Origin of the sequence: Arthrobacter sp. HMSC06H05 (genome assembly GCF_001807395.1) — a bacterium.
In the GTDB taxonomy this organism is placed as follows: domain Bacteria; phylum Actinomycetota; class Actinomycetes; order Actinomycetales; family Micrococcaceae; genus Pseudoglutamicibacter; species Pseudoglutamicibacter albus.
Genome location: NZ_KV788998.1, coordinates 1 through 57671 on the forward strand (window position 1 = coordinate 1; position 57671 = coordinate 57671).

Below are 57671 nucleotides of genomic sequence, written 5' to 3' on the forward strand. Positions count from 1 at the left end.
TGGCTCCCGCGTTATATAACGCGGGAGCCACCAGCATTTAAGTGCCGCCCAGCAGTGAACATGCAAGCGGTCCAGGGGAAGCTAGGAGAGCGGATACTCGTGGTCTTCAGACAGGCGGATCATCGCTTCCTGAACGACCGAAGCGACCAGCTCGCCCTCTCGGGTGAACACTGAGGAGCGGATCAAGCTGCGGCCATCCTGAGCCGTGCTGGCGTGGTGGTCGAACAGTAGCCACTCATCCACGCGAGCTTCGCGGTGCCACCACATCGAATGATCCAAGCTCGCATAAGAGGCCTCCAGCTGTTGTATCCCAATCCAGGATGTACCCATACGGCGCAACGCAGTCTCCACCTGGGTGAAGTCAGAGCCGAAAGCTAACGCGGCACGGTGCAGAAGCGGATCATCAGGAAGCTGAGCACGCGTCTTCATCCACACGAGATGACGTTGCGGGGTGCCTGCTGGGTGGGCATAGAGGGAACCTTCCGGATAACGCAGGTCGAAAGGACGATACTTGGTGACCATGTCCTTCAACGGGTGATCGATATCCGCTAGCTCTTCATCCAGGGTCGGCACATCCTCAGGGGCCGGGACGCCTTCAGGCATCGCATCCTGGAAGATCGGGCCGGCACCTGGTACCTGGAAGGATGCGGACATTGAGAGGATCGGTGTCCCATCTTGGTAAGCGTTGACGCGGCGCGCACTAAAGGAGCGGCCGTCGCGTAGCTTCGCGACACCGTACGTAATGGGCTTCTCAGGATCGCCGGGGCGTAGGAAGTAGCCGTGGAGGGAGTGGATCGGACGGTCATCACCGACCGTGCGTTGCGCCGCAACAACCGACTGCCCCAACACCTGACCCCCGTAGATACGTGGCGGCCCGATTTTAGGGGTGTGCCCAACCGAGATGATTTCGTGGGTTTGAGCGCCTGGTTCTGTGAGGTCCAGTAGGTTCTTGAGAACATCGGTTGGCGATGCCATGAAAAATGACCCTCCGCTTGCGTGGTCTTGATGAAAGATGTTGTTCAGATCATAGCCGCAACCTCAACGGTGGAGGTGCCTGGCACACTAAGAGGGTGGCCACTAGTTTGATCTTGTCTGAAGCGACAGACCTCGAGGATGTGGGGACTTTCCTACAGAGGTCTGCCAGTATTCGTGATGGAGTGTGTCGGATTGTTGCGCGCGGCCGGGTCGCGGCATTACACACCGCGTTTTCTTTCCCGATGATGTTGACGGACCCCGCGCCCGTGATTATCGCTCAGCGCGGGGTGCGTCTCACTCAGCAAACAGAACTCGTGGACGTTGTGGTCCCGATGGCTGAACTGCGTGATCGTCTGCCGCGGGCAACGAGCGCGGGCCACGGGCAGTTACGCATCCCGCCGCAGCGTGTGAACGCACCATGGACGTCGCTGGTGCCGCTGCAATCGCAATGGGAGCAAGCGGGGACGGTGGTTGATGATGCAGTGCACGATGCGGGTGCTGAAGTCGCGCGAATCGTCAGCGAGTCCTTGCCGGATCAGCCGGGGCAACCGGTGCTCGTGCAGGCACGCAATGCGGTGTGGGGGAAATCTCTAAGCGAATTGGGCGTGGTTGAGCTGAGCGATCGTTTGGCACCCATGCTGGCGGGGGCCGCGTTCACGGCCTACGCCCTCGGATTTGTGCTCAAAGGTGGGCGTTCCCGCCTTTTCACGGCAGGCATGTGGCGGCGGCTATCCTGCCATGGCGGAACCTTGTTATACCGGGCGGGGTTGAGCTAGTCGGCTGTGTTCAACATCGCGGTCGCGGCACGCTCAAAGTAATCCCACATCAACGCGTCGATTGCTGGGGGCAATGAGACTTCGTCCATCGCAGCGCGCATGTGTTTGAGCCAGCGTTCGCGAGTGTCTCGGTTGACGGTGAAAGCGAAGTGGCGGGCCCGCAAGCGTGGATGACCACGGTGTTCGGAATAGGTGCTGGGACCGCCGAAGTACTGGATGAGGAACAGGCGCAAGCGAATTTCTGCCGGGCCTAGGTCTTCTTCGGGATATTCGGCCCGCAAGATCTCATCTTTTGCAACGCCGCGATAGAACGCGGCAACCAGATCCACGAACTTCTTTTCACCTAGCTGGTGATACACGCTACCCACCATCGCCTCGGTGCTGTTGAGACCAGCTGGACGCACATTGCCTAGAGGGATTGCGCCCTTGAACTCACGCTTTTCAACACCTGGGGTGGGTTTCTCGTTCATCTCCATACCAGCATTGTCTCAAGCCCTAGCGTCCGCCGCTCACGTAACGCCACCGCTCAACTATTCGCTACTGACTGCTGCGCCGATGTTGTCTGCGCCGCTGTCCGGGTGGACGAGGATCTTGCATGCGGTGCTGTTAGCGATAAAACACCATTTGTGAGCCTGGCTGTGTAGTTGCCTGTATTCTTCCGCGTGGGCCCGTGCATCGAGCCTTGGAATGAGGGTAGCAGGCTGAATCTCTATGAGTGTGAATCGGCCTGAACCATCAGGGGAGAGGGTTAGCTCCCCGCTGACGTCCACGCTCGTCCGGGCAACATCGAACCCTCGCATTCCGGCTGCGCGCAGAAACGAAAGCACATGGCATTGCCCCAAAGCCGCCAGCATGAGCGTTTCCGGATTCCACTGAGCGGGGTCACCGAAGAACGCTTTTGCTGCCGAGAGCGCAAGCCCTGTTGTATGCGAGGACGAATCCGAAACCGGCGGACGCCCGAGCCCCGGTGTGGTTGCTACGGATTCACGTGAGAACGCACGTAGCGAGCTCGTTGGCGGGCCGTCACCGGCCCGCCAAGCCACACTCACCTGAAATCGGTGGGGTTTCAGTGCGTGGCCTTAGTCCGGTGTGCGGCTTCGTCTGCCTTGCGGGCGGCGATGATGCGTTCAAGCCCGTCGCGGGCCTCAAGCAGGGGACGCTTGAGCCCTGGCTTGTCAGCGGCGAGGGTCTCGATTGCCTGAGTTGTCGCCTGCAATGTGGCCGGTGTGGCCGCGAAGTACGGGTAGAGCCCCGTCACTAGTCGTTGTGACATCTCATAGCTTGCGTCATCCCACATCGCGGCGAGGTTCTCGAAGTAGAGCTCAGCGTATGGCGCCAAGAGGTGATCGTCGTGGCAACGGTTGAAGCCCAAGAGCGTGGCTCGCTGCATAGTGTTCGTCAGGTTTTGCTCCTTGACCATCGCTTCCCACGCCTTCTGCTTAGCCTCAGGATTTGGCAGTGCAGCTTTAGCGGTTTGCGCGCTCGTCGCGCCTGTTGCCGAGGAATCCTTCGCGTACTCAGCATCGATCTCGGCTTCGCCGATGCGGCCACCGGTCGCGAGGGAAATCAGGAGGGTCCAGGAGAGGTCCTGATCGATCTCAAGACCGGACAGCGAAGTCTCCCCGCTACGGAGATCTTCAATAATGCCCAACTGAACATCGCTATTGGCGAGGCGAGCGAAAGCGTTGACGAGCTGGAACTGCATGTCGCTACCACGGGCAGCCTCTTGAGCTGCACCCCACAAAACATTGCCGGCCCGCTGCCGCAGCGTCTCGGCCTTAGAAGGGCGCACATAGTGCTTGAGTGCGTACTCAAGCTGACGCACCAGAAGGTTGGCAAGGGTCGCGTCAGTCTCGGCAGGAAGGTGGGTCAGGACGGTATCGACGAAGGTTGTTGCCGCGAGCTCCCCATCACGGGTAGCGTCCCACAGCGAGGACCACACAACCGCTCGATCCAGCGGTTCCTGCAGCCCGGACACGTGCCGGATAGCGGTATCTAGAGAGGCTGAATCCAAGCGGATTTTCGCGAATCCCAGATCAGCGTGATTAGGCAGAACAAGGTCAGGGGTAGGTACCCGCCCAGCCTGCTCTATGACGGTCTTCTCACCCTCGATATCCACATCAAGGCTCACATCACGTGTGAGGTTATGTGCAGCATCAAGCGTGTAGAAAGCGAGCTTGATGTGCTGTTTACGCAGATGCGGGTGCGCCTCGGGCGCACTCTGGGTCACGGTGAGATCGGCAAGGTATCCGTCTTCGTCGATGTCATAGTCGATCTTAAGAGTGTTGACACCGCAGGTTTCCAGCCACTGCTGAGACCACTCGCTCAAGTCTCGCCCGGAAGCCTTTTCAAGGTGGCGCAGCAGATCTTTAAGCTCGGCGTTGCCCCACGCGTTCTCCGCGAGATACGCCCGGACGCCCTCCATGAACGCTTCCTGGCCAACCCAAGCAACCAGCTGACGCAGCACAGCGGCGCCCTTAGCGTAGGTGATGCCATCGAAGTTCGCGTTGACCGCGTCGAGATCCACCATGTCGGCAGTAATCGGGTGTGTGGTCGGCAACTGATCCTGAGCGTAGGCCCAGGTCTTCTCGGAAGCCGCGAACGTCGTCCATGCGTGAGGGGACACGCCAGATTCAACCGCGCAGAGGTGAGACATGAACTCGGCGAAGGACTCGTTAAGCCACAAGTCATCCCACCAACGCATCGTGACGAGGTCGCCAAACCACATGTGAGCGAGCTCGTGCAAAACGGTGATGTCGCGGCGTTCACGTAACGCGCCGGAAACCTTGGAACGGAACACGTAGTCTTCCAGGATCGTCACACAACCGGCGTTCTCCATCGCGCCGGCGTTGAAGTCTGGAACAAAGATCTGGTCGTATTTAGTGAACGGGTACGGGGTCCCGAACTGCTCTTCAAAGAACCTGAACCCGGCCTTAGTGGTTTCGAACAGGTTCTGGGCGTCTACGTATTGTGCAAGTGAAGCGCGAGAATAGACGCCGAGCGGCACGCTACGGCCATCTTCTGCCTTGTAGACGTCCGTGGTTCCCTTGTACGGGCCTGCCACGAGCGCTGTGATGTAGGAGGAAATGCGTGGCGTGGCTGGGAAGACCCAACGCGCGATGTCGGTTTGGGGTTGCGTGCCCTGTTCCGTTGGGGTCGCCTCAGCAGGTAGAGGTTGCGGCTGTGGGGTCGGCTGATTGGAGATCACTGTCCAGTGAGCCGGGGCATCGACCGTGAAGCTGAAGGCCTGCTTGAGGTCCGGCTGTTCAAAAGTAGGGAAAACACGGCGTGCATCCGGAACCTCGAACTGGGTGTATAGGTAGACCTCGTTATCGACTGGGTCTACAAAGCGGTGCAGACCTTCACCGGTGGAGGAGTAGTGGAAATCCGCGTCGATCTCCAAGAGGTTCTCCGATTTCAGATCCGGCAGCTGGATCCGGTATTCATCCGCGTGGGTCGCGGGATCGAGGTCTTTGCCGTTGAGGGTAATCGAATGGATGCGCGCTGTGATTGCGTCGATGAACGAGGACGCGCCTGGAACGGAACGAAACGCGATGGTTGCTTTAGTCCGGAACGTTTCGCTACCTGTGGTGAGATCCAGGTGGATGTGGGAGGACTGAGCCACTAACTGACGGGAGCGTTGCATCGCTTCGTCGCGGGTCAGGTTAAGTCCAGGCACAGGTAGTCTCCTCTAATTTTGGTGCTCTCAGGGGCGCAGGTGAGTGATGTCAAGGCTTTCTTGAATAGTTTCCCACTTGGGATGCAATCTAACCAGACGTGCGCGCTTGCTTCTTGCCTAGAATACTCTTTGAGAGTTTCGATTACGTCGCCTTGGAGGGAATGTGCGTATCCACATCGCTACAGATCACGCGGGTCTCGAACTGAGCCACCATCTGATCAAAGTCCTGGGGGAGGACGGTCACGAAGTTATTGACCACGGCCCGCAAGAATACGATCCACTCGATGACTACCCAGGGTTCTGCATCAATGCCGCGGTAGCCGTCGCTCAAGACTGGGATAACGGTGTCGAAGCACTCGGAATCGTTTTGGGTGGCTCAGGTAACGGTGAACAGATCGCCGCGAACAAGGTCAAAGGAATCCGCGCAGCACTCGTCTGGAACGAAGAGACCGCAAAGCTCGCCCGCGAACACAACAACGCCAACGTCGTAGCCATAGGCGGCCGCCAGCACACGATAGATGAAGCAACCGAACTCATCCGCACATTCATTGCCGAGCCGTTCCCAGGAGACGAACGTCACCTACGTCGCATCGGGAAGATCGGGGTTTACGAGACCACCGGCGACATCCAGATGTAGCGGAGCATGATGCGGGACTAGACCGGTAGCGAAGTTAGTTCTGTACTGAAAACGGTTCTGTACTGAAAAAGGTTCTCCCGAAACACTTCCACGTGTTTCGGGAGAACCTTTTTGCCCTAGGAACCTTACCTGTGCCGGGAACCTTAGATGTCCATTCCAGAGCGGGTGACGAGAATCGAACTCGCGTAACTTGCTTGGAAGGCAAGGGCTTTACCATTAAGCTACACCCGCATGGCACGCTCACTGGAGCGACCGGAACCACTCTAACAGTGCGAACGAGTTCACCAAAATTTCGCCTCGCGAGGCAAACAGTGGATTTCGTAAAAATAAAAACCTCGTATACAGTGATCACTGGTCCTGAACCGGCCACGGTCAGTAGCGCATTGCTGAATCTACTAGCCATGTGAATGCGTCACGACATTGAAGTCTAGGCTTTATAGCCTAGAGCCAATAGTTTCAGGAACTTTCGGAAATAGGGTACGATTTCAGTTTGGCGCACAGATGTGCTTAGATGGATCGGTGCCTATCCCGGGATGTAGCTCAGCTTGGTAGAGCGCGCGCTTTGGGAGCGTGAAGTCGCAGGTTCAAATCCTGTCATCCCGACTCTTTCAATATCTTGCGAGGCCCGCCAGCCGAATCTTCGGACGGCGGGCCTTACTTGAATCACTTTCATAATTGACTAGACGTCAGGAGCATCAGCACAGTGAAAACCTCGCTCGAGCGTGTGACGCCCACCCGGGTCAAGCTGAACATCGAGGTCCCGTTTGCCGACTTCAAGCCGGCTCTGGATGCCTCGTATAAGGAAGTAGCCCAGCAGATCCAGGTCCCTGGCTTCCGCCGCGGCAAGGTTCCTGCAGTGATGATCGATCAGCGCGTAGGCCGCGAATACGTCGTCGAGAACGCACTGAACAGCCAGCTGGACTCCTACTACCAGCAGGCGCTGGCTGAAACCGGCGTTGTCCCACTGGCTCGCCCGGAGGTTGAGGTCGAGCAGGCTCCTTCGCTCAACGAAGCTGATAACGAAGCCGACGTTTCGCTCACCATCACCGTCGATGCTCGCCCTGAAATCGAGGTGCCAAACTACGAGGGCATCGAGCTCACCGTTGAGCCACGCGAAGCTAAAGACGAGGACGTGCAGAAAGCCCTCGATGAGTTGCGCGGCCGCTTCGGCACACTCAAGACCGTGGACCGCCCTGCTCAGGATGGCGACTTCACCACGATCGATATCGCAGCCTCCATCGACGGTGAGACCGTTGATGAGGCAACCGGCCTCTCGTACGAGATCGGCTCGGGTACCATGCTCGAAGGCATCGACGAGGCGTTGATTGGCTTGTCCGCTGACGAGGACGCCGCATTCGAAACCAAACTGGCGGGCGGTGAGCACTCCGGTAAGGACGCTACCGTGAAGGTCACCCTGACCGCTGTCAAGGAGCGCGAGCTACCGGAAGCTGATGATGAGTTCGCTCAGCTGGCCTCCGAATTCGACACGATCGAAGAGCTCCGCGACTCCCTGCGCGAAGGTGCGGAGAAAGACGCAGTCATGCAGCAGGGCGTCGAGGCTCGCGACAAGGCACTTGATGCGCTCCTTGAGAAGGTCGAGGTCGCGCTACCAGAGAGCGTCATCGAAGAGCAGGTTGAAGCGCACTTCAACTCGGCTAACCAAGATGATGACCACGACACCGAAGAGCACCGTAAGGAAGTTCGCCAGAACACCGAGAAGGCTTTCCGCGCCGAGGTAGTCCTCGACAAGATCGCTGAGGAAGAAGAGATCGGCGTCGAGCAGAACGAATTGCTCGAATACATCTTCCAGACCTCCCAGCAGTACGGCATGGACCCACAGCAGTTCATGCAGATGCTCGGCCAGGGCGGCCAGATCGAGGCAGTTGTAGGCGAGGTTCGCCGCCGTAAGGCCCTCGCTAAGGTCCTCGAGTCAGCGAAGGTCACGGACACCGACGGCAAGGACGTCGACCTGACCCCGTTCGTCACCCCAGAAGGTGAACAGGAGACTGAGGAAGCAACCGAGGAGAACTAAATCCTCGTGCAGAACCCCGTGTGGCCCCGCTAGATCATCTAGCGGGGCCACATCCACGTTAAAGGCACGGAGTTGTCTGTGAGGCATCCGCGTTGTCGTCAGCGATCCGCGCGATCGCTGAGTCGTGGACCCGGTGCCTGGGTTGTCCGCTCCTAGCGAGTGAGCTCACGCCGTAAGCGAAACACCCTGTTTTCCCCCTGATAAGCAACGGCCCCCTAGGTAATGTCGTTAGCAAGCAATTCATGTAGACCCGCTATGGGTTTACCTCTGAGGACCTCACAGAGAGGGAGAAGTATGACGAGCTCTGAAGAGACACCGAGCATGTCCTCCGTAGACCCGGCAATGCAGGAAGACTACATTTACAAGCGCCTGCTGAAGGAACGCATCATCTGGTTGGGCAGTCAGGTAGAAGACAAGATCGCCAACACGATCTGCTCCCAGTTGCTACTACTCTCCGCGGAAGACCCGGAAGCGGACATCTACCTCTACATCAACTCACCAGGTGGCTCGATCACCGCGGGCATGGCCATCTACGACACGATGAAGTTCATCCCGAACGACGTCGTGACCGTCGCTACCGGCCTCGCAGCATCGATGGGCCAGTTCCTGCTGTCCTCCGGAACCAAGGGCAAGCGCTATGCGACCCCGAATGCCCGCATCCTGATGCACCAGCCATCCGGCGGCATCGGAGGCACCGCATCTGACATTCGTATTCAGGCTCAGCTGATCCTGCACATGAAGAAAGTCATGAGCGAACTGACCGCGGAACAGACCGGCCAGCCACTTGAGAGGATCCTCAAAGATAACGAGCGCGACTCCTGGTTCACAGCAGAAGAAGGCAAGGAATACGGCTTCTTCGACCACATCGCCGTGAACGCATCCTCCGTGACTGGCACCGGCGGCGTCCAGAACTAAGCCCAACGTCTTCTAAGGAGAACTCATGAACTTTGATCCACAGAACTTCTCTGCGGCGGCGGGCAACCTTCCTGAAAACCGCTACATCCTCCCACAGTTCGAGGAACGCACCCCGTACGGCTTCAAGCGTCAAGACCCTTACGCCAAACTGTTCGAAGATCGCATCGTGTTCCTCGGCGCACAGGTCGATGACGCATCCGCTGACGATGTGATGGCGCAGCTGTTGGTCCTTGAATCGATGGACCCGGAACGCGACATCACGATGTACATCAACTCGCCGGGTGGCTCATTCACCGCGATGACTGCGATTTATGACACGATGCAGTTCATCCGTCCCGAAATTCAGACGGTATGCCTCGGCCAGGCCGCATCAGCTGCCGCAGTACTTCTCGCTGCAGGTACCCCGGGCAAGCGCCTGGCATTGCCGAACGCTCGCGTACTGATCCACCAGCCTGCGATGGGCGGGGGAGAGCGCGGCACGGCGACCGACCTGCAGATCCAGGCCGATGAGGTCCTGCGTATGCGTCAGTGGCTTGCAGATACGCTCGCGGAACTGTCGAATCAGACCTCCGAACAGGTCGACAAAGACATCGAACGTGACCTGTTCATGACCGCGGCAGGCGCGAAGGAGTATGGCCTGATCGATGAGGTTGTCACCTCGCGTAAGATGACCCGCTCATAAGCGCAACGCTTCGCGTGACGCACCTCAGCGCACACAGTTAATGAGTGTGACTCAATCGAAGAAGGCGCGCGCACAGATAAGGCGCGTGTTTGCCTCAGCTTCCTCATAGAATAGGGGAGTCGAAGGGTGAACACGCGCTTTATCTATGCATAAGTGTCAGACCCCTGGCCTAGAGTGGAAGCTAGTCAGAGCGCGGGCGAGTTGCCTGCGCAGAAAAGTTCTAAGGAGTTCTCGTGAGCGAAGCTACGGATCTGTTGAAATGCTCTTTCTGTGGGAAGAGCCAGAAGCAGGTTCGCCGTCTCATCGCGGGCCCAGGGGTTTACATCTGCAATGACTGCATCGAGGTATGCAACGAGATCATTGAAGAGGAAAGCGTAGAGGTTGAGGAAACCCAAGAGATGGAGTTGCCTCGCCCGCAAGAGATTTACGAGCACCTCGAGAAGTTCGTTGTAGGGCAGGAAGCCGCCAAGCGTGCCTTGTCTGTTGCGGTCTATAACCACTACAAGCGCATTAACGGCAACGGTTCGGCAGGTAGCGAATCGCTCAAGGACTTTGACGAGGTTGAGGTAGCGAAGTCCAACATCATGCTCGTTGGGCCAACCGGTTCCGGTAAAACCTATCTCGCCCAGACCTTAGCGCGTCGCCTCAACGTTCCTTTCGCTGTTGCTGATGCTACGAGCCTGACCGAGGCCGGCTATGTTGGTGAAGACGTTGAGAATATCCTCCTGAAGCTTCTCCAAGCAGCTGACTTCGATGTTGAACGTGCCCAGCACGGCATCATCTACATTGACGAGATCGACAAGATCTCACGTAAGTCTGAGAACCCATCGATCACCCGCGACGTATCGGGTGAGGGCGTTCAGCAGGCTCTGCTGAAGATCCTGGAAGGCACTGTCGCTTCCGTCCCGCCCCAGGGTGGACGGAAACATCCGCACCAGGACTTCTTGCAGATCGATACGACCAACGTTCTGTTCATCGTGGCTGGCGCGTTCGCGGGTCTCGACGACATCATCGCCGCCCGAGCTGGCCGCAAGGGGATCGGATTTGGCGCTCCGCTGACCACGTTGAAGGCCGACGAGGTTTCCTATGCCGACGTTCAGCCAGAAGACCTCCTCAAGTTCGGTTTGATTCCCGAGTTCATTGGTCGCCTCCCCGTGATCACCGCGGTAGAGAACCTTGACCGTGATGCGTTGATCTCGATCCTCACCGAACCTAAGAACGCTTTGATCAAGCAGTACCAGAAGATGTTCATGTTCGACGGCGTGCGTCTGACCTTCGAGGAGGGCGCGCTCGGTGCGATCGCCGATATGGCTTTGGAACGCGGAACGGGTGCCCGTGGCCTGCGTTCGATCCTCGAAGAATCGCTTGGCTCGATCATGTTCGATGTTCCTGGCCGCACCGATGTCGCGGAAGTCATCGTGACTGAAGACGTCATCACTGACGGTAAGGAACCTCAGTTGGTTCTGCATCCGGGCATCGAAGAACGCAAGTCCGCATAAACGCAGTATTGCCCTCTCAGGAGAGGACTGCTGAGTAACGCGAGTCTTCCAAACATGAAGGTCCCTGTCACGCGCATAGTCGCGTGACAGGGACCTTCATGGTCGCTATCCGTTAGGTTATGCTTCCTCGGCCTGTTCAAGCTCGACGTCAGAGACAACCAGTTCGGTGCCGCCAACAGCAAGCTCGAGCGAATCCGCTGCTGTAGCAGCCGAGAGATCTTCAAGCGCTGCACGCACCCGCTCGATCATGGCATCCGGAGCCGTGATCGTTCCGGAAAGAACACGCGTGCGCTGCTTGACCTTCGCATCGGACTTAGCCTTACGCAAGCCAATGAGGGCTTGACCAACGCTCGGCAGAATCTCGGCATCGGCATCTGCAAGGCCAGCGCGGATCTCCTCAGCCTTCGGCCAGGCCGCACGGTGCACAGAACCAGCACGCCACCAGGACCACACTTCCTCAGTAGCGAACGGCTGGAACGGTGCCAGCAGGCGAAGCAACGCATCCAGGGTTGTGGCGAGAGTAGCGCGGACGGACGCGGTCTCAGCCTCCGAACGGCCGCCGTATGCGCGGTCCTTAATGAGCTCAACATAGTCGTCGGTGAAGTCCCAGAAGAAGGACTCCGTGAGATCGAGCGCGCGCGCATACTCATAAGCCTCAAACGCCGCGGTGGCTTTCTCAATCACCTCAGCGAGGCGGACCAAGAGCGAGCGGTCCAACGGGTTCGTGACAACATCAGCGGAGCCGTGCAGGATCTGCGATTCGTCAGCGCCCAAGTTCAAAGCGAACTTCGATGCGTTGAGCAGCTTGATCGCAAGGCGACGGCCGATCTTCATCTGACCGACCTCATACGCGGTGTCCGCACCCAAGCGGGCCGAGGCGGCCCAGTAGCGAACTGCATCGGAGCCGAACTGGTCCAGGATCTCGGTTGGAACAACCACATTGCCCTTGGACTTGGACATCTTCTTGCGGTCCGGGTCCAGGATCCAACCCGACAGTGCCGCGTTCTTCCACGGCGCAACACCTTCGAGCGAGTTGGATCGGACCACCGTGGAGAACAGCCAGGTACGGATGATGTCGTGGCCCTGCGGGCGCAGATCGAACGGGAAGACATTATGGAAACGCTTCTCGTCCACACCCCAGTTCCCAACGATCTGCGGGGTCAAGGACGAGGTAGCCCACGTGTCGAGCACGTCAGGATCCCCCATGAACCCGCCCGGCTGATCGCGCTGCTCTGCCGTGTATCCAGCAGGGACGTCTTCGAGCGGATCAACAGGAAGCTGCTGCTCATCCGGGATGATCGGGTTCTCGTAGTCCGGTTCGCCGTCCTGAGTGATCGGGTACCAGATGGGGAACGGCACGCCGAAGAAACGCTGGCGAGAAACAAGCCAGTCACCGTTGAGGCCCTCAACCCAGTTCTCGTACCGGGAACGCATGTGGCCGGGGTGCCATTCGAGTTCACGCCCGCGCTCAATGAGTTCGTCACGGCGCTCGGCATCGCGGCCACCGTTGCGGATGTACCACTGGCGGGAGGTCACGATCTCGAGCGGGCGTTCGCCCTTCTCAAAGAAGTTCACGGCATGCTTGATCTTGGTCGGCTCCGCGAGCAACAGCTCAGCCTCGCGCAACTGGTTCACCACGGACTCTTTAGCGGAGAAGATCGTCTTCCCAGCCATCTGCTCGTAGGCTGCACGCCCGGCATCGGTAGTGATCCACTCTGGGGTTTCGCGCATGAGGCGGCCATCACGGCCCACAATAGAGCGGGTCGGGAGGTTGAGTTCACGCCACCAGGTCACGTCGGTAGCGTCACCGAACGTACAGATCATCGCGATACCAGTACCCTTATCAGGCTTGGCAAGCGGATGCGGATGCACCTCAACCTCAACACCGAATAGCGGCGAAGTAACGGTGGAACCGAATAGGTCTTGATAGCGTTCATCATCCGGGTGAGCCACCAACGCGACGCACGCAGGCAAAAGCTCAGGGCGCGTCGTCATGATTTCGATGCCGCGGCCATCTGCCGCAGTGAAGTTGAAGCGGTGCTGTGCGCCGTCCACCTCGCGGTCCTCAAGCTCCGCCTGGGCTACAGCGGTGCGGAAGGTCACGTCCCACATCGTTGGGGCCTCGGCCATGTAGGCGTTGCCTGCGGCAAGATCACGCAGGAAGGCACGCTGGCTGGTGGCGCGGGAGTGCTCATCGATCGTGCGGTAGGTGATGTTCCAGTCGACCGAGAGGCCGAGCCGGGTGAAGAGGTCCTCAAAGACTTTCTCGTCTTCTTCGGACAGCTTCAGGCACAGGTCGATGAAGTTGTGACGCGAGATCGCGTCCCAGTCACGCTGGTTCTTCGCAGGCTGAGCTGGCGGCTGATAGTCAGGGTCATAGGGGACTGCCGGATCGCAACGCACACCGTAATAGTTCTGTACGCGGCGCTCCGTTGGCAGGCCGTTATCGTCCCAGCCCATGGGGTAGAAGACGTTCTTGCCGTTCATGCGCTGGTAGCGGGCCAGTACGTCGGTCTGCGTGTAGGAGAACACGTGTCCTACGTGGAGGGAACCAGAGGCCGTAGGCGGTGGCGTGTCGATCGAGTAGACATCAGCGCGGGTGGTGTCCTCGTTGAAGCTGTAGGTGCCTTCTTCGGCCCAACGCTGATTGAGTTTCTCTTCGAGGCCTTCAAGGCCTGGACGGTCGGGAACATTGATTTCAGTGGGCGTGTCTGTGCCCTGAGGATTCTCAGACATGCGGCCATTCTCCCATGTATGTAGGGGGATTACGGCAAGGGTGTAGTGGGGTTTGCGTCACGACGTACAGTTGATGCCATGGCTTCTGATATTCCCGCATCGAGTATTCCCGCACCGAGCAGTTCTTCATCCTCGCCGCTTGCCTCGGCTGGTTCCCATTGTGCTGTCGTCACGGGTGCTTCCGCCGGTATTGGTCGCGCGACGGTGGTTGCTTTGCGTCAGGCTGGCTGGGAAGTGATTGCAGTTGCCCGTCGGGCTGAGAAGCTGGAGGCCCTGGCGGCAGAGACCGGATGCCGTGTGGTAGCTGCTGACATCACCTCGGATGTTGAAGTTGACCGTATTGTGGCCGCAGCGGTCGATGCGGGAGCGGACACCCTCATCAACATCGCCGGTGGCGCACGCGGCCAGGAACCGGTAGCTGAAGCTGACCTTGAGCACTGGCAGTGGATGTATAACAACAACGTGATCGGTACGCTCAAGCTCACGAAGGCTTTGCTTGGGCATCTGCGGGCGGTTGATGGTGGCGGTACGGTTCTGAACCTCACCTCGACCGCTGGCATCGTCTCGTATGAAGGCGGGGCTGGCTATAACGCGGCGAAGTCGGCAGAGCGCGCGTTGACCCAGGTTCTGCGGCTTGAGGAGGCAGAGAATAACGTCCGTGTCATCGAGGTTCTGCCTGGGATGGTTGCGACCGAGGAGTTTTCACTGCGGCGTTTCGGCGGCGACCAACAGCGGGCAGACGCCGTATATGAGGGTGTCGAGAATCCACTTACCGCGGAGGATGTGGCTTCGGTTGTTTCCTTCGCGGTCAACGCTCCGCATCACGTGAATATCGACGAGGTTGTTATCCGGCCTGTAGCGCAGGCCGCGCAGCACAAAGTGATTCGCGGCACACTCGGCCAGAAGTAGCTCGCGGCTGTGATGGCTTTTGCCGCCAATTCAGCTAAAATCATTGACAGACAATTGAGGCACTGACCCGGCAATCACCGGTGAGCCTTCCGGAAGAAAACCCACTATCAACATGGTGGGTGAGTAGAACCGGACGGGACAGCCCGTTACAGCTGAGCACGAGTGGCTGGCGTTTTCTTGACTCCAGCAATCGGGGTGGTACCGCGGATCACCGATGCGTTGCATCGTGTGGCTCGTCCCCTTTCCCACGACGATGACCTGGCCGTACTAGGTCTAAGAGCTGGAAAGGCACCCATGCATAGTCCTCGTGAATCTCACTATCCTCGCGTCACAACCGACCCGTCGGGTGAGACCCCGTCGTCTCCGCATTTCCCGTCAATCGAAGAGCGGATCCTCGAGTTCTGGGACAAGGACGGAACGTTCCAGGCCTCGATCGATCAGCGTGAGGGCGGCGAGAACGAATTCGTCTTCTACGACGGCCCTCCCTTCGCAAACGGCCTGCCTCACTACGGCCACCTGTTGACCGGCTACGTCAAGGACCTCGTGGCCCGGTATCAGACGCAGCGTGGCCGCCGCGTGGAACGTCGCTTCGGTTGGGACACCCACGGTCTGCCGGCTGAGCTTGAGGCGATGAAGCAGCTCGGCATGACGGATAAGAACGAGATCCTCGAGATGGGGATCGACAAGTTCAACGCGGCCTGCCGTGAGTCGGTGCTCAAATACACCGAAGAGTGGCAGACGTATGTGACCCGCCAAGCGCGTTGGGTGGATTTCGAAAACGACTATAAGACGCTGAACCCGTCCTTCATGGAGTCGGTCTTGTGGGCGTTCAAGACGCTCCACGAGAAGGGCCTCACGTATGAGGGTTTCCGCGTCCTTCCGTACTGCTGGCGTGACGAGACCCCGCTGTCCAACCACGAGTTGCGCATGGATGAAGACGTGTACAAGGATCGACAGGATCCAACGGTCACGGTCACGTTCCCCATCACCGCTGAAGGCGATAACCCGCTGGCAGATGAGCTCACGGGCGTCGCCGTGCTCGCCTGGACCACGACCCCGTGGACTCTGCCGACCAACCTCTCGCTGGTAGTGGGCCCACAGATCGAGTACGCAGTGCTTCCCGCCGGGCCGGAGCAGCCTAAGACCAACACGGTCGCCGCGGGCGCTCGCTACCTGCTGGCGAAGGATCTGATCGCGGCTCACGCTAAAGACCTCGGCTACGCGGATGCTGATGCAGCGCACGATGCGGTGGTCGCCACATACTCCGGCGAGCAGCTGGCGGGATTGCATTATGAGCCGCTGTGGCAGGTTCTGGCTGATAACGAGAAGTTCGATACATCCAATGCCTACCGGATCCTGGTAGATGACTATGTCACGACTACGGACGGTACCGGCGTTGTTCACCAAGCCCCCGCATATGGTGAGGATGACCAGCGGGTGTGTGAAGCCAACGGGATTCCTGTGATCTTGTCGGTGGATGAGGGCGGCCGTTTCTTGCCGTTCTTCAAAGGCACCGAGCTCGAGGAGATCGCAGGCGTCCAGGTTTTCGATGCGAACCCGGCGATCATCGCGAGCCTCAAGGCCAACGCTCGCCTCATGCGGCAAGCGACCTACAACCACTCCTATCCACACTGCTGGCGTTGCCGCACACCGCTGATCTACCGCGCGATCACGTCGTGGTATGTCAAGGTCACCGAGTTCAAGCAGGACATGCTGGATCTGAACCAGCAGATCAACTGGATCCCTTCCAACGTAAAGGATGGCCAGTTCGGTAAGTGGCTTGAAAATGCGCGTGACTGGTCGATTTCCCGCAACCGTTTCTGGGGTTCTCCGATCCCGGTCTGGAAGTGTGACTGCGGCGAGTGCGAACACATCGAGGTTTTCGGTTCGCTTGCTGAACTTGAGGAACGCTTCGGTCGTCTGCCACGCAACCATGAGGGCGAAGTCGACCTGCACCGCCCATTCATTGACGAACTCACCGTCGAGTGTGGCGCTGAATGCTGTGGCGAGGGCTGCCAAGGCGTGATGCGTCGCGTCGAGGACGTTTTGGATGTGTGGTTCGATTCCGGCTCGATGCCCTACGCTCAGGTGCATTACCCGTTCAGCAACGAAGAGTGGTTCGATACCCACAACCCGGCGGACTTCATTGTTGAATACATCGGCCAGACCCGTGGCTGGTTCTACACGATGCATATCCTTGCGACCGCGCTGTTCGGCCGCCCGGCGTTCACGAACGTGATCTCTCACGGTATCGTGTTGGGCTCGGATGGTCAGAAGATGTCGAAGTCTTTGCAGAACTATCCGGACGTCAACGAGGTTCTGGACCGCGATGGTTCCGACGCGATGCGCTGGTTCTTGATGTCTTCGCCTATCTTGCGTGGCGGTAACTTGATCGTCACCGAGGAAGGCATCCGTGAGGGCGTCCGCCAGGTTCTTCTGCCGTTGTGGAGCACGTGGTATTTCTTCACCCTGTACGCAAACTCCTCGTTTGGTGGCAAGGGATATGAGGCTCAAGAGCGTTACGACGCGAAGGATCCGTTGGATCGTTTCTTGCTCGCTGCTACCGGCGAATTGGTTCGCGATGTTCGCGATTCGATGGATCGCTACGAGGTTGCAGGCGCTACCGAGGCTTTGCGTCGCTTCACTGATTTGCTGACCAACTGGTATGTGCGCCGCTCTCGTCACCGTTTCTTCGAGGAAGACACGGAGGCGATGGATGTTCTGTACACCGTTTTGGAGACGGTGTGCCGTGTTGCTGCTCCGCTGTTGCCGCTGGCTACTGAGGAGATGTGGCGTGGCCTGACGGGTGGCCGTTCGGTGCATTTGACGGACTACCCGGATGCGGATAAGTTCCCGCAGGATCCGCAGCTGGTTGAGCTCATGAACCTGACGCGTTCGATCACTTCTCAGGGTTCTAGCTTGCGTAAGGCTCACCAGTTGCGTGTTCGTTTGCCGCTAGCCGCGATGGATGTTGTGGTCGATGGCGCGGCACAGTTGCAGGGTACGTTCGCTGACATCATCGCTGATGAGCTGAACCTCAAGGAGGTTCGCCTAGCTGATGCCGCTGAGGTCGACGAGGCCGCCTACGGCATCACCCGCACGCTGGTGGTGAACGCTCGCGCCGCCGGCCCGCGTTTGGGTAAGCAGGTTCAGCAAGCGATCAAAGCGTCGAAGACAGGTGACTGGTCTGTTGCCGAGGACGGCACGGTGACCGCTGGCGGGCTTGAACTGCATGAGGGTGAGTACACACTCACCACGGTTGTCGATGAGGCCTCGGCTGGCGCTCGTGCGGCAGCGGTTCTGCCTTCGGGTGGCTTTGTGGTTCTGGACACTCACGTGACCCCGGAGCTGGAAGCCGAAGGTGTTGCCCGCGACGTGATCCGTGTGATCCAGGCCGCGCGCCGCGATTCCGGTTTGAGCGTGGGCCAACGCGCCAAGGTCGTTGTCCGTGCTGAGCAGGCGGTAGTCGATGCGGTTGAAGCGCATCGTGAACTGGTTGCGGGGGAGACCCTTGCTGTCGAGCTCGCAACTGAAGCCGCGGATGTTGAATCGCCGAGCGCTACGGTCGAGGCAGCAGATGCCGCTGATGGTGCCGGGCAGGAAGGCTGAACGTTTCGTGTCTGAACACAACGCACCGGATCTGAAAGACCCGGAAGGTGTGGCACGGGTGTACGCGCAGTTGCTTGCGCGTGCCCCGGAGAACAAGATAGAACCCCGCATGAACGCGATGCGGCGGGCCATGGATGTTCTGGGGGATCCGCAGAAGGCGGCCCCGGTCATCCACATCACCGGAACGAACGGGAAGACCTCGACCGCCCGCATGATTGAGTCGCTCCTGCTTGCTCATGACATACGCACGGGCCGTTTCACAAGCCCGCACTTGGTGAGCGTCACCGAGCGGATCGTGATAGACGGGCATCCGGTCGCTGACACCACACTGGTTCGGATATGGGATGAGATCCAGCCCTACCTTGAGATAGTGGACGCCGAACTGCGTGAGCAAGGGGAGAACCCGATCACGTTCTTCGAGGCGGTCACGATCCTCGCCTTCGCTGTCTTCGCTGATGAACCAGTTGAAGTTGTTGTGCTTGAAGTCGGTTTGGGCGGGGCCTGGGACGCCACCAACATCGCCGATGGTCAGGTTGCCGTGGTCACGCCGATCGACCTTGACCATACGGACCTTCTTGGCGATACCCTCCACGACATCGCTTCTGAGAAGGCAGGCATCATCAAGCAGGACGCGATCCTGGTTTCGTCCGTTCAGGATCCGGAGGCCGCGCAAGTTCTGCTCGATGCCGCCAAAGAGAAGGGCGCACAGTGGCGTTTCGAAGGTGTTGAGTTCGGTACTACCGAACGTCAGCTGGCTGTAGGTGGCCAACTGCTGACCATCCAGGGGCTCGCCGAGCGTTATACCGATATCGCGTTGGCTTTGCACGGTGAGCATCAAGCGCAGAACGCCGCGGTCGCTTTAGCTGCTGTGGAGGCGTTCCTCGGCGGGGGAGATAAACCACTCAATATCGAGGTTGTGCGTGCAGGTTTCGGTGCTGCCGAGAGCCCCGGACGGCTCGAAACAGTGCGCACGTCCCCGACGTTCATTTTGGATGCTGCGCACAATCCCGCCGGTGTCACTGTGACAGCGAAAGCGCTCAAGGAAGCCTTCGGTTTCTCTCGTCTCGTATTGGTTTTGGGCATTCTGCAAGAGAAGGATGCCTTAGGGATGCTGATTCGTTGGCGTCAAGAGCTCGGTGAGCTGGTGCGTGACGTCGCTATCACGCAGTCGGATTCACCGCGCTCGATCCCGGCTGGGGATCTTGCCGCGCTGGCTGTGGACGCCGGCTTCGATGAAGAGGATATTTTCATCACGGAGTCGGTCCCGGACGCGCTGGATTGGGCTGCCGCGAAGGCAGATGAGGCCGAGGACATGGGCGGCGGAGTTCTAGTGACCGGCTCGATCACACTGATTGGTCAGGCGCGTGCCTTACTGAACCCGACGAAGGAGGTATAGGTGGCCCAGAAACGCTATACGAAGAAGCAGCTTGCTTGGCGGCCGGGTCAGCGCAAGCAGCAGCGGTCGATCGCTGTCATGTTTGGTTCCTCAACCTTGACGCTTGAAGCCCTCGTAGTGGTTTTTGCAGGCCTCGCACTTTTCGGTAAGCACGGCCTGATGGAAGGCGGCGGACTGCCGTATCTGCTCACGTGTGTAGTGATCGGTGTGGTGATGATCCTCACATGCGCTTTCTTGCGTTACCCGTGGGGCATCGCACTGGGGTGGAGCTTGCAAGTCGTGATGATCGCGCTCGGGATCTTGGAGCCGATGATGTACTTTGTTGGAGCGCTTTTCGGATGCATCTGGGCCTACGGGATTATCAAAGGCAAACAGATGGACCGGGAGAACGTCCAGCGGGCCCGGGCGCAAGCCGAATGGGAAGCTCAGCACGGAGAGGCCTAGCTACCAAGAGGGCGCTCGGTCTCGAAGGTGACGCTTAGGTCTGCCAGGTAGCCTCATATACGCTGAAGAGCAGAAGTTCCTCAAACATCTCCGAAAGTTCTAAGGACTCATTTTCATGGAATCCACTCTTGTATTGGTTAAGCCAGACGGCGTTGAACGTGGCTTGACGGGCCAGATTATGGCTCGCATCGAAGCTAAGGGCTACGTCATCACTAAGGCCAAGCTCGAGACCCCGTCCCGTGAGTTGCTCACAAAGCACTACGAAGAGCACGAGGGTAAGCCGTTTTATGAGCCGCTGCTCGAGTTCATGTCTTCGGGCCCGGTTTTCGCGATGCAGGTTGAAGGCAACCGTGTCATCGAAGGCTTCCGTTCGCTTGCTGGCGCGACCGACCCTACCGAGGCAGCTCCAGGCACGATCCGCGGCGACCTCGGCCGCGACTGGGGCGAACGAGTCCAGAAGAACCTCGTACACGGTTCCGATTCGACCGCCTCTGCAGAACGCGAGCTGGGTCTGTGGTTCGCTGACGCCTAAGCCGCCACCGGTTTCCAGGAACGCCTTGACATAGCGATGGCGTGGTCACCTACTAAAGGTGACCACGCCATCGTCATGTATGGAGGCCTACACGGTTATGTATTCAGGTCTGTGCGGTTATGCACTGAGGTGACTGTGCGGTTAGGCACTGAGGTGTCTGTGCGCGGGCTAGCCGAAGAGCTGCTTCGAGAAGACCACCATGATGGACCCAGCACAGGCAACCAGGACAATGAACGAGGTCAGCCAGGCGCCGTGTTGGGCCCACCCGCGCAACACCTTCGGTGCAGGAAGATCATTGGTGAGGATATTCCTCGCCACATGGACCGGCAACAGAAGACCCATGAAGAACCAGCACACCATGCAGTAGAGGCACAGCGAACCGATCTCGTAGACCGCCTGGGTGTAGAGCCACACCAAAAAACCGGTAGCGGCGGCAGTCCCCAGCAAGTGGGCGTTCATGAACCAGCGCGGCAAACGCGTACCTGTGGCCAGCACAACCCCGACCACGATCAAGACAGTGAAGCCGACCAGGCCAATAAAAGGATTCGGCGGCCCGAAAACGGATGCCTGCGCGGACTTCATGACCGTGCTACACGAGAACGCGCCACCCACATCGCAGGCAGCAATGTGATTCGGGTTGATGTAGAGCTGGATCCGCTCAAGCGTGAGCTCCACAGCACCATAAAGCGAACCAACACCGCACACGAGCACAACCCACCCGAACCCGCGGGTGCTTGCCCACCACGGAAGCTCGTGGACACGCCCGGAACGATCAGCCGCCAGATTCTCACCGGAACCCTGATGATTTGTTGAAGCTAACGAGTTCATTGAAGCGAATTCCTTATCAGCATCTAGTGGTAGCGAGAACAATCTATGGTGATGTGAGACAATCAGTGTCAGAGCCTTCCGGATCCACAGGCCGGGGCGCTCTACTCACCGATTGTGTGTTTCCTTTTCGATAATACGTGTTTTGGTGGGTTTCCCTGGGCGGAGGGACACCGCACTCAGATCCTTCGATCTTAAGCGGGCGTTCTGAACGCGGCTATGTGCTTGCTGCTGCACGCGCGCCGTAGCCTCGCTGCCAGGAAACCCGCATGAATATCGCATGAGCATCTCATGAGTTACCGGGGCGCGAGATCGCCCTCACCGCCGCATAATGACGCGGCTGGAATCATCCTCAAGGATGATCGAAGCGGATGAGACCGTGCGCTATTGAAGCCCGAATGGGCGCGAGGGAACACCGAAACGGTGGGTGCTTCGGTGTGAGAGGCCGAGCCGGACAATGACTTCCGGATCAAGCCGTTGCGTACACGCACTCTACGGCTTAGATCTGATGACGAGTACGAGGCCCCTGGCTGTGGCAGGAGGCCCGCTGGGAGTAGCCACCTATGGCGAAGAATAAAGAAGCAGAGACACAAGAATCTGCTGAACATACAGCCTCTGCTGAGAACGCGACATCGGCAGAAAACACCGCGACGGCTGAACAGGCAGCTAACGTCACGTACGATCCGTTCGCTATTCCAGACGTGCCGCTCGGTGACCTGCTGAGCACAGATGACCTTGTGAACGCAGAGAACGAATCCGCGCCCAAAGGTTCCCGTAACCATGACAATCATGAGCCGGAGCAGACAACGACCTCGCGTCGTCGCCGTCGCCGCCGCAGGGGAACTGAGGACATGGAGATCGAAGGCGGAAGCCACGACGACCCGCCAGGCACAGTCACGCGCGTGAGGGCTCCGCGTTCCTCCGTGGATAAAGCACCCGACAAGGTCACGGCCGTGCGCGGCTCAACCCGGCTGGAAGCTAAGCGTCAACGCCGCCGAGAATCACGCGATATGGGCCGCCGCCGTCACGGCATCTCAGAAGCCGAGTTCCTCGCACGCCGTGAATCTATGGACCGCAAGATGGTCGTGCGTGAAGACGAGGACCGGATCCAGATCGGTGTGCTCGAAGACGACATCCTGGTTGAGCACTTCGTCTCCCACACAACCCAAGACTCTCTGATTGGCAACGTCTACCTTGGACGTGTGCAAAACGTGTTGCCTTCCATGGAAGCGGCCTTCGTCGATATTGGTCGCGGACGCAACGCTGTGCTTTATGCAGGCGAAGTCAATTGGGATGCTGCCCAGCTGGATGGCCAGGCAAAGCGAATCGAGAACGCACTCAAATCCGGCGACTCCGTCCTGGTTCAGGTCACTAAGGATCCGGTAGGGCACAAGGGTGCACGCCTGACGAGCCAGATTTCCCTGCCTGGCCGCTACCTGGTTTATGTTCCGGGCGGATCGATGACCGGGATTTCCCGCAAACTCCCTGAAGTCGAGCGCACGCGTCTGAAGAAAATCCTGCGTGAGCACACCCCGGACGAGGCCGGCGTCATCGTTCGCACGGCTGCCGAAGGCGCCTCCGAGCAGGAACTCATGAACGACATCAACCGGCTGCGCGTTCAATGGGAAGCGATCGAAAAGGCTGCCAACTCGACGAAGACCCGCGCACCAGAACTGCTGTATGCAGAACCTGATCTGACCATCAAGACCGTTCGCGACGTGTTCAACGAGGACTTCTCTGAGCTCGTGGTTCAAGGCGAACACGTGTGGGACACGATCGAGGCATACGTTACCTACGTTGCACCTGACCTGCTGGATCGTCTTTCCAAGTGGGAAGGCGAAGAAGACGTCTTCGACGCTAAACGCATCAACGAGACCCTAGCTAAAGCACTGGACCGGAAGGTCAACTTGCCATCGGGTGGCTCCTTGGTGATCGACCGCACCGAAGCCATGACGGTCATCGACGTCAACACCGGCAAGTTCACAGGAACCGGCGGAAACCTTGAAGAGACCGTCACCAAGAACAACCTTGAAGCCGCCGAAGAGGTAGTCCGCCAGCTTCGCTTGCGCGACATCGGCGGCATCATCGTGATCGACTTCATCGACATGGTCCTAGAAGCTAACCGCGACCTCGTGTTGCGTCGCCTTGTCGAATGCCTCGCCCGGGACCGCACCAAACACCAAGTCTCCGAGGTTACGAGCCTCGGCTTGGTTCAGATGACGCGCAAGCGCGTCGGAACCGGCCTGGTTGAAGTGTTCTCGACCTCGTGTGAGGCCTGCTCGGGCCGCGGCATCCTGATTCACGACGAGCCACTCATCGGTGGCGGACGCCAACAGCACGTGCACCGCCCGAATGACCGCCCAACACGTTCGGAACGCCGTAAGGCCCGCCAAGCAGAGCGTGAAGCCCAGCGTCAACAGCACGAAGATAAAAGGCACGAAAATTCGGGCAACAGCGAAGAGTCTGCTGAGCAGGAGCGTGAACGCGAGAAACGTGCTGCCGCCACGCGCGAAGCTTTGACCAAAATTGCGGCGGCTTCCCAACACGGTGACGACGCTGGAGGCGAGGCGGCGCTCAAGGAATCCGACGGTGCTGAAGCAACCCAGTCGGTGACTGAAACAGACCACGCGGAGCAGAAACACAATCCCGATGCGAACGATCGAGACGGGAAACGTGCTTCAGAGGCCTCGAGCGAGGGGCGCAGCCGCCGTCGCCGCCGCGGACGCCGTGGCCGTGGAGGACGCGGACGCCAGCGTAGCGAGCAACACGAGCGCACCGAAAATAGCGAGCACGCCGAGCACAACGGGCGCAGCGAAAACAACGGGTGCAGCAACGAGAAATCGGAAGCTGAAGCTAAGCCGGCGTCGAAATCGGCGCAACGCTCTGAAGCTGCCGAGCAGAAAGCGGCAGCGACTACTCAGCTTGCCCAGAAGGCTTCGGGTAGCGATACAGACTCGACGCAAGCGCGCGCTGGCGGCCGGCGTCGTCGACGTGCTGCCGGTTCGGCTCAAGGCTCTAGCACTACCTCGGCTGTCGAAGCGCGTGTGAACTCCGGCGCCCGTGTGAGCTCGAGTGATACCGCGAACAACACGCCAGAGCAAAAGGAGACAGAAGTCACGATGCTGGGTGTCGGTGTTTCCGCGGATCAGATTAAGCGCGGCTAGTACACGGGACACATCCGTCTTGCTAAGAGCGGCTAGCAAACAAACAAGAGCAATTGCGCCACGCACGCAAGCGCCTATTTGCTTGTAACACCGTCTAAACGTAAGATGGACTGTCGGTGCGTGTGCCCGGGTCAGGTCTTTATAGTGACCTCGAGTCGAGATCCGTTTGTGATTCAAGGATCGTGTTAGAGGCTCAAGGGTTGTTCTGGTCGGGTAGTGCACGTTTCGAACGTTCATGTGGATGAGCTGTATTGCAGCAGGGATCCACTTTGCATTGTCCAAAGTCGAGAGAAGTGAGTACCAAGTGGTCTACGCGATTGTTCGCGCTGGTGGGCGCCAGGAGAAGGTCGCTGTTGGCGACATCGTGACCCTCGACCGCGTCCGCGATGAGATCGGTGACACGATCGAGCTCCCCGCGGTGCTGCTGGTCGACGGCGACAACGTGACGTCGGATGCCGACAAGCTTGCCAAGGTCAAGGTTCAGGCTAAAGTCCTGGAGAACCTCCGTGGCAAGAAGATTGTCATCCAGAAGTACAAGAACAAGACCGGCTACAAGAAGCGTCAGGGTTTCCGCGCTGCATTGTCGCGCGTCGAGATCACCTCGATCGCCTGATACCCGGAAAACCATAACCCTCAAGCTCTAAGGTAGGCAGAAATGGCATCAAAGAAGGGCGTTGGCTCGACTCGTAACGGTCGCGACTCCAACCCGCAGTACCTGGGCATCAAGCGTTTTGGCGGCCAGACCGTCAAGGCAGGCGAGATCCTGGTTCGCCAGCGTGGCACCCGTTACCACGCAGGCGCCAACGTTGGCCGCGGCAAGGACGACACGCTGTTCGCACTTGCTGCAGGCTCGGTTGAGTTCGGTACGCGTCGCGGTCGTAAGACCGTCAGCATTGTCGGCGAGTAATCCTCGTCGCATCAATATCTTTCACCGGAAGCGGGGGAGACCTACGGGTCTTCCCCGCTTTCTTTTCCAAGCGGCAATAGCATTGGTATATCCGGCAACCGCATTGCCGTTATAGCCGTAAAGCTTCCGGCGTGAACCGGTCAGTGCAGACAGCTGCCCACGCGGTGGGCAAAGGGAGGTCATCATGGCTACGTTCGTTGATCGCGTGACTGTCTTTGCGCGCGGTGGAAACGGAGGCCACGGCTGTGTTTCCGTGCATCGTGAAAAGTTCAAGCCTCTTGGCGGCCCGGATGGAGGCAACGGCGGTCACGGAGGCGACGTGATCGTGCGCGTGGATCCGCAAGTGAGCACACTGCTGTCTTTCCACCATGCTCCACACCAATCGGCTGAGAACGGTGAACCCGGGAAAGGGAGCCTGCGCCACGGCAAGCATGGCGAGCACCTGGTTCTTCCGGTGCCAGAGGGCACCGTGATCAAGAACGAATCAGGCGAGATCAAGGCTGACTTGATGCGGCCGGGGCAAGAGTACATCTTGTCTAAAGGCGGTCAGGGCGGCCTCGGCAACGCGGCTTTAGCCTCAACTAAGCGTAAAGCCCCAGGTTTCGCTCTTTTGGGGACGAAAGCCGAAGAAACCCGGCATGTTCTGGAGCTGAAGACCGTAGCAGATATTGCGTTGGTGGGCTACCCATCGGCTGGTAAGTCCTCGCTTATCGGTGCGCTTTCAGCTGCGAAACCGAAGATCGCTGACTATCCGTTCACAACCCTGGTGCCTAACCTCGGTGTGGTTCAAGCAGGGGATGTGCGGTACACGATTGCCGATGTCCCGGGCCTGATCGAAGGGGCAGCTGATGGCCGCGGGCTAGGGCTTGAGTTTTTGCGGCACGTTGAACGGTGTGCCGCGCTGGTCCATGTGCTTGATTGCGCGTCCCTGGAAACGGACCGTGACCCTGTTTCTGATCTTGACATCATCTTGGCTGAGCTTGAACGGTATAAAGCTGATGCGGACTTCGAAGGAACCGAGTCCGGTGCGGTTCCATTGATTGACCGTCCCGCGATCATCACTTTGAACAAGGTCGATGTCCCAGACGGTAAAGACATGGCTGAGATGATGCGGCCAGAGCTGGAAGCGCGCGGGTATAAGGTCTATGAAGTTTCGGCCGTGAGCCGTGAAGGACTCAAGGAACTGTCCTTTGCGATGGCCGAGTTGGTTGAGCAGGCTCGCGCTCAGGTAGTTCATGACGCCGATGTTGTTGACGTTCCACAGGTCGTGCGGCCTCGGGCGGTCAACGTTGAAGAGTTCACCATCAAGCGTGAAGAACGCTCAGGGGAGCCGTTGTATCGCATCCGTGGTGAGAAGCCTGAGCGTTGGGTAGAGCAGACGGACTTCCGTAACGATGAAGCGATCGGTTACCTCGCTGACCGTCTAGAGAAGCTAGGCATTGAGAAAGCCTTGTTCGAAGAAGGCGCTGAACCAGGGGACGCGGTCGTCATCGGTGGTGATGGAGGCGTGATCTTCGATTGGGAGCCAACCATGACGACCGGCGCCGAGCTACTTGGTAACCGCGGTGAGGATCCACGCCTGGATACCAACGAGCGGCGCACCACAGCTGAGCGCCGAGCCCAGTATCAGGCGCGCAAGGACCGCCGTGCCGCTACCCGTGAAGCCATGGATGCTGAACGAAAATCTGGTCTCTGGACCGATCATGAAGATTTTTCCGCGACTGTAGAAAGGGATCACTGAGTGTCTTCAGACAACATTGAACACGCCAAGGTTCAACAGCGCGCCGATATTCCACACGCTCATCGGATCGTTGTGAAGATTGGTTCATCTTCGTTGTCCGATATCCAAGGCGGGCTCAATACCCAGGCTGTTATCGACTTGGTGGATGCGCTGGGTGAGGTTATTCAACGCGGGAACCAGGTGGTTTTAGTTTCTTCAGGGGCTATCGCTGCTGGGCTGGCACCTATGGGACTGAGCTCGCGTCCTAAGGACCTTGCAACTCAGCAGGCCGCCGCTGCGGTGGGCCAGGTGGTTTTGGCTGCACAGTATTCGAAAGAGTTCGGCCGTTATGGTGAGACCGCGGCCCAGGTTCTCTTGACCGCTGATGACCTGATCCGCAGGGGACACTACGCGAACGCTTTTCGCTCCCTCTCCAGGCTACTTTCCTTAGGAATTGTGCCGATTGTGAATGAGAACGACGCTGTGGCGACCCGTGAGATCCGCTTTGGCGATAACGACCGGCTGGCCGCTTTGGTTGCCAACCTGGTTAAAGCTGACGCGTTGGTGTTGCTCTCTGACGTGGATGCGGTCTATACCGCTCACCCTGAGCGCGGCGGCAAAGCCATCGATTCGGTAAGGCACCCCAGCGATCTGGCCGGAGTTGAGCTAGGGTCTGCAGGTAGCGCGGGTGTGGGTACCGGTGGCATGCAGACCAAGGTAGCGGCAGCGACGATCGCCGCACAGTCCGGTATCCCAACGCTCGTGACATCGGCCGCCAACGCCTCGCGTGCACTCAGCGGCGAGGACGTCGGAACGTTCTTCGCGGCCCAACGCCGGCGCCGCTCACTCAAACGGTTGTGGCTCGAACACCTCGCTGAAGGTCGGGGTCGGCTTGTGCTCGACGATGGCGCCGTCACCGCGATCGCGAGCGGAACCAATTCACTCCTGGCGGCAGGCATCATCGACGTTCGCGGTGAGTTCATCGAAGGCGACCCCGTGGACATCACCAACAGCAACGATGTGGTGATTGCCCGCGGCTTCTCATCGTTCGCTTCCGATGAAATTCCGGACATGTTGGGGCTGACAAGCGAACAGTTACGCGAGAATCTAGGGGAACGCTTCGAACGCCCCGTAGTTCACGCCGATGAACTCGCAGTGTTCGGCTCAGTTTTCGCTAGAGCTAAACCCGAGACTGACTGAACCGCTGGAACGGACGGAGGAGAACATATGGCAACAGATGTTGATGCAACCGCCCTCGTGACCGAACGTGCTGATCAAGCGCGTAAGGCCTCACACGTCATGGCGAGCCTGCCGCGAGTGGCTAAAGATGAAGCACTACGAGCGATCGCTACAGCTATCGACGCGGCCCGCGCTGAGATCCTGGACGCCAACGCCGCCGACATGAAGGCCGGACAAGACAACGGCACCTCGAAAGCGCTACTGGACCGCACCAAGCTGGATGACTCCCGCATCGACGGGCTCATGAAAGCCTTGGAAGAGCTAGCGAACCAATCAGACCCCGTGGGCGAGGTCATCGGTGGCCGCTTGCTACCTAACGGAATGCGGCTTCGTCAGGTGCGCGTCCCGTTGGGCGTGGTCGGCGTGATCTATGAAGCTCGCCCGAACGTGACAGTGGACATCGCCGGCATCGCGATCCGTTCCGGTAACGCTGTTCTTCTGCGCGGGGGAAGTGCAGCGGCACACACGAACAAGGTGCTCGTACGCCTCATCCAGGAGGTCCTTGAGAAGCAAGGTCTTCCTGTTGCCGCAGTTCAGTCAGTAGATGACGGCGGACGGCCAGCGGCGACCGCGATGATGGAAGCAGTCGGCAAGATCGACATCCTGATTCCCCGGGGCGGTCGAAACCTGATCCAGTCTGTGGTCAACAATGCCAAAGTCCCGGTCATTCAAACCGGCGAAGGCAACGTGCACATCTTCCTTGACGCGAGCGCGCCAGCCGAGCAAGCAACAGAGATTGTGCTCAATGCCAAGACGCAACGCCCATCGGTATGTAACGCAGTTGAGACCCTGCTGATTCACACGGATACTCTCGATACGACCGGCAAGACAGTCCTTTCTGCCCTCTCAGCGGCTGGGGTGACGTTGCATGGTGATGAGCAGGTAGCGCGAGCTGTCGCCGAAGAGGTCATACCGGTGACTGAGGAAGACTTCACCGACGAATACCTTGACCTTGATATCGCGGTGAAAATCGTGGACTCGCTTGATGAAGCCCTCGAGCACATCGAACGCTACAGCACCGGACACACCGACGCGATCATCACTGAATCCGTTTCAAGCCAACAGGCATTCCTGGAGAAGGTGAATTCGGCAGTCGTGGTCGTGAACGCGTCCACACGCTTCACCGATGGCGGAGAGTTCGGGCTGGGCGCGGAAGTGGGCATCTCCACACAGAAGATGCACGCCCGCGGCCCGATGGGAGCCGCCGCTTTGACCTCGTGGAAATGGATCATCGAAGGCGACTACAACATACGTAACTAGAAGGCTAGCGACTCAGGATAGGGTTGCTCGATAACAATAATTTAGGAAGCAATGCCTGAACTCTGCGCGCTACCGGATAGACTGGCTGTGAACACTTCCGTGTTAACAAATTCATCACGCGAGCGGAACCGGCGAGGAACCGCTAAACACCCTTTACGAGCCCAAGGAGCGTCTACGTGCTGACCCTGGCGAATAACCTCATGTTGCTAGCTGAGAACGCTGCAGAAACTTCAGAGCACAGCTTGGTCATGCCGCTGATCATCGGCGGCAGCATCATGCTGACCTTCCTGATCCTCCTGCTGATCACCGCATCGTTCTCCAACAACCACACCATGGGTAAAGAGGACATCGAGCTGATCGATCCGAACCGTCAGGTTGGTTCCCTCGGAGCGGGCCGCTAAGCCGTGCCACAGCCGCAAACACAACGTCAACGAATCGGCGTGATGGGTGGGACATTCGATCCGATCCATCACGGCCACCTCGTTGCCGCGAGTGAAGTTGCGGCGAAATTTGAGCTCGACGAGGTAGTTTTCGTTCCTACGGGAAGACCATGGCAGAAGCTTCAGGACCCGAAGGATCACGTTACCGATTCCGAGCATCGGTACTTGATGACCGTTGTTGCAACCGCTTCGAACCCGCGGTTCACCGTATCCCGAGTGGACATCGACCGCCCCGGGTACACATACACGATTGACACGTTGCGTGATCTGCATGCACAACGCCCAGACGCCGAACTGTTCTTCATCACTGGGGCGGACGCACTCGCGAGAATCATGACGTGGAAAGATATCGACGAGTTGCAATCCCTCGCCTCATTTATTGGTGTGACACGCCCTGGGCACATACTTCAGGACAACGGGCTTGAAAGACTTGAACTCCTCGAAGTTCCTGCGATGGCCATTTCATCGACTGACTGTCGAGAACGCGTAGCTCGCGGCGAACCGGTCTGGTATTTAGTTCCAGACGGAGTCGTACAGTACATCAATAAATATGAACTTTACGTCGATCGATCGATATCACTAAGGGAGGCGAAAGACCATGGCTGAAGACCAGAATCCGACATCGCGTCCCTTGACGCGCCGTGAACTCCGCGAAAGAGAGCGCGCAGCTTCGCAGCGTCGAGCAGAAGCCCAGAGGGATTCGTCCACTGAGACTCTGTTCATGCGCCTATCTGACGTAGAGGAGGCTGAAGCCGGCTCGGCTGGTGCGCAACAGGCACCAACAGCGCGACCGCAGACCCCGCGTCAACAGCCGGCGCCGCGCCAAACACAGACGCCACGCCAGTCACAGACGCCGCGGCAGCAGCAGAACCCACGGCAATCGCAGGGGCAGCGCCAACAGCAAGGGCGCACGCAGGCTTCGCATCAGCCGCAGACCTCGCGCCAGCCACAGGTTCGGCCGCAGTCGCAGCAATATTCACAGTCGCAGCCGTATTCGCGGCCGCAGTCACAAACGCGGAGCTCGGAATCCAGCTGGCAAACGACATCCGCGCAGCCGTATTCGCAGCACCGGCCTCAGCCACAGCAACGTAGCTGGCAGGAACGCAATAACGATCAACCCGGGTCGCGGCACCACGATCTACCCGCGTCGCGGGACAATGATCAACTTGAGTCGAGGCAGGAGAATTCAACGCCGCCGTGGCGGCAGTCCGAGCCGCAATCCCAAGGGCGCTCGCAACAGTATTCGCGGCGTCAGTCGCAGCCGCAGTCCCGTCAGTCTGCAGGGGATTCCGCCCGCGAACCGTTGCGTGATCGCTACGAATCTCGTACGGGCTCGACACCAGCTCAAAGCTACCGCGCAGAGCCGTACCCTGCAGATTCGTACCGTGCTGAACCGCGCCGCACCAAGCAGCGCCTCACTGAACAGCACCGAACTGAACAGCGTCGAACTGAGCCGCGCCGAAGTGAACCGCGCAGGGCCGAGCCGTACAGGGCTGATGCGTATCGCGCGGAACCTTACCGGGGCGAGGCGGCCTACAAGGTTGAGCCGGAAGCCTCGACAGGGGAGCAGCCCAGGTATCCAAGCCGCCGTGATGCACGCCGTCCACAACGCGACGAGAACAACCAGGGGATTGGTGGCGAGGCACAAGCGCCTGGCGGCCAACCGCAGGATTCGCGGGGGCAACGCACACGCCGTGCACTTTCGACGCCTGTCTCTTCCGGTTTGCGTGGGCAATTCGATGACGAAGTGGCCCTCGAAGAGTATGAGTCCGAGCGTGTTGAGAAGCTACGCGCGGCGTTGGAGGACGCACGCATTGAGGCTTCACCTAGTTTCAACGATGTCCTCGGCATTGCCCCTGAAGAACAGTGGGATGCCCAACGCAAGCTTGAGACTACGGGCGTGATCAGCCCAGTGACGCGCAACGTGCGTTTCGTTGTGCCTCAGCCGTCCCTGGCGGATGAAGAAGAAGAATTCTACGGCGCCGGTAGCGACGCCTTCAGGCAACAACCAGAGCCGATATCTGCTCCCGGGATGGGGCGTGTGGAGGATAACCAACACCACGTGGATGGTGAGCCGGTCTCCGCTATTGCCGCACACGGTCTAGATCCTTTGACCTATCAGGAAGGCGGAGGTCGTCCACGCATCCTCGCTATGGGCGTGGTGGGTGGCTCTGCAGTCATCGCAGTCTCCGCTGCCCTCTTTACATTGTTGTCCAAGTAGTCGGCAGATCGTATAACCCATCGTTTCTTGGAGGACCGTGAACGTTCCGAGCATTGTCACAGATCGCCTCAACGCTGCCGCACGTGCAGCCAGCGTCAAGGGCGGGGAAGAGATCTCCGCGATCTATGTGGGGGAGCGCCTCGGGTTAGCTGATGCGTTTTTGATTGTTAGTGGATCTTCGGAACGGCAGGTGGAAGCTATCGCTGAAGCCGTTGAAGATGAGCTGCGGATCAATCATGAGGACCAGCCGTTGCGGCGTGAAGGTCGCGGCAGCGGGCGCTGGGTTTTGCTGGATTATGGTGACATCGTGATTCATGTTCAGCACGAAGAAGACCGGGATTTCTATGGTTTGGACCGCGTCTGGGCGGACGCGCCAGCGATTGAGCTAGCTGAGCGGCAACCTCAGGAACTCTAGACGCAGCAACTGCAGGCGCAGGAAACCGTGCGGCGGGTCTTTAGGACTGTGGCGGGTCTTTAGTACGAGGACCGCGGTACGGGGACCGCATGCCCCGTCTAGCGGTGGCCGTGCCTGTTGGAAAGGGCTAGAAGGGCGAGACATCGAATAGTCGATGTCTCGCCCTTTTCGTTCAATCTGTCAGTGGAACAGGCCACACTGAAGGTGTCATTGCAGGGGTGCGCAACACGCCCAAAACACGGTGAGTAAAAATTAATTTTTCCCTCTTTTTCTGTGCACATGGCTGGGGACTATGAACCGCACACGCTGTGGACAACTGGGTGTGAGCCGCGGAATCTCGCACTTCCAGCCGTGAACATCTCCACAGAAGCTGTGGACGAGCGCCTGTGAAATAACATCGATGTAAGACAGGATATGGTGGTCTAGGTTCCTGCTGTACACAATATGTAGTGGTGGGGGGTAGTATGGAACCCATAACCGCTGGAAGTGCACAGTAGTTTCTAAGGAAATCGAAAGTTTCGAGGAAGCTCAAAGCTGGGACGCTTCTGAACAGAAGTGGCTCAGGAAGGAAAGAAAATCATGGCAGTAACCGTCTACACCAAGCCAGCATGCGTTCAGTGCAACGCGACCTACCGCGCGCTCGATAAGAAGGGCATCGAATACGACGTTGTCGATATGTCGCAGGACGCTGACGCTCTTGAGCGTGTACGCTCCATGGGCTTCATGCAGGCGCCAGTCGTTGTGACGGAATCCGATTCCTGGGCGGGCTTCCGCCCAGACAAGATCAGCGAACTGGAGAACTCGCTCAAGGCTTCCGTAGCCTAACGGCGGCCTAGCGATTCATATATCCCCTCCGGTTCGTGGCTGATGGCTGACCACACGGTGAGGGAGAGCCGTTAGGGGCAGATGTAGTCTCATCAGCCGTTATCACGACGCCTTGGTCGGGGAGAGGGAGCATGGCAACAACATTGGTCCCAGAGCAGGCAGAGTCTGCGCCGGAAAAGGAAATAGAAAAAACCCGTGAACGGTTGATCTACTATTCATCCGCTTCAGGTAACACGCACCGCTTCGTCACGAAGCTCAACCGTCGAGCAGCTCGCATCCCTATGCACCGCTCAGAGCCGGATCTTGTTGCAGAGACTGACTACGTGTTGCTCGTGCCAACATACGGCGGCACCAAGGGGGAGCGGTCGATCTTGCCGCAGATTCTGAACTTTCTGAGGGAACCTCAGAACCGGAAGTATCTGCGTGGAGTCATGGGAGCTGGGAACTCCAACTTCGGTGCGCAATACAACATCGCAGCGCACAAGATCGCTGCGAAGTTGGACGTACCACTGCTATACACATTCGAAATCATGGGCACGGAAGAAGACGTGGCCCGCGTTAACGAAGGACTGGACGAGTTTTGGACACACCTCTCGCTGAATCCTCAGTGAAAACCAGCTTCAAGGAAATCCCTGAACAGTACCAAGGGTTGAGCTATCACGAGCTCAACGCGATGCTGAACCTGTATGGCGCTGACGGGAAGATTCAGTTCGACGCTGACCGCTACGCTGCCCGTCAGTACTTCTTGGACCACGTCAACAACAACACCGTCTTCTTCCACGATCTCGATGAGAAACTCAACTACCTCGTGGAGAAGAAGTACTACGAGCCTGAGACCCTCGAACAGTACTCGCGCGAGTTCATCAAGGAGCTCTACGACTTCGCGTACTCCAAGAAGTTCCGGTTCGAAACGTTCCTGGGTGCATATAAGTTCTATACCTCCTATGCGCTGAAGACCTTCGACGGGGCCCGCTACCTTGAACGCTTTGAGGACCGCGTGTGCATGGTGGCTCTCCACCTTGCCCGCGGCGATGAGAAACTCGCGACGTCCCTGGTGGATGAAATCATTGAGGGTCGCTTCCAGCCGGCAACGCCAACGTTCCTCAACGCTGGTAAGGCTCAGCGCGGTGAATTGGTCTCCTGCTTCTTGCTCCGTGTTGAAGACAACATGGAATCCATCGCCCGTGGCGTGAACTCGTCGCTGCAGCTGTCCAAGCGTGGCGGCGGTGTAGCACTCAACCTCACCAACCTGCGTGAGCACGGTGCACCGATCAAGAAGATCGAAAACCAGTCTTCGGGCGTCATCCCAGTCATGAAGCTACTCGAGGACTCCTTCTCCTATGCCAACCAGCTCGGTGCGCGTCAGGGCGCCGGCGCGGTCTATCTGCACGCACATCACCCAGATATTTATCGCTTCCTTGATACCAAGCGTGAAAACGCTGACGAGAAGATCCGTATCAAGACCTTGTCTCTGGGTGTTGTGATCCCGGATATCACGTTCCACCTCGCTAAGCGCAACGAAGACATGTACTTGTTCTCGCCGTACGACGTCGAGCGCGTCTACGGTGAGCCGTTCTCTGAAATCAGCGTCTCTGAGAAGTACTACGAGATGGTTGATGACAAGCGGATCCGCAAGTACAAGATCAATGCGCGTGAGTTCTTCCAGACGCTGGCTGAGCTGCAGTTCGAATCGGGTTACCCATACATCGTGTATGAAGACACGGTGAACAAGGCTAACCCGATCAAGGGCAAGATCACGATGTCTAACCTGTGCTCGGAGATCCTCCAGGTCTCTGAAGCCTCGACCTATAACGCTGACTTGAGCTACGCGCACGTCGGTAAGGACATCTCGTGCAACCTCGGCTCGATGAATATCGCTAAGACGATGGACTCCCCGGACTTCGGTAAGTCCGTTGAGGTTGCGATCCGGGCTCTATCCGCGGTGTCTGAGATGAGCGATATCCAGTCGGTTCCATCGATCGCCAAGGGCAACGCCAAGACTCACGCGATTGGCCTTGGCCAGATGAACCTGCACGGATACCTAGCCCGCGAACGCATCTTCTACGGTTCGGAAGAAGGGTTGGATTTCACTAACATCTACTTCTACACGGTGCTGTACCACGCTCTGCGTGTATCGAATCAACTTGCGATCGAGAAGCAGCAGGCTTTCGATGGTTTCGAGGACTCGAAGTACGCAAGCGGTGAATTCTTCGATAAGTACACCGAGAAGGCATGGGTTCCGGAGACCCCTAAGGTCGCCCAGCTTTTCGAAGACGCTCAGGTGCATATCCCGACCCAGCAGGACTGGGAAGAGCTTAAGGCTTCCGTCATGGAGCACGGCATCTTCAATCAGAACCTGCAGGCAGTCCCACCGACCGGTTCGATCTCCTACATCAACAACTCGACCAGCTCGATCCACCCGGTCGCATCGCAGATCGAGATCCGTAAAGAAGGCAAGATCGGCCGCGTCTACTACCCGGCACCGTACCTCACCAACGACAACCGTGAATACTACGAAGACGCGTACGAGATCGGCTACAAGAAGGTCATCGACACCTACGCCGCTGCTACCCAGCACGTGGACCAGGGACTTTCGCTGACACTGTTCTTCCGTGATACCGCAACGACACGCGATGTCAACCGTGCACAGATCTACGCGTGGACTCAAGGCATCAAGACCATCTACTACATCCGCTTGCGTCAGATGGCGCTGGAAGGAACTGAAGTAGAGGGTTGCGTATCCTGCATGCTCTAAACACGGCAGTACTGACAGTGGTGGGGCATCCAAGTAACAGTTGGGTGCCCCACCATATTCACGCCACTCAAGAATTCCCCACCCATGAGATCCTCCGAAAGGGAGAGGTGACATGACCACCGACGCAGGCAATCCGCTCGTTACCGCCATCAACTGGAACCGCATCGAAGACGATAAAGACGTTGAAGTCTGGAACCGTCTGACCAACAACTTCTGGCTCCCAGAGAAGGTCCCGGTATCTAATGACGTACAGTCTTGGGCGACGCTGACCGAAGCTGAACAGCTCATGACGATGCGGGTCTTCGTCGGGTTGACGTTGCTTGACACGCTGCAGGGCACGGTCGGTGCGGTATCCCTCATCCCGCACGCTCTCACCCCACATGAGGAAGCGGTGTACACGAACATCGCGTTCATGGAATCGGTGCACGCGAAGTCCTATTCGCAGATCTTCTCGACCCTGGCATCGACCCGTCAGATCGATGATGCGTTCCGGTGGGCACACGAGAACCCTTACCTGCAGAAGAAGGCGCAGATCATTCAGTCGTACTACGACGGTGAGGACCCACTCAAGCGGATGGTTGCCTCGACCCTGCTTGAGTCGTTCATGTTCTACTCTGGCTTCTACCTGCCGCTCTACTGGTCTGTTCACGCCAAGCTCACGAACACTGCGGACATGATTCGCCTCATCATCCGTGACGAGGCGGTCCACGGATACTACATCGGCTACAAGTACCAGAAGAACCTCGAAAACGAGACCCAGGAACGCCGCGACGAACTCAAGGACTGGGTCTATGAGTTGCTTTTCGAGCTCTATGAGAACGAGGTCGCTTACACCCACGAAATCTACGACGAAGTGGGTCTTGCTGAGGACGTCAAGAAGTTCCTGAACTACAACGCGAACAAGGCGCTCATGAACCTCGGCTATGAGGCGATGTTCCCAAGCTCGGTCACCAACGTGAACCCGGCGATCCTCTCCGCGCTCTCACCGAACGCGGACGAGAACCACGACTTCTTCTCCGGCTCCGGCTCCTCTTACGTGATCGGTACCGCCGTCAACACCGAAGACGAAGACTGGGACTTCTAAGAACACGGGACTTCTTGACAGGCTCCCATCACGTTGAGCCTCGGCCCTGTTCGACCTGCACCCGGTGTGGGCGGAACAGGGCCGAGCTGGTTATCGCACGCGAACACTAATCGGGGCGATTCCTACCGAAACCGTGCAGCCGGCTGAACTAAAGCCGCGTGCATACTTCGAGCACCAAACAACGGTAAACTTCGGGGCGTGAGATCAGTTTAATTTAGTTACCAAAGCTGATGGCAGGTCGTAGTATCAGGTGAAGCAAAACGTTGCTTAATGACATGGACTAACGCGCCGCAAAGGAATGCATTTGGGACACAGTAGAGCTGGCTCTGATTGCTCGTGAACGTTGGATCTCCGCCGACACAAGATGGTCGGCGTGGACTTGATAGCTTCCAGAAACCCGAGCGTGGCTGGCTTGATTTTACTAACACGTGCCAGGGGTTCCCTCAGGCGCGCGCCTACGGTTACGTATAACGGCGACGATACTTAACTACACTGCCCTTGGGCAGGTGGAACATCAGGCGGAGGTCTGGGTAATGAACATTCCAAGTTCTTTTCCTGAGATATTATTCTTAGTTGTTCTCATCACGCCAGGTGCCACCTACTCGCTGGTAAGGCGCAGGGTCCTCGGATGGGAGGCGCCCGACCATAGCGTCGCTTCGCGTCTGTTTGATGCATTGTTCGTAAGCATTGTGTTTGATGCCCTCTACCTGGTCCTTCTATTGTTCTATTTTGGCTGGGAGGGTGGCTCCATACTCGAGCGTGTAGAGGCATTGGTTACCTATACACATGGCGGAGTCCTTGCTCTCTCGCTGACCGTCCTTCTTTTGCTAGTGCCTTCAGGTGTTGGCTATTGTGCAGCTGCTCGATTCAAGAGAATAGACGTCGAGACAAAGAACGGAGCAACCCGACGCAAACTTATCCGAATAAATCGAGCACGTTCAACTCCCAGGGCATGGGATCACGCAGCGTTTCGTGCGTATGAACCTTGTTTCGTGCGAGTTCGCACTGAGAATGGGCACTACTATGGAGGATGGTTCGATACTGATTCACTGGTGAGTACGTATCCGTTCGCCCGCGACATATTTATCGCTGTTGCTTGGAAAATGGGTGAATCAGGAGAATTTTTGGAACCAATGCCTGATACGACAGGTATTTGGATTCCGATTACTGATGGTTGCATCGTAGAATGGGTCGATACTGAAGCGCCTACAAACGATAAGAATGGAAAATGTCTGAGAAAATCAACTCGATGTCAGCTACTGCGGGGAATGCTGAGTCTGGGAAGAATCTCCATTCGACATCGCTGAAAGAGAGCGCGAGTCCGGTAGTTTCGAAACAACGCCCAAGTAAAGGGCCTATTGGAGGTGCGTCCGGGTCCGACGTGAAAGGTCCTGAAGTATCTACCAAATCCAAGGGCTAGCCACTCGTCCAAAGTCGTAGTTTGTGTAGCCTCGAGGCGCAGCGGGCTAAACTAAGGCTCCGTGAGCACTGCGATCCCCGAACAGCAGCCGACAGCCGGAATACTTTTACGTGAGGAACCTTCCGGTGACCCCGCGGCGGATCTTGACCGCGGCATCGAACTGTTGCGAGAGGTCGCACAAGACAAACGTGGGCCGCTGCTGCGCATATACCGTCCCGCTCCGACCCTGGCCTTCGGCCAACGCGACACCCGAGCACCCGGCTACGAGGCTGCCGCCCAAGCAGGCCGCGACGCCGGATTCGCCCCACTCATCCGCAAAGCAGGGGGCCGGGCAATGGCCTATCATCCAGGCAGCTGGGTCATCGACCACATCCAACCCGAAAAAGACGCGATGCTCACACACCAGCACCGCTTCGAACACTTCGCGAACCTCTTCGTGGAAGTATTCACACGCCTCGACGTTACGGCCGCAGTGGGGGAGCTACCCGGAGAATACTGCCCTGGTGAATACTCGGTCCACGGGATCGCGACCAGGCAAGGCCGCTTCGGGCGAGGACGCAAAGTAAAGCTCGTCGGGACGGCTCAGCGCGTGGTTCAAGGGGCGTGGCTGTTCTCATCGGCCGTCATACTCGAAGACACCGACCCCATCGCCGCCGTAACCGAATCCGTCTACGAGGCGATGGGGCTGGAACTGGATCCCAACACCATCGGATCCGTGCAAGACCTCGTCGCTGAACCCATCACGCATGAACGCTTCATCGAGACACTCCTAGAGGTCTGGGGCGAGCACGGCTATACGTTCGACGAGCGCGGGTAGGTAGTTGCTCTCCGCGCCTGCCTCATCGTGCGGGTTGCGTGTGCCACGATGGATACATGTGTGGACGCTATGTGATCGCCCGGGCTGCCGGAGACCTCATGGACGCGCTCGGCATCGAAATGCCCGATGCGGACGGCACCGAAGACGCTTATGAACAGCTAGAACTTCGGCCCGACTACAACGTTGCGCCCACAAAAGACGTCCCGATCGTGCTGGAACGGCTCATCGAGCCCGCGGGACATCTGCCAACAGGACAGGTGTCAGCGGGGTATCGGCGTGAACTGCACGTGGCGCGCTGGGGTCTGGTCCCGATCTGGGCTAAAGATCTCTCGTTCTCCTCCCGCGCTTTCAACGCACGCTCAGAAACTGTGACGTCGAAGCCGACGTTCAGGTCAGCTGTGAAAGCTCGCCGCTGCGCGATCCCTGTGGATGGCTACTATGAATGGCTCGCACCAGAGAAACCGGGCGGGCGTAAGCGGCCGTTCTTCGTGCACCGTCAAGACGGCGCGCCGATCGTCTTCGCGGGTCTGTATGAATGGTGGAAAGACCCCAACCCGCACAACGACCCAGCCTCGCGACAAGACCCAACAGCCGGGGCATCTAGTGTTCCGGCGGAGAATCCGTGGGTGCTTTCGTGCACGATACTGACGTGCGCATCGCCATCACACGAAGCCCCAGGGATGGCGGGTGAACTTGGACTGCTCCATGACCGTTTGCCGGTTCCGCTCGGGGACGAAGCCGCGCTGAGCGCATGGCTGGATCCGGAAAGCCAGGACGCTGCAACGCTCGTCGCTGAAGCTGTAGCCCACGCTTACGATTCGCTTGGGGAGTGGGAGATGCACGAAGTCGGCCCGGCTGTAGGCAATGTGCGGAACAACGGCCCAGAACTCATCACGCCTATCGACAACACCGACCCGCCACTGTTTTAGCTTCTTGTACGGTCAATTCGACGCGGTACAGGGTAAGTTGCATGGTCATCGGCCGAGGTCGTCTAGGATCTCCTCGATGGTGAAGCGTTCACCGGAATCCTGCGCCATGGCTTCACGTAGCTCCGCCAAATCGTACGAATCCTCGACCTTCTCTAGGATCGCTGCACGGGCGAAATCGGAGATGGCGAGCCCCTCGAATTTGGCGAACTTGCGGACGAGCTCAGCGTCTTGCTCGTTCATACGGATGGCTATGGTGCTCATGGTTACCCCCTACGGACGTTGTGAATACAGTGTATTCACGGGTGCGTTCTGAAGTAAGAGCCGACGCTGCTCTAGTTTTGTTGCATCGTTCTGGCCGGCTAACCACCAACGGCTAGGCGGCCAGAACGTTGCTCAATAACGGCTATCCGAGCGAGAGCGGCTTCTCAGGTCCCTCGCCGAGCACATGCTCTTGCAGGAAGCCGATGAACGTGCGGTACCAGACCTCAGCATTCCCGCGGGACTCGATCCAGTGACCCTCATCCGGGAAGTAGAGGTAGCGGTGGGGAAGCGACCCGTCCGCAGCACGTGGTGTGGACGCATGCACATGGAGTGCGTGCCACAGCTCGAGCCCCTGACCGATCGGAACACGGTAGTCTTTATCGCCGTGGATCACGAGCATCGGGGCTGTGATCTTCTCCGCGAAGAGATGCGGCGAATACTCCGCTCCCTGCTCCCGCATCGCACGGTCCCAGGACGCGTTGTCGGTGCTGCGGCCCATCGAGGTCGTATTCCATAGCGAGGCGTGGGTCACGATGGCTTTGAACCGGTCGCCCGTATGCCCGGCAACCCAGTTAGCCATGAAGCCGCCGTAGGAACCGCCAGCGAACGCCTGCTTGGTTTCGTCGATGTCTGCCCGCTGGATGGTGGCGTCAGTGAGCGCCATGATGTCCGTGTACGGGGTTCCGCCGAGCTGCTGCTGGCCACGGTCGATCATCGCCTGGCCATAGCCGGTCGAGATAGCCGGGTCCGGCAGAAGGACCGCGAAGCCCGCGGCGACAAACGGTGCCGGGTTCCAGCGGTAGGTGAACGCGTTCCACGAACCCCACGGTCCGCCGTGTGCGAACACGATGAGCGGGTGAGGGCCGCTACCTTCCGGCAACCGTAGCCACGCGCGGATCTCGGTTCCGTCCTCCGCTGTTGCCGTGATGTTTTCTGTACGGCCCGGCTGATCCGTTGCATCAGCTGGGTTAGCGAGTTCCTCGACCGTGACCTCAGCCGTGTTTTCTGCTGCTCCGGCGTCGCTCGGTAGCCCGATGCGCACCGGATGCGGTGCAACAGAGATCCCGTTACGCAATGAAATCAAGGCGGGCGCTTCATCCCCGCTTACCGAGCGGTCCGCGGCACCCACACGTGCCAGGCCAGTGAAAACCTCGCCGGTACCTGGGCCGCCGGCGATGCGCTGCGGCGCGGCATCGGTCGCCGAACCGAACCATACGGAACCGCTACCGGCGTCATCGCTCGTTGCCGCGAGCTCGGAATTCGTGACCCAGATCGGAGCGACCCAGTGGTCCAGCTCCGGCCACAGCTCGGTGCGCTCACCGGTCGCGATATCCATGATGTGGGAGGTCGATCTCAGCGACTGCTGCGGGGTCCAATCACGGGCGCAGTTGAGAACAACCTTGGCTGAATCAGGAGAAATATCGACCAGGCTGAGGTGATGACCAGGAACCGTGTCGACGTCGGTAAGCATGGTCTTCTCACCCGTAGCGACATCGATGCGCCACAACTGCGTGCCCGTGATGAGATCAGCGACGTTGACCTCGATCGCTGCGAGAATGAACGAGGCATCCGGGGCCGCCTTCCACGAAAGCAATCGCCCCTTCGGCATCCGTACAACACGCCAGGAGAGCAGCGAATCCGCTCCCTCAGCGGCGTCGTTGTTCTCGCTAGTGTCGTTGCCCTTGCTATCCGCCTCGCTGTCTTCGCCAGCGGTGTCCTTGCTGACAGCGTCCTTGCTAGCCGCCTCGGCGGCTTTCTTGAGGCGAGCGTTCTTCTCATGTTCAGAGGCGGCTGCCTCGATGTTTTCGGGCAACTCAGCCACCAGGATCACGTCCGTTGCAGGCCCAAGATCGCTCGCCCAATAACGCGAAGGGAACGCGGAATGAAGGATCCCGGACACATGCATCGTGGAGCGGCTACGCGAATACTCTGCGTGCTCCGCTTCAGTGCTCGCCTGCGAATGCATACCCGCTTGAGCGAACAGTGTGCTCTTACTGACCTGCAAGCTACGGAACCCACCCGGACGCGAGCCAAGCAACAATGGGGAAGCAGACGCCTGCGGAAGGTGCCATATGCAACTGCCGGCCTTCGCGCCCTCAGGGTTGGACGCCATATAAAACAAGCGACCCCGCGCATCCAAGACGGGGCTTGATGCGCCCTTCTCGTGGCGGGTCAAAGTACGGGGTTGTGTTGAACCCTTCGGGAGTTCAACGATCTGGCTCTGCCAGCCGGTGCCATCGGCATCCAGCTGTTGGACGGTGGCGACGACGCGTCCGTTAGCGCTGGCTTCAAGGCCCGTGACGCGTGTTGCGTTGAGAAGTGTCTGAAGGGTTTGATTCATAGTTTCGAGGCTACCGCGCATCAAGGGCGCGTGTCAGCAACCGGTGTCAGCAGCTGCAGGCGCGAAAACATGCGTTCGGGATAGACCGGCCCGCGGGGTGCGCGGGCAAGCTCCTCCGGTGGGACCGGGGCATAGACGTGTAGCGGGATGTCCGCATCGGCTAACACATCGACCATGTGCGCGAACCGCTGTATCGCGTTGCGCGTCATACTTTCAGGCGCGGGGACCTCCCGGAGGACCCAGGTCGAATAGTCATCGGCGAGCGCGAGCAGATCTGCTGGGGAAATGCTGCCTTCGCATAAGTATTCCCAGGTTGTGTCTAGTGTGGCGTTTTCTGAGTCCGTGCTGTCTAGGCTGGTGGGGTTGACGGTCAGGGTGCGTGCAGTCCCGGGTAGCGGGATGGTTGCGCTGCTTGTTGTGGTGTTGCCTGTTGTGGTGCCGGTGGCTGGGGATGAGGCGGGGCTGTTGACGATGGTCCAGGTGCCCGCTGCGAAGCCGGTAGCTTGGTGCGGGCTTGGCTGGTGCTGGTTTGGGTGAGGCGGGATTGTGTGGTGTTGGAGCGCGCGGTAGTCCTGTGGATGCGTGAGGGTTAGGACCTCGAGGTTTTCATGGATGTGGCGTGCTGCGGGGCCGAGCGCGTCAGCGATCATGGGGTCGTCGTGACCGTTACCGGGCGCGGCGTTGGATGTTGTGAAGAGTGCGATGTCGTGCTCGGCGAGGATGCTGAGTGCGCGGCGCAGCATGACGGCGTCGGCGACATCGTGGACGTGGAATTCATCGATGAAGATCACGGTGTTGGCTGCTACGACGTCGGTGACGGCTTGCGCGAAGGCGTGCCCGTTGGTGTGCATGCTGTGGGTTAACGCGCGGAAGAACGCGGTCAAATGCATCCGCAGGGTTGCTGCGGGGGCGTTGCGGAGGATGCTGTCGATGAGCCAGGTCTTACCGCGTCCGACCTCGCCCACAAGGTAGACCCCCGAACGGTGCGAGCCCAGGATTGTGTGGGCTGCGCTTATCTGGTGTGGATCGAGTGCAACGCCACGGCTTTCAGATGCCCGGCTGGTCGCGGCGAGCGCGGCGTCGAGTGAGGCCCAGCCGAGACGTTCGTATAGAGGGCTCGGCGGGGCAGGCATGGTTTCTTGCTGAGAAGGGGTGTTGTCCGGAGAGGTCGGGGTAGCGCTATCGAGGGGTTGAAGGGGCATGGTCCCTATTGTCTCCGATGGGGCAGAACGTGTGTGTAACGCAAGCGCGCAGAGGTTAGGGCGGGTGTGCGGTTCAAACTGTCAGGGGGTATTCTTAAGGTCTTCCTATCGAACACATGTTCGAATCTCGTTGTGTGAGGTTCCGCTTCCCAGGCCCCGCACATCCAGCGTTGCGGCCGAGCCAGCTCACAGGCGGCCGGTGAGAAGTAGGAAACATGAGTATGTTCACCCAATCTGTGGAATTGCGTTGTGACGAGCAGGGCGCGCCGAGTGCCGTGCTGTGGCAAGGGCGCACATGGACGGTGTGCGCAGAGCCCGTGAAGTGGTTTGAGCGTAGGGCCTGGTGGGAGGAGGACCCTAGAGCCGTTAAAGGTTCTGGACCCGGGACTGTTGATCATTTGGTGTGGCAGTTGCAGGTGCAGTTGAACCCAAGTTCTGAGCCGCAGACAATGTATGTTTCTCAGCACTGCGCAACGGGCCGGTGGCGGCTGATCAATGTTGAACTGCCTTCGCAGCCTTTACAACGTAGCGCGTAGAGAAGGCAGTCGCTTAAGCGTATGAAGGGAAAAGTGGGTTTCCCGCATCTGCATGTTTCTACCGCGTATAGCACCCACTACGGGGTTGACCGGCCAGAGAAGTTAGTGGAACAGGCTGCAGCTGATGGTGCTTGGGCTCTAGCGTGCACTGACCGCGACGGGCTATACGGGGCTATCAAACATGTTGCGGCGTGCATCGAGCATGGGGTCACCCCGATTCTGGGCGTAGATCTTGCTCTGCTCGAAAGCACGAGCGTTTCTGGCGCGAGCATCGCAGACGAAGAAAATATCGTAGGCGGGGCGAGCACCGCAGCTGGGGTGAACAGTGCCGGCGAGGTGAGCGTTGCAGGTCGGATTGTTGTGCTCGCCCGTGGTTCCTCGGAGGGGTATTCGGCGCTGGTTCGGCTCGTGTCGGTAGCGCATCAGCGGGGGAGAGAAGCCCACGGGATTGTGGGGGTGAGCCGGCTTGATGTGCGCCAAGCAGTACTCGGGCCCGATGGCTATGTACGCCTCAGTGTGCTCCTAGGGCCTGACTCGGATGTGGGCCATGCCGCGTATCGTCGCCGCTATGCGCACATGCGGCGCCGGCTTAAAGCATGGCAGGACACACTCCATACCGATGCGTTGTTTATAGAACTGGTGAGCCACATGTCCCGGCCCGGGCAGCGCTGTAGCCACGCGCATGCTCTACGGATGTGGAAAGCCGCCCGCGAAAGCCGTATGGAAGCGGTTGTGACGAACGCGGTGCGGTATGCGACCCCGGACGGCGCCGCCACCGCCGATGTTGTGGACGCGGTGCGCCTGATGAGCCCACTAGGTTCTGTTACCGCACCGAAAGGCACCGTTCCCGCGGTGAGCGCTGCCCGCGGTGAGAGCCCGCAAGTCAACGGGCAAGGATGGCTCAAGCCAAGCGCCCAGATGCACGAGGTGGCTGCCGAGCTGGCCTCGGCCGCGGGGCTAGGGTCCCAGGGGGCCGAGCAGTTGCTGCGCTCAACGCAACGGTGTGCGTCTCTGAGCGCGCTTGATCCGGTCAAACATATGGGCTGGGGAACCCCGGTTGTTCCTGAGGCGCACGTGATCGGGATTAGGCACAACCCGATGCTTGAATTACGGCAACGGTGCCTGGCGAGCCTCGAACGGTTATTCGCTCCAGGCGGCGAAGCTGTTCTGCATCATTCACCGGCGCGCGCTGAACGGATGCGTCAGCGTGCCCTGGACGTCCTGGAGCATGAACTGGGCATCATCGAAGAGCTCGGGTTTGCAAGCTATTTCCTCACCGTCGCCGCGGCTACCGACATCATCCACGGCATGGGGGTCAGGGCCGCCGCGCGAGGCTCAGGCGCATCGAGCCTTGTGGTGTACCTCTTAGGGATATCGCATGTGAACCCGCTTGAACATGACCTGATCTTTGAACGTTTCCTCTCACGGGAACGAGCAAGCCTGCCGGATATCGATGTGGATGTTGAATCCGCTCAACGTCACGCGGTCTATAGGGAACTGTTCAAACGCTTCGGTGAAGACCGCACCACGCTCATGTCGATGCAGAACGCCTACAGGGCAAGGGGAGCGGTCCGCGATGCAGGCTATGCGCTCGGCATGGAAAGCGACGATATCGACCGAGCAGCTAAGAGCCTGTGGCGGCTGAACGCCTCGAACGTGCGGGACGCGGTTGCGAAAATGCCGGAGCTCGCCCCGCTCGCGCACCGGCTTGAAGCTGAACGCCAAACCGGTAACAACCGGTGGGACTTACTCGTCGATCTCACAGAGCGGCTTGACCGGTTGCCTCGCCACATCTCAATGCACCCGTGCGGGGTGATCCTTTCAGACAGTTCCTTATTAGACCGGACCCCGGTCCAGCCCTCCGGTATGGGGCTGGCTATGAGCCAATTCGATAAACACGACATGGACCACATGGGGCTCATCAAACTCGATGTGCTCGGGGTCCGGATGCAGTCAGCAATCGCCTACACCCTCGAAGAAATCAAACGGATACACGGGGTAACGGATTCGGTCTATTTAGACCGGATTCCGTTCGATGATGAAGCCACTTTCCAGATGATCCGGACAACCAACACGCTGGGGGTTTTCCAAATCGAATCCCCAGGCCAGCGGGAACTCATCGGGAAGCTCGCCCCGACTGAACTCAACGACCTCATCATCGACATTTCCCTGTTCCGTCCAGGCCCGATGCAATCAGACATGGTCAAACCGTTCCTGGAACAACGTCACGGATTCCGGCACACGGAAGTCCCGCACCCGGATCTCGCCCCGATCTTGAAAGAAACCCACGGGGTTGTGGTGTTCCACGAACAAGTCCTGCGCATCATCGACCTCATGACAGGGTGCGGGCTCGCACGTGCTGACGTGTACCGGCGCTGGATCGGCAACCCTGAGCGGGAACCGGTCTTCGAAAAAACGTTCAGGCGCGATGCGCTCACGAAAGGGTATTCGGTCGACGTCATCGATGAAGTATGGTCCATCCTGGCCGCTTTCGGCTCCTTCGGATTCTGCAAAGCCCACGGAGCCGCGTTCGCCATCCCCACATATCAATCCGCGTGGCTGAAAACCCACCACCCAGAAGCGTTCATGGCCGCACTATTCGAACACGACCCGGGCATGTACCCGCAAAGGCTGCTCATCGCAGAAGCCCGCCGGCTCGGTATCCCGCTACTCCCGCTGGATGTCAACGCCTCGAGTACATCCTTCAAGCTTGAACGCATCCCCGAACACGCCCAAACACCGAGTGAACCAGTACCCGGGTATCGGGTGCGCGGAGATCTTGGCATCCGCATGTCCTGGACACTGGTCAGCGGACTCAGCACCCCTGAAGCCCAACGCTTAAGCGCCAACGCCCCCTACACATCAGTCGCAGACGTTCGTTCCCGCGCCCGCATCACTAAAGCCAGCATGGTCCGGTTAGCCCAACTCGGAGCACTCGACCGTTTCCTGACACCCGGTAGAGGAGGCAGAGCCGACCTCATTCACCACCTCGAAACCCAACGCAACACACCACAACGCGCGCACAAAGACCGACCCATCCCAGGCCAAGGCGCACTCGATCTAGGGGTGGACCTTGAAACCGCGGCGCTAGCACCGGTTATCCCTGATCCGACACCAGCCCAAAACGTCCGAACCGAACTCGACCTCACCGCCGCTGACATCAGCGGCCACATCATGGACGCCCACGCCTCCTATCTCGAAGCCATCGGCGCAACCCCATCCAACCGGCTTCTGGAACTACGCTCAGGGACCCGAGTCCTCGTCGCTGGGGTGCGTGTGGCAACTCAAACCCCGCCGATGCGTTCAGGGGAGAGGGTCGTCTTCATTAGCCTCGATGACGGGCACGGTTGCGCCGATATTTCCTTCTTCACCCAAGCGCAAAACGATGCCGGCCCGATCGTTTTCTCATCACGACTCATGCTCGTAGAAGGCACCACACGCCGCACCGGCCCGAGAGCCGTGAGCATCCAAGCGATCCGTGCATGGGACCTCCAAGAACCCATCACACCCGAAACCCCACCCGAAAAACTCCCACCGCAACCCGGCTACCTCGAAAACACCGCATACACGAAACAAACATGCCGCGCTTCACACTGAATAAGGACATAGAAACTCAACAGTGCCATAGAATGAGACATTGGCTGGTCGTGGCCTCGGTATGCCACTCACCATAAAGCCATAGAACAAGAAAGGCGGGCCACCATGGCTGATTCCCTGAACCTCACGATCGACGGACAAGCGCGGGAGGTGGAACAGGGAACAACTGGACTCGACCTGTTCAAAGACCAGAAAACCACCGTAGTGATGCGCGTCAACGGTGAACTGTGGGACCTTCATCGCGAAGTGCCAGCCGACGCTGTCATCGAATCGGTGGACATCAGCAGCCCAGACGGACTCAACGTTCTACGCCACTCGACCGCCCACGTCATGGCTCAAGCCGTCCAGGAACTCTACCCGGAAGCTAAACTCGGCATCGGCCCCTACATCACCGACGGCTTCTACTTCGACTTCGACGTCGATGAACCCTTCACCCCGGAAGACCTCAAGGCTATTGAGAAGCGCATGCTGCGCATCGTGAACCAGACCCAGTCTTTCCGCCGCGAAACCGTCACCGCTGAACAAGCACGCGCAGCACTCAAAGACGAGCCATACAAGCTCATCCTGCTCTCCAAAGCCGATGAAGCCGCAACCTCGGGCGAAGGCATGAGCGTTGAGATCGGTGAAGGCGAAATCACCCTCTACGACAACATCGACCGCAAGACCGGCGAAGTCATCTGGCGAGACCTCTGCCGCGGCCCGCACCTGCCGAACACCAAGATCATCTCCAACGCATTCGCGCTAACCCGTAGCGCGGCAGCATATTGGCTCGGCAACGAAAACAACAAACAGCTGCAACGTATCTACGGCACGGCGTGGCCAACCAAGCAGGAACTCAAGGAGTACCAAGAGCGCCTCGCAGAAGCCGAACGCCGCGACCACCGCCGCCTCGGAACCGAACTCGACCTGTTCTCCTTCCCGGATGAGCTCGGCTCCGGCCTGCCGGTGTTCCACGTCAAAGGCGGCATCATCAAACGCGAAATGGAAGACTACGTTCGCGACCGCCACGTGGCCGCAGGCTTCGATTACGTCGGCACCCCCCACATCTCACGTGCTGGCCTCTTCCACACCTCAGGGCATCTGCCGTACTACGCGGACACGATGTTCCCGCCGCTGACCGTGGACGCCGAGCACGATGACGACGGCAACGTGACCAAGCCGGGTCAGGAATACCGCCTCAAAGCGATGAACTGCCCGATGCACAACCTCATCTATAAGTCACGGGGCCGTTCCTACCGCGACCTGCCTCTGCGTCTGTTCGAGTTCGGGCACGTCTACCGGTACGAAAAGTCCGGCGTGATCCACGGGCTGACCCGCGTGCGCGGTTTCGCTCAAGACGACTCCCACTCCTACGTGACCAAGGAACAAGCACCGGAAGAGGTCCGCCACCTCATCGAATTCATGCTGTCCCTGCTACGGGACTTCGGTATGGATGATTACTATCTTGAGCTCTCAACCCGAGATGAGGACTCCGATAAGTTCATCGGTTCTCAAGAACAGTGGGAAGAAGCAACCCGCATCTTGGAGGAAGTCGCTGTCTCGACCGGTGTTGAGCTCGTCCCGGATCCAGGTGGGGCGGCGTTCTACGGGCCAAAGATCTCCGTCCAGGCGCGAGATGCGATCGGCCGCACATGGCAGATGGGCACGGTCCAGTACGATTTCAACCAGCCAGCCCGCTTCGAACTCGAATATCAGGCAGCTGACGGAACCCGGCAGGAACCAGTCATGATCCACGCCGCCAAATTCGGTTCGATTGAACGCTTCATGGGCGTGCTCACCGAGCACTACGCGGGTGCGTTCCCGGCATGGCTCGCCCCCGTTCAGGTGCGTGCGATCCCTGTTGCTGAGGTATTCAACGACTATCTCACCGAGATCGTCGAGCGTCTTAAAGCCGAGGGCATCCGCGCGGAACTCGATGACAGCCACGACAGGTTCCCCAAGAAGATCCGCAACGCGTCCAAGGAGAAGATCCCGTTCACCCTCATCGCAGGTGGGGAAGACCAAGAAGCCAACGCGGTCTCCTTCCGCTACCGTGACGGTTCGCAAGACAACCAGGTGCCTGTCGATGAAGCGATCGAACGCATCGTGAAGCACGTACGCGAACGGATCAACACCGATCATGCCTGAAACTGAGAACCCTCAATCAACCGCTCACACGGAAGCCGAGCACGATGCCGAGGTCACCGACGACTTCGAACTCGCTTCAGCACCAGACCGGCTGGGCCGGTTGTGGACCCCGTACCGTATGGCCTACGTCGAGAAGGGGCAGGACCAGGTCAAGGACGAGCACACGTGCCCGTTCTGTTCCGGGCCTCAACGCAGCGATGAAGACGCACTCATCGTCTATCGAGGCGAACATTGCTTCGTGAACCTCAACCTCTACCCATATAATCCGGGCCACATGATGGTGATCCCGTACCGCCACGTCCCGATGTACACCGACATCACAGCGGAAGAAACAGCTGAGATGGGCGAGCTTGCCCAGAAAGCGATGCGCGTGCTGGCCCACGTTTCGGGCCCTGACGGTTTTAATCTCGGCATGAATCAGGGCCAAGCCGGAGGTGCCGGTATCGCCGCGCACCTGCATCAGCACGTGATCCCGCGTTGGGGTGGGGACACGAACTTCTTCCCGATCATCGCTGAATCCAAAGCGATCCCAGTGGTGTTAGGGGATACGCTGCGGCTCATGAAGCAAGGCTGGGGCGAGGTCACCTAGGCATGTTGGACCGGTACGCGCGCGGGTTTTTCACGGCTCTGTTCCGTCCGCTCGTGAAAGTCCTAGCGCGGGTAGGCGCGACACCGAACCTGGTCACGGTACTGGGCTCGGTGGGCGCGGCCGTGTCCGCGGTCGCGCTCTACAGTTGGGGTCAACTGTTCTGGGGCACTGTTGCCATCACGTTGTTCATTTTCTCTGACATGGTCGATGGCCAACTCGCCCGGCACCTCGACAACCAAGCCGAATCTGGGGTAGGTCAGCCGCGCTCACACACCGAACGAGCGCTAGGGAACTTCCTCGATTCTTCCCTCGACCGGCTCGTGGATTTCACGATCTTCGGAACGCTCGCGTTCTGGTGGTTCACAGGTGGCGCGCGCCCGATGTTCGGCGCAGCAGCACTGACCCTTTTGAGCCTTGGTGGGCTCGTCTCTTATGTGCGGGCTAAGGCTGAATCGCTTGGTTTCGATGCTTCGGTCGGTTTCGTGGAGCGTTCGGAGCGTCTCGTTGTCGTGCTTGTCCTCACCGGTTTCACCGGCCTGGGATTGAATCCGTGGTGGTGGTTCGGGGGAGTCGTAGCTGTATGTATTGGCTCGGTCGTGACTCTTATTCAGCGTATTTCCAGATGTGTCGCAACCGCTCAGCGTGTGCACGGTGTGACAGATACGATGAACTAGGGTTTGGCCGATACCAGCCGTTGTTTTCCCTTCCACTCAATTTCGATGACCGAAAGGTATTGTTCGCGTGAACACTCAACCGTCCCAGCAGGCCTCCCGCGTCCGTCGTGGGCTTGCTGACCATCTGACTGGCGGCGTCATCATGGACGTCGTGACCCCTGAACAGGCTCGCATCGCTGAAGCCGCAGGCGCTAAGGCTGTCATGGCTTTGGAGCGTGTACCTGCCGATATCCGCGCTCAGGGCGGTATTTCTCGGGCATCGGATCCTGACATGATCGTTGGTATTCAGGAAGCCGTATCGATTCCAGTGATGGCGAAGGTACGCATCGGGCACTTCGTTGAGGCCCAGGTTCTTGAAGCCCTCGACATCGACTTCATCGACGAGTCCGAGGTTCTTTCCCCAGCTGACTACGAGAACCACGTGGACAAGTTCGCGTTCAAGGCACCATTCGTGTGTGGCGCGACGAACCTCGGTGAGGCTTTGCGCCGCATCAACGAGGGTGCTGCGATGATCCGCTCCAAAGGTGAAGCCGGAACCGGCGATGTCTCGAACGCGACCGGCCACATGCGTAAGATCCGCGCGGAAATCAACCGCCTGACTTCGATGGCTGAGGACGAACTGTTCGTTGCCGCGAAAGAACTGCAGGCGCCCTACGATCTCGTCGTTGAGGTCGCCCGCGAAGGAAAGCTGCCGGTGCCCTTGTTGACCGCAGGCGGTATCGCAACCCCAGCAGACGCAGCCATGATGATGCAGCTCGGTGCCGAAGGCGTGTTCGTGGGCTCCGGCATCTTCAAGTCCGGTAACCCTGAGGCTCGCGCCGCCGCTGTGGTCAAGGCGACCGCCAACTACAACGACCCGAAGGTGATCGCTGACGTATCCCGTGGTCTCGGCGAAGCAATGGTCGGCCTCAACGTAGATGAGATCCCAGTGCACCACCGCCTCGAAGACCGCGGCTGGTAGCACACACACGCCAAGCGCGCCCTTCGTCATATCGAAATGGTGTGGGTGGATGAAGTTCGTAACGTTCTGCATCTACCCACACCATTCTTTGTTCTCGACTCTGGTCTAGCCGGCTTTTATGCCTTCAGCCCGCGGCGTTCAAGCAGAGGCTCGATGCGGGCATCGCGTCCACGGAATGCGCGATAGCTTTCCAGTGCGTCGCGCGTGTTACCGCGGCTCAAGAACTCCTCACGGAACAGCTGGCCAGCGGCACGGATGTCCTCTTGCTCCTTGAACCATTCGACCGCATCGGCGTCAAGGATCTCGGACCAGATGTAGCAGTAGTAACCTGCCGAATAACCGCCAGCGAAGATGTGCTGGAAGTAGCCGGTCTTGTAGCGAGACTCGATCGAGTCCGGGTTGAAGCCAGCATCACGCAATGCTGAGTCTTCGAACCCGGCCGGGTCAGCCTCGACGTCGGTACCGGTGCGCTGGTGCCACGCGAGGTCTAGAATCGATGCGGCGAGGTATTCGCTCGTCGAGAAGCCTTCGCCCCACGTGCTGGTCGCGGTGAGTTTTTCGATCTGATCGGCAGGAAGCGGTTCACCCGTGTGTGCGTGCTTGGTGTAGTGCGGAAGAATCTTGGGGTGTACTGTCCACATCTCGTTGACCTGGGACGGGAACTCGACGATGTCGCGCCCAACGTTGGTGCCCGCCAAAGAAGGGTAGTGTGCGGCACTCAGCAGGCCGTGGAGCGCATGCCCGAACTCGTGGAATAGTGTGTTGACCTCATCCCACGTGCACAATGCAGGGTTCCCGCCGGTTGGCTTAGGGATGTTCAGCGTATTGCAGATGATCGGGCGTGAACCGGTTGCGGTAGCACCTTGGGCAAGCTCATTCATCCATGCCCCACCACGCTTGGTGTCGCGGGCGAAGAAATCGCCCACGAACAGCCCGACGGCATCCCCGTTCTCCTCGATAACTTCCCAAATCCGGGCATCCGGGTGAGGAAGCGGAAGGTCGTGGCGTTCCGTGAACCTCAGCCCATAGACCAATCCAGCGGCACGGAAAACGCCTTCAGTCAGAACTGTGTCGAGTTCAAGGTGCTGTTGCAACAGTTCCGCGTCGACCCCATCGGACTGCGAGCCAACAAGACTCAGCCCGCGTGCGCGATCCCACGGTGCCACAGGAGCCTCGGGGGACAGAGGCTCGAGGCCGAGCGCTTCAGCGATCCGCGCATCCTCGGCGGCCGCGTTCGCGAGCGCAGGCTTAGCCAACTGCGCCAACAGATCGTTGATAGCCGAAACCGAGGTTTCCGACCGCAGAGACAGAATCTCTTCTGCATGCGTCTCAAAACCGAGCAAGCGTGCGCGCTCTACGCGCAATGCCGCGATCTGCGCGGCGATCGTAGAGCTCTTGCCGTCAGATGCACGCTGAGACGATGCCTCGTGCAACTTCTTGCGGCCTTCAGCGGTGGTCAGGATCGCTTCATCAGGTTGAACGGTTGGCAACACGAGCGAGATACGGTGGCCTTCCGCTCCCGCGGCCTGAGCTGCGGCGCGGGTCGCTTCAAGTCGGGCAGGGGAGAGGCCCGTAGCTTCCGCCTCCGTGAGGGCAGGCGCTGCATCCACGAGGTTCTGCATCGCGAGGCGACCGAACTCTGTCTGTAAATCGGTGAGCTTCGCGTTCAAGGCCTTGAGCTTTTCCTGGCCCTCAGCGTCCAGTTCCGCGCCGCTCGCGCGGAAGGATCGCATCGTGACCTCAACGAGGCGTGCCTGTTCGCCTTCAAGCGCGCCCGCATCGACCTGCTGCATCCGGGCGTACAGGCCAGGGTAGAGCGTCATTGCGTCCTGATGCGCTGCGACCATAGCCGTAACTTCAGCCTCGATAGCCTGGATTTCTTCCGTGGCATCAGCTGAGAACAGGTGGAACGCGACCGCCGTTGCACGATCAAGGGCTTCGCTTGAGAGCTCAAAAGCCTCGAACGTGTTGGTGAAGTCCGCCTCGTGCGGATCATTGACAATGGCCGCGACGGCTTTCTCTTGAGCCTCGATTCCGGCACGCACCGAGCTGCGCAACAGATCCGGGGTCACGGTAGAGAAATCAGGGAAGTTGTAATCAAGCCCGCTAGGCTCCGTAAGACAAGTCATGAAAAGACTCTTTCACACTAAGTACATCGACGCCATGCCGAGTAACGGCGCTACGGTGAGGGCAGGCTATAGAATGGTCTGACGCTAGAACTAACTGACATAGGGACGGAAGAACTATGGCTGGCCACTCCAAATGGGCGACAACCAAGCACAAGAAAGCTGCGTTGGATGCGAAGCGTGCGAAAGCTTTCGCGCAGTTCATCAAGAAGATCGAGGTTGCCGCGCGTGCTGGTGGTCCGGACCTAGAAGGTAACCCGGCTCTTGAAGTCGCCGTGAACAAGGCGAAGAAGAACTCCGTTCCTAACGACAACATCGACCGTGCGATCAAGCGTGGTGCCGGGCTGACTGGTGAGGTCATTGACTACACCGAGATCATGTATGAGGCACGCGGTCCGCAGGGCTCGGCTCTCTTGGTGCACTGCCTGACCGATAACCGCAACCGCGCGGCCTCTGAGACTCGCGTGGCGATCACCCGTAACGGTGGCACGATCGCCGACCCGGGTTCGGTCAACTACCTTTTCAACCGTAAGGGTGTCGTGGTGGTCCCTGAGGCTGATCACACCGAGGATTCCCTCATGGAGGTTGTCCTCATGGCTGATGTTGATGCCGAGGAGATCACCAAGGTCGGCGATTCTTTCACCATCGTTTCGGAGCCTTCGGAGCTGCAGTCAGTTGCTCACGCGCTGGATGAAGCCGGTGTCGAATACAGCTCTGATGAAGTCGAGTACGTGCCGACGATGAAGGTTGAGCTGGATGTGGATGCGGCCCGCACGTTCGTCAAACTTGAGGAAGCGCTCGAGGAGCTCGATGACGTGCAGGCCGTGTACTCGAATGTCGATATGACGCCTGAGGTCATTGAGGCGCTAGGCGAGGAGTAGAGACTGTTGCATTCGGTTCGCGTAACGGCTTCCGAGGTGGTTGGTGCGTGCGCGTAGCAGGAGTTGATCCAGGGCTGACCCGTTGCGGGTTGGCCCTGGTTTCTGTTGGTACTGACCGCACAGCAACGCTCGAGGACGTGCGGGTGATCGGTTCCCCGTCTGAGGTTGCCTTGGACCACCGTCTGCTCACGATTTCTGAGCGGATTGATGAGTGGCTGGATGAATTCCGGCCTGATGCTTTGGCGATTGAGCGCGTCTTCACTTACACGAACGTCTCTACGGTGATGGGTACCGCCCAGGCGATGGGCGTGATCATTGCCGCTGCCGCGCGCCGCGGCATTCCGGTTGCCTTACACACCCCGACTGAGGTCAAAGCCGCTGTGACCGGTAGCGGCCAGGCTGATAAACAGCAAGTGGGGCGGATGGTGACCAAGATTCTGCGCCTAGCGGCCGCCCCGAAACCAGCCGATGCGGCCGATGCGATAGCGATCGCTCTGGCTCACGGGTGGCGTGGGGCTGACCCGGCATCCAAGGCGGCGGCTTCAGGATCGAATCAAAGTGGTGTGGCCCCAGCACAGCGAGCCTGGCTCAAGGCGCAGGCTCAGGCCGCTAATAATGCGGCGCGTGCGGAGTCTGCTTTGCGGGCGCGTGCACGTAAGCCGCGTGGTTGACCGTGCTGGCTCGTGAGCGCTGTGACACGGGGCGTATCTAACACACATACGGATAGTTCGAAGATATATTCGGATAGACTTCTCGTATCACTCTCCGTGTTTGTGGTGCTCTCTTATGTGTGAGGCGTGCCGTCGGCGCGCTGTTATGTCCGTGAAAGGTTGTTCGTACCCATGATTTCTCAGCTTCGAGGCACCGTTACGACGTTGAACCTGAACTCGGTGGTTCTTGATGTGGGCGGAGTGGGCTACCTCGTCAACGCGGTTCCGCGGACGTTAGGGGAACTCACGGTAGGTCAAGAAGCCACTCTTCCAACGAGTTTGGTGGTGCGTGAAGATTCGATGACTCTCTACGGTTTCACTAGTGCACGTGACCGGGACGTTTTCGACATCATCACGAGCGTTTCAGGGATCGGCCCGAAACTGGGTTTAGCTATTTTGGCGGTTCACTCTGCAGAAGAGCTCGCCGCGGCTGTTCAGAACGAAGACACGAAAGCGCTGACCCGCGTTTCGGGTGTGGGCCCTAAATCGGCAAGCCGAATTATCCTTGAACTCAAGGGCAAGCTGACGCTCTCGGCGGATGCTACTGCCACTGCCGCCCCGGCCGCCCAGACCGAAGCCGAAGCGTTGGCTCAAGCCGCCGAGGCCCAAGTGGTCGAGGGTCTCACAGGCCTGGGGTGGACTGAGAAGGAAGCTAAGAAAGTTCTTGCAGCCACGCTCAAGGCACAACCGGAATTGGCCGGGGCCTCGGTTCCAGAGCTGTTGCGCGCTGCATTGCGGGGCGTGGGGGCCGGGACCGGAGTGCGCTCGTGAGCATGCCGGAACGGTCTTGAAACTACTGTTGAGAAGCTAGGGGAGAGGAACGC

The 57671-nt window shown here is 58.9% G+C and carries 48 protein-coding genes and 2 tRNA genes; 38 read left to right on the plus strand and 12 right to left on the minus strand.

What is annotated here, in order from left to right; all coding sequences use genetic code 11:
* Positions 1 to 81 precede the first annotated feature (81 nt).
* A complete protein-coding gene (locus HMPREF3160_RS08045) occupies positions 82 to 975 on the minus strand; it encodes an acyl-CoA thioesterase (RefSeq protein ID WP_070492299.1) in 894 nt (297 codons plus the stop codon).
* A 95-nt stretch (positions 976 to 1070) separates the two neighbouring features.
* Here HMPREF3160_RS08045 and HMPREF3160_RS08050 point away from each other — a divergent pair, with 95 nt between their 5' ends.
* On the plus strand, positions 1071 to 1751 hold the full coding sequence (locus tag HMPREF3160_RS08050) for a DUF8185 domain-containing protein (protein ID WP_141739883.1): 681 nt from the start codon (positions 1071 to 1073) through the stop codon (positions 1749 to 1751).
* Here the strand turns inward: HMPREF3160_RS08050 and HMPREF3160_RS08055 are convergent.
* From HMPREF3160_RS08055 to pepN, 3 genes are all read right to left on the minus strand, one after another.
* Entirely contained in the window at positions 1748 to 2122 is a 375-nt protein-coding gene (locus HMPREF3160_RS08055) for a globin (protein ID WP_070492329.1), read from the minus strand. The two genes, HMPREF3160_RS08050 and HMPREF3160_RS08055, sit on opposite strands and share 4 nt — an antisense overlap.
* Positions 2123 to 2281: 159 nt before the next feature.
* The gene (locus tag HMPREF3160_RS09900; RefSeq protein ID WP_141739884.1) at positions 2282 to 2800 is read right to left on the minus strand and encodes an OsmC family protein; all 519 of its coding nucleotides are present in this window, start codon (positions 2798 to 2800) and stop codon (positions 2282 to 2284) included.
* A gap of 17 nt (positions 2801 to 2817) precedes the next feature.
* Complete coding sequence (pepN, locus tag HMPREF3160_RS08065) at positions 2818 to 5430, minus strand: aminopeptidase N (protein ID WP_083285567.1); 2613 nt, start codon at positions 5428 to 5430, stop codon at positions 2818 to 2820.
* A 163-nt stretch (positions 5431 to 5593) separates the two neighbouring features.
* Between pepN and HMPREF3160_RS08070 the strand changes: the two genes are divergently transcribed.
* Positions 5594 to 6067 (plus strand): ribose-5-phosphate isomerase, encoded by a 474-nt coding sequence (locus HMPREF3160_RS08070; RefSeq protein WP_035755071.1) that lies wholly within the window; start codon positions 5594 to 5596, stop codon positions 6065 to 6067.
* 160 nt (positions 6068 to 6227) lie between these two features.
* Here HMPREF3160_RS08070 and HMPREF3160_RS08075 read toward each other — a convergent pair.
* Positions 6228 to 6298, minus strand: a tRNA-Gly gene (locus HMPREF3160_RS08075).
* A 298-nt stretch (positions 6299 to 6596) separates the two neighbouring features.
* On the opposite strand from HMPREF3160_RS08075, the gene HMPREF3160_RS08080 reads away from it, so the two are divergent.
* The 5 genes from HMPREF3160_RS08080 to clpX all read left to right on the plus strand — a co-directional run bounded on the left by HMPREF3160_RS08080 (position 6597) and on the right by clpX (position 11195).
* Positions 6597 to 6670 (plus strand) — tRNA-Pro (locus tag HMPREF3160_RS08080).
* A 100-nt stretch (positions 6671 to 6770) separates the two neighbouring features.
* Positions 6771 to 8099: a trigger factor gene (gene tig / locus HMPREF3160_RS08085; RefSeq protein WP_035755073.1), complete on the plus strand. Its 1329-nt coding sequence runs from the start codon at positions 6771 to 6773 to the stop codon at positions 8097 to 8099.
* Positions 8100 to 8420: 321 nt separating this feature from the next.
* Entirely contained in the window at positions 8421 to 9014 is a 594-nt protein-coding gene (locus tag HMPREF3160_RS08090) for an ATP-dependent Clp protease proteolytic subunit (RefSeq protein ID WP_035755075.1), read from the plus strand.
* Between the two features lie 25 nt (positions 9015 to 9039).
* Positions 9040 to 9696: an ATP-dependent Clp protease proteolytic subunit gene (locus tag HMPREF3160_RS08095; protein ID WP_035755078.1), complete on the plus strand. Its 657-nt coding sequence runs from the start codon at positions 9040 to 9042 to the stop codon at positions 9694 to 9696.
* Positions 9697 to 9929: 233 nt separating this feature from the next.
* Complete coding sequence (gene clpX, locus HMPREF3160_RS08100) at positions 9930 to 11195, plus strand: ATP-dependent Clp protease ATP-binding subunit ClpX (RefSeq protein ID WP_070507981.1); 1266 nt, start codon at positions 9930 to 9932, stop codon at positions 11193 to 11195.
* Between the two features lie 117 nt (positions 11196 to 11312).
* Here clpX and valS read toward each other — a convergent pair whose 3' ends face one another.
* Positions 11313 to 13931 (minus strand): valine--tRNA ligase, encoded by a 2619-nt coding sequence (gene valS, locus HMPREF3160_RS08105; protein WP_070507984.1) that lies wholly within the window; start codon positions 13929 to 13931, stop codon positions 11313 to 11315.
* A 78-nt stretch (positions 13932 to 14009) separates the two neighbouring features.
* Here valS and HMPREF3160_RS08110 point away from each other — a divergent pair, with 78 nt between their 5' ends.
* From HMPREF3160_RS08110 to ndk, 5 genes are all read left to right on the plus strand, one after another.
* Positions 14010 to 14840, plus strand: coding sequence for an SDR family oxidoreductase (locus HMPREF3160_RS08110; protein WP_070492291.1), 831 nt, complete (start codon positions 14010 to 14012; stop codon positions 14838 to 14840).
* A 294-nt stretch (positions 14841 to 15134) separates the two neighbouring features.
* Complete coding sequence (gene ileS / locus HMPREF3160_RS08115) at positions 15135 to 18449, plus strand: isoleucine--tRNA ligase (RefSeq protein ID WP_070507985.1); 3315 nt, start codon at positions 15135 to 15137, stop codon at positions 18447 to 18449.
* 31 nt (positions 18450 to 18480) lie between these two features.
* The gene (locus tag HMPREF3160_RS08120) at positions 18481 to 19845 is read left to right on the plus strand and encodes a bifunctional folylpolyglutamate synthase/dihydrofolate synthase (RefSeq protein ID WP_070508030.1); all 1365 of its coding nucleotides are present in this window, start codon (positions 18481 to 18483) and stop codon (positions 19843 to 19845) included.
* Positions 19846 to 20289, plus strand: coding sequence for a DUF4233 domain-containing protein (locus HMPREF3160_RS08125; protein WP_070507987.1), 444 nt, complete (start codon positions 19846 to 19848; stop codon positions 20287 to 20289).
* Between the two features lie 115 nt (positions 20290 to 20404).
* Positions 20405 to 20821, plus strand: a complete 417-nt coding sequence (gene ndk / locus HMPREF3160_RS08130; protein WP_070492285.1) for a nucleoside-diphosphate kinase — start codon at positions 20405 to 20407, stop codon at positions 20819 to 20821.
* 168 nt (positions 20822 to 20989) lie between these two features.
* Here ndk and HMPREF3160_RS08135 read toward each other — a convergent pair whose 3' ends face one another.
* On the minus strand, positions 20990 to 21649 hold the full coding sequence (locus HMPREF3160_RS08135; protein WP_052048301.1) for a vitamin K epoxide reductase family protein: 660 nt from the start codon (positions 21647 to 21649) through the stop codon (positions 20990 to 20992).
* Between the two features lie 560 nt (positions 21650 to 22209).
* On the opposite strand from HMPREF3160_RS08135, the gene HMPREF3160_RS08140 reads away from it, so the two are divergent.
* From HMPREF3160_RS08140 to nadD, 8 genes are all read left to right on the plus strand, one after another.
* Positions 22210 to 24810: an Rne/Rng family ribonuclease gene (locus tag HMPREF3160_RS08140; RefSeq protein ID WP_083285569.1), complete on the plus strand. Its 2601-nt coding sequence runs from the start codon at positions 22210 to 22212 to the stop codon at positions 24808 to 24810.
* A 304-nt stretch (positions 24811 to 25114) separates the two neighbouring features.
* Positions 25115 to 25423, plus strand: a complete 309-nt coding sequence (gene rplU, locus HMPREF3160_RS08145; RefSeq protein WP_035755090.1) for a 50S ribosomal protein L21 — start codon at positions 25115 to 25117, stop codon at positions 25421 to 25423.
* Between the two features lie 42 nt (positions 25424 to 25465).
* Complete coding sequence (rpmA, locus tag HMPREF3160_RS08150) at positions 25466 to 25717, plus strand: 50S ribosomal protein L27 (RefSeq protein ID WP_035755092.1); 252 nt, start codon at positions 25466 to 25468, stop codon at positions 25715 to 25717.
* 184 nt (positions 25718 to 25901) lie between these two features.
* Complete coding sequence (obgE, locus tag HMPREF3160_RS08155) at positions 25902 to 27458, plus strand: GTPase ObgE (protein WP_070507989.1); 1557 nt, start codon at positions 25902 to 25904, stop codon at positions 27456 to 27458.
* Positions 27459 to 28637 carry a glutamate 5-kinase gene (proB, locus tag HMPREF3160_RS08160; RefSeq protein WP_070507991.1) on the plus strand — a complete coding sequence of 393 codons (1179 nt, stop codon included), beginning with the start codon at positions 27459 to 27461 and terminating at the stop codon, positions 28635 to 28637.
* A 27-nt stretch (positions 28638 to 28664) separates the two neighbouring features.
* On the plus strand, positions 28665 to 29936 hold the full coding sequence (locus HMPREF3160_RS08165) for a glutamate-5-semialdehyde dehydrogenase (protein WP_070507993.1): 1272 nt from the start codon (positions 28665 to 28667) through the stop codon (positions 29934 to 29936).
* Between the two features lie 176 nt (positions 29937 to 30112).
* Positions 30113 to 30337, plus strand: a complete 225-nt coding sequence (locus HMPREF3160_RS08170) for a hypothetical protein (RefSeq protein ID WP_070492278.1) — start codon at positions 30113 to 30115, stop codon at positions 30335 to 30337.
* A 3-nt stretch (positions 30338 to 30340) separates the two neighbouring features.
* Positions 30341 to 30982, plus strand: coding sequence for a nicotinate-nucleotide adenylyltransferase (gene nadD, locus HMPREF3160_RS08175; RefSeq protein ID WP_256174226.1), 642 nt, complete (start codon positions 30341 to 30343; stop codon positions 30980 to 30982).
* Positions 30983 to 31095: 113 nt separating this feature from the next.
* On the opposite strand, the gene HMPREF3160_RS09905 is transcribed toward nadD, so the two are convergent.
* Entirely contained in the window at positions 31096 to 31716 is a 621-nt protein-coding gene (locus HMPREF3160_RS09905; RefSeq protein ID WP_141739886.1) for a hypothetical protein, read from the minus strand.
* Here HMPREF3160_RS09905 and HMPREF3160_RS08185 point away from each other — a divergent pair.
* The 9 genes from HMPREF3160_RS08185 (at position 31680) to HMPREF3160_RS08220 (ending at position 40842) form a co-directional block, all read left to right on the plus strand.
* Positions 31680 to 32597 (plus strand): hypothetical protein, encoded by a 918-nt coding sequence (locus HMPREF3160_RS08185; protein WP_070492272.1) that lies wholly within the window; start codon positions 31680 to 31682, stop codon positions 32595 to 32597. The genes HMPREF3160_RS09905 and HMPREF3160_RS08185 overlap by 37 nt on opposite strands.
* A gap of 37 nt (positions 32598 to 32634) precedes the next feature.
* A complete protein-coding gene (gene rsfS / locus HMPREF3160_RS08190) occupies positions 32635 to 33012 on the plus strand; it encodes a ribosome silencing factor (protein WP_035755105.1) in 378 nt (125 codons plus the stop codon).
* Between the two features lie 579 nt (positions 33013 to 33591).
* A complete protein-coding gene (gene nrdH, locus HMPREF3160_RS08195; protein WP_070507998.1) occupies positions 33592 to 33837 on the plus strand; it encodes a glutaredoxin-like protein NrdH in 246 nt (81 codons plus the stop codon).
* 131 nt (positions 33838 to 33968) lie between these two features.
* Complete coding sequence (nrdI, locus tag HMPREF3160_RS08200) at positions 33969 to 34448, plus strand: class Ib ribonucleoside-diphosphate reductase assembly flavoprotein NrdI (RefSeq protein ID WP_035755106.1); 480 nt, start codon at positions 33969 to 33971, stop codon at positions 34446 to 34448.
* Positions 34445 to 36592 (plus strand): class 1b ribonucleoside-diphosphate reductase subunit alpha, encoded by a 2148-nt coding sequence (gene nrdE, locus HMPREF3160_RS08205; RefSeq protein ID WP_070508000.1) that lies wholly within the window; start codon positions 34445 to 34447, stop codon positions 36590 to 36592. Before nrdI ends, nrdE begins: the two co-directional genes overlap by 4 nt.
* A gap of 112 nt (positions 36593 to 36704) precedes the next feature.
* Entirely contained in the window at positions 36705 to 37676 is a 972-nt protein-coding gene (gene nrdF, locus HMPREF3160_RS08210) for a class 1b ribonucleoside-diphosphate reductase subunit beta (protein WP_035755110.1), read from the plus strand.
* A 533-nt stretch (positions 37677 to 38209) separates the two neighbouring features.
* Positions 38210 to 38983, plus strand: a complete 774-nt coding sequence (locus HMPREF3160_RS10355; protein ID WP_370977562.1) for a DUF6338 family protein — start codon at positions 38210 to 38212, stop codon at positions 38981 to 38983.
* Positions 38984 to 39157: 174 nt separating this feature from the next.
* Positions 39158 to 39913, plus strand: a complete 756-nt coding sequence (locus HMPREF3160_RS08215; protein ID WP_141739887.1) for a lipoate--protein ligase family protein — start codon at positions 39158 to 39160, stop codon at positions 39911 to 39913.
* A 56-nt stretch (positions 39914 to 39969) separates the two neighbouring features.
* A complete protein-coding gene (locus HMPREF3160_RS08220; RefSeq protein ID WP_070508002.1) occupies positions 39970 to 40842 on the plus strand; it encodes an SOS response-associated peptidase in 873 nt (290 codons plus the stop codon).
* 45 nt (positions 40843 to 40887) lie between these two features.
* On the opposite strand, the gene relB is transcribed toward HMPREF3160_RS08220, so the two are convergent.
* From relB to zapE, 3 genes are all read right to left on the minus strand, one after another.
* Positions 40888 to 41103, minus strand: a complete 216-nt coding sequence (gene relB, locus HMPREF3160_RS08225; RefSeq protein WP_035755112.1) for a type II toxin-antitoxin system RelB family antitoxin — start codon at positions 41101 to 41103, stop codon at positions 40888 to 40890.
* Between the two features lie 142 nt (positions 41104 to 41245).
* The gene (locus HMPREF3160_RS08230; protein ID WP_070508032.1) at positions 41246 to 43444 is read right to left on the minus strand and encodes a S9 family peptidase; all 2199 of its coding nucleotides are present in this window, start codon (positions 43442 to 43444) and stop codon (positions 41246 to 41248) included.
* A 20-nt stretch (positions 43445 to 43464) separates the two neighbouring features.
* Positions 43465 to 44646, minus strand: a complete 1182-nt coding sequence (zapE, locus tag HMPREF3160_RS08235; protein WP_083285571.1) for an AFG1/ZapE family ATPase — start codon at positions 44644 to 44646, stop codon at positions 43465 to 43467.
* Between the two features lie 221 nt (positions 44647 to 44867).
* Here zapE and HMPREF3160_RS10245 point away from each other — a divergent pair, with 221 nt between their 5' ends.
* The 6 genes from HMPREF3160_RS10245 (at position 44868) to pdxS (ending at position 53130) form a co-directional block, all read left to right on the plus strand.
* On the plus strand, positions 44868 to 45182 hold the full coding sequence (locus HMPREF3160_RS10245; protein WP_232219251.1) for a DUF6504 family protein: 315 nt from the start codon (positions 44868 to 44870) through the stop codon (positions 45180 to 45182).
* A 21-nt stretch (positions 45183 to 45203) separates the two neighbouring features.
* Positions 45204 to 48779: a DNA polymerase III subunit alpha gene (gene dnaE, locus HMPREF3160_RS08245; RefSeq protein ID WP_070508006.1), complete on the plus strand. Its 3576-nt coding sequence runs from the start codon at positions 45204 to 45206 to the stop codon at positions 48777 to 48779.
* A 105-nt stretch (positions 48780 to 48884) separates the two neighbouring features.
* Positions 48885 to 50906, plus strand: coding sequence for a threonine--tRNA ligase (gene thrS, locus HMPREF3160_RS08250; RefSeq protein WP_070508008.1), 2022 nt, complete (start codon positions 48885 to 48887; stop codon positions 50904 to 50906).
* Entirely contained in the window at positions 50899 to 51495 is a 597-nt protein-coding gene (locus tag HMPREF3160_RS08255; protein WP_035755121.1) for an HIT family protein, read from the plus strand. The genes thrS and HMPREF3160_RS08255 overlap by 8 nt, the downstream gene beginning before the upstream one ends.
* Before the next feature lie 2 nt (positions 51496 to 51497).
* Positions 51498 to 52169 (plus strand): phosphatidylinositol phosphate synthase, encoded by a 672-nt coding sequence (gene pgsA, locus HMPREF3160_RS08260; RefSeq protein WP_035755123.1) that lies wholly within the window; start codon positions 51498 to 51500, stop codon positions 52167 to 52169.
* Positions 52170 to 52236: 67 nt separating this feature from the next.
* Positions 52237 to 53130, plus strand: a complete 894-nt coding sequence (gene pdxS / locus HMPREF3160_RS08265; protein WP_035755125.1) for a pyridoxal 5'-phosphate synthase lyase subunit PdxS — start codon at positions 52237 to 52239, stop codon at positions 53128 to 53130.
* A 116-nt stretch (positions 53131 to 53246) separates the two neighbouring features.
* Here the strand turns inward: pdxS and HMPREF3160_RS08270 are convergent, their stop codons facing one another.
* Positions 53247 to 55259: a M3 family metallopeptidase gene (locus HMPREF3160_RS08270; RefSeq protein ID WP_070492259.1), complete on the minus strand. Its 2013-nt coding sequence runs from the start codon at positions 55257 to 55259 to the stop codon at positions 53247 to 53249.
* A 116-nt stretch (positions 55260 to 55375) separates the two neighbouring features.
* Here HMPREF3160_RS08270 and HMPREF3160_RS08275 point away from each other — a divergent pair, with 116 nt between their 5' ends.
* From HMPREF3160_RS08275 to ruvA, 3 genes are all read left to right on the plus strand, one after another.
* Complete coding sequence (locus HMPREF3160_RS08275) at positions 55376 to 56137, plus strand: YebC/PmpR family DNA-binding transcriptional regulator (protein ID WP_035755130.1); 762 nt, start codon at positions 55376 to 55378, stop codon at positions 56135 to 56137.
* A gap of 47 nt (positions 56138 to 56184) precedes the next feature.
* Complete coding sequence (gene ruvC, locus HMPREF3160_RS08280; protein WP_070492256.1) at positions 56185 to 56808, plus strand: crossover junction endodeoxyribonuclease RuvC; 624 nt, start codon at positions 56185 to 56187, stop codon at positions 56806 to 56808.
* A 171-nt stretch (positions 56809 to 56979) separates the two neighbouring features.
* On the plus strand, positions 56980 to 57618 hold the full coding sequence (gene ruvA, locus HMPREF3160_RS08285) for a Holliday junction branch migration protein RuvA (protein ID WP_035755132.1): 639 nt from the start codon (positions 56980 to 56982) through the stop codon (positions 57616 to 57618).
* Positions 57619 to 57671: the final 53 nt, after the last annotated feature.

Excerpts from the sequence above, each read along its gene's own strand:
- HMPREF3160_RS08270 (WP_070492259.1), bottom strand. The coding sequence starts at position 55,259 with ATGACTTGTCTTACGGAGCCTAGCGGGCTTGATTACAACTTCCCTGAT.
- nrdI (WP_035755106.1), top strand. The coding sequence starts at position 33,969 with ATGGCAACAACATTGGTCCCAGAGCAGGCAGAGTCTGCGCCGGAAAAG.
- HMPREF3160_RS10355 (WP_370977562.1), top strand. The coding sequence starts at position 38,210 with ATGAACATTCCAAGTTCTTTTCCTGAGATATTATTCTTAGTTGTTCTC.
- HMPREF3160_RS08055 (WP_070492329.1), bottom strand. The coding sequence starts at position 2,122 with ATGGTGGGTAGCGTGTATCACCAGCTAGGTGAAAAGAAGTTCGTGGAT.
- obgE (WP_070507989.1), top strand. The coding sequence starts at position 25,902 with ATGGCTACGTTCGTTGATCGCGTGACTGTCTTTGCGCGCGGTGGAAAC.
- dnaE (WP_070508006.1), top strand. The coding sequence starts at position 45,204 with ATGAAGGGAAAAGTGGGTTTCCCGCATCTGCATGTTTCTACCGCGTAT.
- HMPREF3160_RS08220 (WP_070508002.1), top strand. The coding sequence starts at position 39,970 with ATGTGTGGACGCTATGTGATCGCCCGGGCTGCCGGAGACCTCATGGAC.
- rpmA (WP_035755092.1), top strand. The coding sequence starts at position 25,466 with ATGGCATCAAAGAAGGGCGTTGGCTCGACTCGTAACGGTCGCGACTCC.
- HMPREF3160_RS08135 (WP_052048301.1), bottom strand. The coding sequence starts at position 21,649 with ATGAACTCGTTAGCTTCAACAAATCATCAGGGTTCCGGTGAGAATCTG.
- HMPREF3160_RS08165 (WP_070507993.1), top strand. The coding sequence starts at position 28,665 with ATGGCAACAGATGTTGATGCAACCGCCCTCGTGACCGAACGTGCTGAT.
- ndk (WP_070492285.1), top strand. The coding sequence starts at position 20,405 with ATGGAATCCACTCTTGTATTGGTTAAGCCAGACGGCGTTGAACGTGGC.
- HMPREF3160_RS08275 (WP_035755130.1), top strand. The coding sequence starts at position 55,376 with ATGGCTGGCCACTCCAAATGGGCGACAACCAAGCACAAGAAAGCTGCG.
- valS (WP_070507984.1), bottom strand. The coding sequence starts at position 13,931 with ATGTCTGAGAATCCTCAGGGCACAGACACGCCCACTGAAATCAATGTT.
- relB (WP_035755112.1), bottom strand. The coding sequence starts at position 41,103 with ATGAGCACCATAGCCATCCGTATGAACGAGCAAGACGCTGAGCTCGTC.
- pgsA (WP_035755123.1), top strand. The coding sequence starts at position 51,498 with ATGTTGGACCGGTACGCGCGCGGGTTTTTCACGGCTCTGTTCCGTCCG.
- HMPREF3160_RS08230 (WP_070508032.1), bottom strand. The coding sequence starts at position 43,444 with ATGAATCAAACCCTTCAGACACTTCTCAACGCAACACGCGTCACGGGC.
- nrdF (WP_035755110.1), top strand. The coding sequence starts at position 36,705 with ATGACCACCGACGCAGGCAATCCGCTCGTTACCGCCATCAACTGGAAC.
- HMPREF3160_RS08255 (WP_035755121.1), top strand. The coding sequence starts at position 50,899 with ATGCCTGAAACTGAGAACCCTCAATCAACCGCTCACACGGAAGCCGAG.
- ileS (WP_070507985.1), top strand. The coding sequence starts at position 15,135 with ATGCATAGTCCTCGTGAATCTCACTATCCTCGCGTCACAACCGACCCG.
- HMPREF3160_RS08045 (WP_070492299.1), bottom strand. The coding sequence starts at position 975 with ATGGCATCGCCAACCGATGTTCTCAAGAACCTACTGGACCTCACAGAA.
- HMPREF3160_RS10245 (WP_232219251.1), top strand. The coding sequence starts at position 44,868 with ATGTTCACCCAATCTGTGGAATTGCGTTGTGACGAGCAGGGCGCGCCG.
- nrdH (WP_070507998.1), top strand. The coding sequence starts at position 33,592 with ATGGCAGTAACCGTCTACACCAAGCCAGCATGCGTTCAGTGCAACGCG.
- zapE (WP_083285571.1), bottom strand. The coding sequence starts at position 44,646 with ATGCCCCTTCAACCCCTCGATAGCGCTACCCCGACCTCTCCGGACAAC.
- thrS (WP_070508008.1), top strand. The coding sequence starts at position 48,885 with ATGGCTGATTCCCTGAACCTCACGATCGACGGACAAGCGCGGGAGGTG.
- ruvA (WP_035755132.1), top strand. The coding sequence starts at position 56,980 with ATGATTTCTCAGCTTCGAGGCACCGTTACGACGTTGAACCTGAACTCG.
- HMPREF3160_RS08090 (WP_035755075.1), top strand. The coding sequence starts at position 8,421 with ATGTCCTCCGTAGACCCGGCAATGCAGGAAGACTACATTTACAAGCGC.
- HMPREF3160_RS08095 (WP_035755078.1), top strand. The coding sequence starts at position 9,040 with ATGAACTTTGATCCACAGAACTTCTCTGCGGCGGCGGGCAACCTTCCT.
- HMPREF3160_RS08140 (WP_083285569.1), top strand. The coding sequence starts at position 22,210 with ATGGCGAAGAATAAAGAAGCAGAGACACAAGAATCTGCTGAACATACA.
- HMPREF3160_RS08110 (WP_070492291.1), top strand. The coding sequence starts at position 14,010 with ATGGCTTCTGATATTCCCGCATCGAGTATTCCCGCACCGAGCAGTTCT.